This is a genomic window from Mesorhizobium carmichaelinearum (genome assembly GCF_900199455.1).
Classification (GTDB): domain Bacteria; phylum Pseudomonadota; class Alphaproteobacteria; order Rhizobiales; family Rhizobiaceae; genus Mesorhizobium; species Mesorhizobium carmichaelinearum.
The window spans coordinates 568,973-625,594 of the sequence record NZ_FZQR01000002.1; the positions used below are offsets into that span (position 1 = coordinate 568,973).

The window sequence follows — 56,622 nt, forward strand, 5'->3', positions numbered from 1 at the left end:
TTCCCTGGACGAGGTCGGACACGATACGGCCCATCCCAGGGCCGATGCCGAAGCCGTGACCACTCATCCCGGTGGCGATGACGAGACCCGGAATTTCGGCGGCACGATCAACGACCGGCACGACATCCGGCATGGCATCGATCATGCCCGCCCAGCTCGCCTTGATCGGCACCGTCTTGAACTGCGGGAAGAGTGCGGTGAATTCGCGGTCGATATCACGCAGCGCCGAGGCTTTGGGGGCAGGATTGAGGATGCGCATCCTCTCGAACGGGCTTTCCTCGTCCGCGTTCCACTTGCGTGGGGTTGACCAGCTGTCCGGATAGCCTCGTGGTGCCGCCAGCAAATAGTGGGTGCCAAAAGGATTGGCCATCAGGGCCGGAACATATTTGCGCGCGTGACGAAAAGCGTCAGGCCCGACATACAGCTGATTGGAGCCTCCCGATGCCAGCGTATAGCCGCCATCCTGCCTGCGCCGGAATGCGATATGTTCATCGGCGACGGCACCCGCATGGATTTCGGGCATGGGTCCGGTCGCGGCGACGGTCGCCCTGACGCTGAGCTGCGGGATGGAAACGCCGTGGGCGCGCAGGAACAGCGACGTCCACGCACCACTCGCCACGACAGCGTTCGAGGTGGCGATACGGCCCTGCTCGGTCCAGACCCCGCTCACGCGCCCAGCCGATACGTCGAGCATGCGCGCCGCACAATTTTCGATGATCGTGACGCCCTCCCGGGCGGCCAGGCGGGCAAGTGCTGGCACCGCGACCCAGGGCTCGGCGCGCATGTCCGATGGCGTGGTCATCGCACCCTTGAAGGAGCGCGACATGGCCGGGATCAGCTTGGCTGCCCCGCTTTGATCGAGGAGACGCGTGTCGACGCCATGCATTTCGGCTACTTCCAAGAACTTCGCGAAGCCGGCCATCTCCTTGTCGGTTCGCGCAAGATAGGTAACGCCCGTCTGCTTCAACCCGATGTCTTCGCCGCATTCCTCGGCCAGTTGACGCCAGAGGCGTTGCGCTTCGATCACGATCGGCAGTTCAGCGGCGTCGCGACCCTGCTGCCGGATCCAGCCCCAGTTCCGCGACGACTGCTCGCCGGCGATGCGGCCCTTTTCCAGCAATGTCACCGAAATGTTGCGTCGCGCCAGGAACAGGGCCGTGGTCACGCCGATGACGCCACCGCCGATGATCACAACCTCGCAAGCCTTCGGCAACGGCGCTTGAAACTGGATTGGCATGGCTTCGGTGAAGGGAAAACTTGTCAAGGAAGACTGACCTCTTGGTATTCACGGCGGTGCCGGCCCTCGCTGCCGGCAGTTTCCGTGGAATGTCGGCGATGCATAACAGAACTGATAGTCCGTCAAGGCTGGGTCGAGCTGGAGAATCTGCGCGTCAATGCCATAGAATTGTTTATGCCAGTCGCCACGATGCCCTCCCATGAACTTTGGCGGCAAGGTCGCAAGCGCCACAATGGATCTGTAGTGGCATCGCTGTCAGGCACAGTGCGATGCCGCCATTGGCCCCTTGAAGGGTCAAGTCGGACACGCGTAACATCGCGCCATCAGAACTGAGTCTGCTTCATTCGTCCGGGCTAATGTCCGGATTGGATTGGATATTTTCCTTGCCTACGGATGCAACCAGCGGCGCGGCGAAGCGCGGCAAATCGTTTGCCCATGTGGCGGAAGCCTCCTGGGGCAAAGGGCTCAGCACCCTGCTGCGTATCGTGCGCATGACGCTTCGCCATCCCTGGCAAGTCGCCATCACCCTGGTCTCGACCTTCATCGCCGCGACGCTGCAGCTTTTCATTCCGCGTCTGCTGGGACGCGCCATCGACCAGGCGCAAGGCGTGATGGCCGCGAGTGGAGGCACTGTCGCGGAACAGGCGCTGTGGCACACGGCGCTGACGCTACTCGTCGTCAGCATCCTGCGCGGCCTCTTCACCATGGCGCAGAACTACTATGGCGAGGCCGTCGGCCATCAGACCGGCTATGAACTGCGTCTGGCCTTCTACGAGAAGATCCAGCGCCTGAGTTTTTCTTACCATGACAAGGTCCATACCGGTGACCTCATCACGCTCGGGCTGCTCGATCTCGACGGCGTGCGCATGTTCTTTGCCACCGGCATCCTGCGCGTGGTCCTGCTCGGCGTGCTGATCGGCGTCGGCGCCTATCTCTTGATCAGCACCGACCTCGTGCTCGGGCTGCTCAGCCTGAGCTTCGTGCCTTTCGTCGCCTGGCGCTCCTCGGTGACCCAGCTCAGGCTGCGCAGCACCTGGCTGACGTTGCAGGAGCGGTTGTCAGTGCTGAGCCGGGTGATGGACGAGAATCTCGGCGGCATCCGTGTCGTGCGTGCCTTCGCCGCACAGCGCCATGAGCTCAAAAAATTCGACCGCGCCAAGCAGGCTGCGCTGGAGCTGGCCAATGAGCGCGTCGACATCCGCGTCTCCAACACCAGCGCCATGAACTTTTCCTTCCTGGCGGCGATGGGGCTGGTGCTGTGGTTCGGCGGCCAGAAGGTGATCGCCGGCCAGATCAGCGTCGGCACGCTGGCGCAGTTCCTCACCTTCATGACCATCTTGCAGATGCCGGTGCGCCAGCTCGGCCTGATGGTCAACTCGTTCGCGCGCGCCTCGACCTGCGGCACGCGGCTGTTCGAACTGCTCGACACCGAACTCGACATCGAGGACGCGCCCGACGCCAGGGAACTCGTCATCTCCGAGGGCGTGCTGCGCTTCGACAATGTCGGCTTCCGCTATGAGGGCGCCGGCGACCGTCCGACCCTGTCCGGCATCTCCTTCGAGGCGAGGCCCGGCGAGACGATCGGCATTGTCGGCCCGCCGGGAAGCGGCAAGTCGACCATCGCGCATCTGATCCCGCGCTTCTACGACGTGACGTCAGGCGCGATCACCATCGACGGCCAGGATATCCGTGAGGTGACGCTGCAATCGCTGCGCAAGGTGGTCGGCGTGGTGCAGCAGGACGCGTTCCTGTTCACCACCTCGATCGAGAACAACATCGCCTACGGCAACCCCTGGGCGCGCGAGACGCGCATCGGCCAGGCCGCCGAATATGCCCAGCTGCACAACTACATTATCGGGCTTCCGGCCGGCTACACCACCGTCGTCGGCGAACGCGGCGCGTCGCTGTCCGGTGGCCAGCGGCAGCGCCTGACCATTGCGCGCAGCCTGATGCTGCGGCCATCGGTTCTGGTCTTCGACGATTCCACCGCCGCCATCGACGCCGGCACCGAGCAGCGCATCCGCGCGGCGATGAAGCGCTTCGCCAGGGATCGCGTGACGCTGATCATCTCGCACCGGCTGAGCTCGCTGATGCATGCCGACCAGATCCTGTTCGTCGAAGGCGGCCGCATCGTCGAGCGCGGCACGCACGAGGAGCTGCTGGCGCTCGGCGGTCGCTATCGCGCGCTTTACGACCTGCAGCTGCGGCCGGACGACGACCGGCTCGAGGGAGCCGCATGATGTCGACGCAGGACGATGACGAGAAGGACGACAAAAGCGGGCGGCCGACAAAGGCGGTCGTCGGCTCGCATCGCGACGAGGAAGAGGTTTTCGGCAAGGCCTATGATCCGCGTATCATCAGGCGCATCTGGGGCTTCGTCAGACCGTATCAGGGCCGGATTTTCATCTCGGTCGCGGCGGTGCTGGTGTTCACGCTGACGCAGCTGGCGATCCCGCTGGTCATCCGCTACGCCATCGACCACGGCATGGCTCCGGGCAAGCTCGACCGCTCGGTGATGATCTGGGCAACCGGCATCTTCGCGGTGATTATCCTGATCAACTATGCCGCCAGCCATGTCCAGGAGAGCGTCGTTGGCAAGGTGGCCGAGAACGTGCTGTCCGATTTGCGCCGCGCCATGTTCAGCCACCTGCAGCACGTGTCGCTCAGTTTCATGGACAAGACCGAGGTCGGCCGGCTGATGTCGCGCCTGCAGGGCGACGTCAATTCGATGCAGGAGTTCCTCGAAACCTCCGTCATGTCGGTGGGCGACATCGTGCTTCTGTTCGGTATCGTCACCGTGCTGCTCTGGCTCGATTTCCGGCTCGGATTGCTGACGCTATCGACCATGCCGGTGCTGTTCATCGTGCGCCTGTTCTGGCTGCCGCGCGCCAAGGTCGCCTTCATGGCCGCGCATGAGACCAACTCCATCGCCAATGGCGCGCTGGCCGAAGGCATCCACGGCGTGCGCACCGTGCAGAGCCTCGAGCGCCAACACGTCAATTTCGACCTCTACGACGAGAAAGTGCTGGCCAACCTCAACGCCCATCTGCGATCCGCGAGATACGCGCAGGTGATGGTGCCGATCGTCGACACGCTGACCGGCATCGCCATGGCGACGGTCATCGTCGTCGGTGGTTCGATGGTGCTGTCGCACAGCCTCGATGTCGGCGTCATGGTGGCGTTCCTTTTCTACATCCAGCGCTTCTTCGACCCGATCCGGTCACTTACCATGCAGTACAGCGTCATGCAGCGCGCCATGGCCTCGGGCCAGCGCATCTCCGAAGTGCTCGACGTGCCTGTGGATGTCAGCGACAAGGACAATGCGGTGGCGCTGTCGCGCGACACGGACGGCTCGGTCGAGTTCAGGAACGTCACCTTCGGCTACCGGCCGAACCAGCCGGTGCTGAAGAACATCTCCTTCCGCGTCAATCCGGGCGAGACCGTCGCACTTGTCGGCCCGACCGGATCGGGCAAGTCGAGCTCGATGGCGCTGGTGCATCGCTTCTACGATGTCTGGTCGGGTGAGGTCCTGGTCGGCGGCCATGATGTGCGCGACCTGACGCAGGATTCGCTCGGCGATCAGGTGGCCATGGTGCTGCAGGAACCGTTCCTGTTCTCCGGCACGGTGCTGGAAAACATCCGCTACCACAAGACATCAGCCAGCCGCGAGGAGGTGATGCGCGCCGCGCAAGCCGTCGGCGCGCACGACTTCATCGAGCAGCTGCCTGACGGCTACGACACTGAGCTCGAACAGCGCGGCGGCAACCTCTCGCTCGGCCAGCGCCAGCTTATCAGTTTTGCGCGCGCGCTGGTGGCCGACGCCAAGATCCTCGTGCTCGACGAGGCCACCGCCAGCATCGATTCCTACACCGAGATGCTGATCCAGAAGGCGCTGATCAAACTGCTGGAGGGCCGCACCGGACTGGTCATCGCCCATCGGCTGGCCACCATACGCGGCGCCGACCGCATCATCGTGCTGCAGAATGGCGAGATCGTCGAAAGCGGCAACCACGAACAGCTGATGCAGAGGAAAGGCCTCTACGCCCGCCTCTACAATATGAACTACGCTTCGTTCGACGACATTTCGCAGGAAGAGATGGGAATGGACGCGGCGGTCGGCAAAGCGACGTGAATGGTGCCGTTCCAGCGAAGATCCGCGTATCGGCTGACAATTCAGCGGGGCGCGGAATGACTCGCTAACTGACTGTCGGAAGCGTACAAAGCAGGTGTCGCCAGCCTGTGAGTGGGCGCTGGCGATTGAAAGAGTCGATCACGCTTTCGCCCCTTAATCACGGGAGATGCGCGATGGCGGTCAACGGCATAGTGGACGCCGACCGGTTGACGACATGTCTAGCGTGGTCGCCAAGTCCGAAGAGCAGCAGGAGGCCGAAGCCGAAGTCGCGGGCTTTCACGACGAGCTTGGCCCATTCGTTGTTGCCGCCGAGACAACACGAATGGCCATGGTTTTTGCCGATGCGAAAGAACCCGGCAACCCCATCATTTTTGCCAATGACGCCTTCCTCGCGCTGACCGGATACGCCAGGGAAGAGGTCCTGGGTCAGCCCTTAAATTTCCTGATGGCGGACAGCACCGACGCCAGGGCGCTGAAACGTATCAAGGCGGAGTTCGAAGCCAATTTGGAGGCGGGTACGGAAATCCTCTACAGGCGTAAGGATGGCAGTGAATTCTGGGCGGGTCTTTTCGCCAGTCCTGTCCAGGACAAGAGCGGCGCCATCGTTCAGTATTTTGCCTCCTTCGTCGATCTGACCAAACACAAGGAGGAGCAGGCACAATCCAGAATGCTCATCGACGAACTGAACCATCGCGTGAAGAACACGCTGGCAACGGTGCAGTCGATCGTCTGGCAGGCATCGCGAGCCAATTCCGATCCACGGGCGATCCGAGAAGCGGTCGAGTCCCGGCTGTTTGCGCTCTCCCGGTCGCACAATTTGCTCACCCGTGAAAATTGGCACAGCGCCGGGCTGTTCGACGTACTGCACGATGCCCTGGAGCCGTTCGGCGTCACCGACGGGCGGGCGGAGCGCCTGGTGATATCAGGCGAAAACATCCGCCTTTCGACAAAGGCGGCTCTGGCGCTCGGCATCGCGTTCAACGAACTCGCGACCAACGCGGTGAAATATGGTGCGTTTTCCAACGACAAGGGCTCGATCCGGATCGACTGGAGGATCGAGCCGACTTCGGAGGGCCGCCGGCTGATCCTGTCCTGGCAAGAGAAGGACGGGCCGCCGGTTACGCCACCGTCACGACAGGGGTTCGGCTCGCGCGTGATCGAGCGCGGCCTGACCCATGAACTCGAAGGCACTGTGCAACTTGACTATCGCCCGGACGGGTTGATCTGCACGATGAACATTCCGGTACCGGGAATTCGCGATGGATAAACTGCTTTCTGGCCGGCGCTTCCTCGTTGTCGAGGATGAAATTCTGGTCCTGATGATGATTGAGGACATGTTGGGCGATCTTGGATGCCAGTCAGTGACCTCAGCCGCTACGATCGAAAAGGCGATCGCCCTGATCGAAGTGCAGACTTTCGATGCGGCAATGCTGGACATGAATCTCGATGGCGACGACAGCAATACCGTAGCCGATGCGCTTGCGGAGCGCGGTGTGCCGTTCATCTATTCGACGGGTAACAGTGGTCGCGATATGCGCGATGGTTTCAGCAATCGTGCCATCCTCCGCAAACCGTTCAGCTTTGACGAACTGACTACCACACTTGAACGGCTGCTTTCCAGCTGACTCCTTTGTTTGGCCGGCTGACATCGCGCCTCACCTCAGACGTCGGGACTAGATGGTACGCAAGAATGCCAGGATTTCTGCCGCGAGCACCTCTGGCGCTTCTTCGGCCATATGGTGTCCGCATGCGAGGCCTTTTCCCCGCAGGCTCGTCGTCCACGGGCGCCATACGCCGAGAACGTCGCCATAAAGCCGTTCCAGATCGTCGCGCATCGACCACAGAACCATGGTGGGGCATTGGACCCGTCGGCCAGCCTTTCGGTCATCCGCGTCGTGCAGATGGTCGATCGATAGGCCCGCCCTATAATCCTCGACCATCCCATGGATGACACGAGCGTCGAGAATTGCCGTCCTGTAGTCCGCAAACGCCTCTTCGCCCATTTGATCGGCGGAGCCGCCATACCAAGCTTCGGAGTCGGCCATGATCGCCTGCTCCGGCTTGTCGGGCTGGGCAAAGAAGAACCAATGCCACCAATCTGTGGCAAAGCGGGCGTCGCAGCGCTCGAGTGCTTCAAGGATGGGAACACCGTCCAGAATGATGAGATGCGTTACCGCGGATGGGTGATCCATTGCCGTGCGGAAAGCGGTGTAGCTTCCGCGATCGTGCCCGGCGACGGCAAACCGGTCAAAGCCGAGAAGGCGCATGAGCGCGACACAGTCTTTTGCCTTGGCGCGCTTGGATGATCCTGCATGATCGTGTGTGTCCTCGGGGATAGAAGACTGCCCGAAACCGCGAAGGTCAGGACAAACAACCGTATGGCTTTCGGCGAGAAGCGGCGCAACGCGATGCCAGGTGGCATGTGTACGTGGGTGGCCATGCAGAAGCAGGACCGGTGGTCCTGAACCGCCGTGCCTCACCCGAAGCGTCGCCTCGGGCAGCTGGATTGTCTCAAGTCGAAAACCTTCGAACATCAAGCTTAAACCTTGCCCTGTAGTTGGAGGTTCCACTTCTGATCGGAACCATCGCCTGTCGTCGAAGGTTGATGTACCAGATTGGGCGGCGGAAGAGGCCGAAGCTGAGCCAGACTATCCGTCATGAGAGGCACAAATGGCCTGCACGAACGGTGGCATATCCCAAGACGAGCCTTATGGAGCAATCCACTTTGCAAAGAAGTATGGCCTCACGCTGAGAGACGCCAAGTTCATCATCGCTGCGAATGGACCATCGCGAAGGACGTGTGATGCGGCAGCTGCTGCATTCGTGCGGAATAAAGCCGCGAGGTTCAGGAAGTGGCTTCGCTGATTGTGCCAAGACCGATGCATCGGCTTTGGTAGTCTGCGTTCAGAACTCAGCTATTCCTTCGGTATCGAAGACACAGATGCTGGCTGACGCTCATACAGGGCGATGAGCCTGTCAGGGCCAAGTTTAGATTCTGGGCGGCTGTGTCGCACCTGACACGTGAAGGGCCGAAGTCCTTGGTGATCCGCCTTGCCTGGGCCTGCGTGATCCCGTGCTTCCTGGCGAAATAGGCCGTTTCATAGGGTTTTTGCACAGCCGGTTAGCGCCATCTTTTCTTGTTGTCGACCGGTAGAGGACGAACAGCCCCGGGCGAAAACGTGTATGTGGCAAAAGGATCCGGCTTGTGAGCGGGATGCCCATATCCAAATCGACCGCCGAAATCTCCGTCAGCATCCTGGTATTGGGATGGCAATTCGGGCGGCGTGCGCACCGCATCGGTGTGGTCGTGATCTTCCGTTGTGAGCGGGCCAGGTCTTTTCATGCAGCTAAAGAAATCGTCAGGCCAGTTGGTTCCTTGGTGGACCCGGACATGGTTTCCGAAACCTTTCCAGCCGAGATGCGAGGCCAGCGGTTCGTTGGGCGGCGGTTCATGCCTTGCGTCCATTGGAACAAGAATGCCGTGCGGAACGTTGGTGGATGTCAAAGTAACAGGAACAATCATGCCCTACAGGGCAAGAGCGGTGAACGGCCAACTCGGCCGGGCGCGCTCAGGAGGCGCATATGGATATCACCACAATCCTGGTCATAGTTCTTATTGTTATCGTGCTGGGCGGTGGCGGATTTTACGGTCGCGGACGCTGGTACTAAGGTTCCGTAAGTGGATAATCAGCACAACAGCATTCTGGAGGCTCGCTGGCTTCTTGCCGTATCTCTGTCGCTTGTTTTTGCAGTCCTTTTGGCCGACTTCGTCGTCGCCTGAACCGAGGCAGTCAGTAAGTCATCCTTCGAGGCTTTCAGGAGCTCTCGAGAGTTATGGGCTGGCAGTGTTGCCGCTCGATCGGGATCCGTGCCCCAAAGGGCCCGCGTCCTCCGCCAGAGGCGCGAGCTTTTTCGTTTTATCCTCAAACAGGCCTGATCTGCTCGACCGGTTGAAGGACGATCTTTTCGACCTGTAGCCAATGAGGCACTGCGGCGACGACCTAGCCGGCTCCTGCTTGACTGAATACAACCGTGCCATCGTCCTTGCGAACTTCCACCGCTACGATCCCGTCTTTCTGCTTTCGAGCAAGAAATGTCGCCATCGCGTGATCTCTTGCGGCTTTCTCGGCATCGAAGGGCGTCTTTTCAACGATGCCCTCTTTCCCGTACCAAATTACCATATAGGCCATCGCTGAGACTCCCTCTGCAGGCGCTTCGAAGCTTTCCGGTTGCGAATGCCTGACAAGCTGAAGGCGGCTCACCCAGTCCGTACCTGGCGCGCAGCCGGAGAAGGCTAGAGCCGCTCGACCAGAAAATCGATCATAGCCCGGACCTTCGCCGGCTGCCATCGCGCCCGGGCAAACAGCGCATAGGCATGCATGAGGCTGGTGGGATGGTCGAGCTCGAGAGCGACGAGCGCCCCGCTGCGCAGGTCGTCATCAACAAGAAAGCCGGGCTGGTAGGCAATGCCGTGGCCGGCCTTCGCCATGGCGATGACGGCGTCCCCATTGTTGGCGCGGAAGGGACCGGTGACTTCCACCACCACGCCCTTTTGCCCGCCGAAGGTCCAGCGCTGGGCATTGGTCACATCGGACAGGGAATAGCCAAGGCAGGCGTGGCGAGCCAGCTCGGCCACGGTTCTCGGCGTTCCGTGCCTGGCAAGATAGGCGGGTGCTGCGCAGACCCGTGTCGGGCAATCCATGAGCTTTCTGGCCACAAGCGAACTGTCGGTGAGTTCACCGACGCGCACCGCCAGGTCAAAGCCACCCTCGATGAGATCGACGCGCCTGTCGTTCAGCTCCAGGTCGATCGCGAGCGACGGGTGCCGTTCGGCGAAGTCTCCGATGATGGGATTGATCACGCGCAATCCGAATGACACCGGCACGGTCATCTTGAGCAGGCCGCGCGGCTCCACCTGCCCGGCCCGCGTCACGGCCGTGGCCTCGTCGAACTCCTCGATGACGCGTCTCGATGCCTCGGCGAAACGTTCGCCCGCTTCCGTCGCGATAACGAAGCGCGTGGTGCGGCGCAGGAGTTGCGCGCCGAGCATCTGCTCGAGACCAGAAATGTGCTTGGTCGCCATCGCCTGGGACATACCGAGTTGGCGACCCGCCGCCGAGAAGCTGCGCGTCGCCACGACAGCAAGGAAGACCCGCATGCTTTTGATCTGATCGGGCATGTTCACCTCACACCAATGGTAAGAGGTCATATCCAAATCAGCGGCATTCTGAAACCATTTGTGTTCGCTTAATCTCTGTCTTGCCATCTCGGTGCGGCACCGCCGCGCAGGCATGAGCGCACAAGGGATACCGCCGAGGTCATCGGCTTCTAGAGGATCATCATGAAATCTCACATTGCACTGGGCGCGGCACTGCTGTTGTCAGCCAGCCTGCTGTCTGGCGGAACCGCCTTTGCCAAAGCCAAGCCATCGGGCGATGCGGCGATCGTTGCCTCGCACATTCAGGCGCAGAAGAACAAGGCCCTCGTCTTGAAGGCCTATCAGGAACTCCTCGGCGATCACGACGTCACGGCGCTCGACCGCTACTGGGCCGCCGACTACATCCAGCACAATCCCCACATGACCGATGGCCGGGCGGGCGTGAAGGCCGATCTTGAACGGCTGGGTATCTTCAAGCTGCCCAAGGGTAAGGTCGAGATCGTTCGGGCCGTCGCAGAGGGCGACATGGTCTGGCTGCAGACCCATCAGAAGCCGCCGGGCTCCCCCGATCTCGTGCTCATCGACATCTTCCGTTTGAGCAACGGCAAGATCGCCGAGCATTGGGACGTGATCCAGGCGGTGCCCGACGACGCAACCAATCCGCGCCGGATGTACTGATCGGCCATCTCCCGCGCGAGCGAGGACAGCGCCTCGGCGCCGTCCGGAGGACCTATTTGCGCGTTCTCCTGACGTGACCGCTGACCTGCACGCCGTCCTCGGCGCGCAGGTACAGAAAGCCGGGAATGGAGATCAGCGGGATGATCGCGGTTAGCAGGAACACCTGGTGAAAGCGCTCCGGGGTTAGGATGTGGGTCTCCCCCGCGATCAGGCCCAGCAGCATGGCGGCGATGGAGACGCCGAGCGACACGCTGAGCTGCTGCAGCACGCCGCCAAGGCTGGTGGCGCGGCTGAGCTTGTCCGCCGGCAGGTCGGCGTAGGACAAAGTGTTGGAGGTCATGAACTGCGCCGAGCGGACAATGCCGAACAGGAAGACGGAGACGCCGATCATCCAATGCGGCGTCTCGGGACGCATCAGGGCGAAACCCGCTACAGTGGCGGAGCCGACAACCGCGCTGCCGATCAGCACGGCACTGAAGCCGAAGCGTCGCAGCAGCGGCGACAGCAGCGGTCGCATGAGCAAGGCTCCGAAGCTGCCGACGAATGTCAGCGACCCCGAAGTAACCGGGCTCATGCCGAAGCCAACCTGCAGCATCAGCGGCACGAGGAAGGGCACGCCGTTGAGGCCGACACGGCACAGGCCGCCCGCAAGCGTGCCGACCCAGAAGGAGCGAAACCGAAACAGCGTCAGATCGACGGCCGGCGCCGCGACGCGGCGCGCATAGCGCCCGAAGGCGAGCAGCAGCAGGACGGCAGCGGCCAGCACCAATACTGTCGCGGAAACGGGAATGATCGGCCGGCCGATGCTTTCCAGTCCGAATTGCAGCAATGCGACGCCGAACCCCACCATCAGGAATCCGGCGAAGTCGAAGCGCTGCACGGCTTCCTCGTGGAAATCGTCGACGAAACGCAGCGCCGCCAGAATGCCGAGGCAGCCGAACGGCACGTTGACGTAGAATATCCAGCGCCACGAGGCGTAAGTGGTGAGCAGGCCGCCGAGCAGCGGGCCAATGACCGGTCCCATGATGGCCGGCAAGGTCATGTAGGTCATGGCGGTGATCAGCCCGCTGCGCGGAAAGCTGCGCAGCAGGATCAACCGTCCGACCGGCGTCATCATGGCGCCGCCCAGCCCCTGCAGGGCGCGAATGGCCAGCAGCATACCGAAACTGTTGGCCACGCCGCACAATGCCGAGCCAAGGGTGAAGGTGAACACCGCCAGCGCGAAGACTTTTCGCGCACCGAACCTGTCGGCAAACCAGCCGCTGACGGGAATAAACACGGCGAGCGTCAGGATGTAGGTGGTGATTGCAAGGTTCAGCCGGACCGGCGTCGTGTCCAGGCTGTGGGCGATGGCCGGGATCGCGGTGATGATGATGGTGGAATCGAGCTGCTCCATCAGAAAGGCGATGGCGACGATGATCGGGATGATCAGCCTCAGCCTCGGATCGCGCTCGGTGGCAAATTGAGGCTGTTCCAATGCTACGGCCAATTCCGTCATGCGGGCGGCTTATGTTCTCTAGCCAAAGTGGCGCATCCGGTTCAAAGGCAAGATTGCCCAACGTGCCAGCCAGCGGGGGGCCTGACCGCACGGGCGTCTTATGGTCCGACAAATAGGTCGGGGGTAGTCCTTTCCAGCCTGCCGGAAGTCAACAAATCTTGACCGGTGCCGTGAATTGACGGGGCACCAGCCAGACCAGAGACGCCATCCGACATCGCCCAAAGACGCCGCACAGATCAGCGGGCACCCGTCCCGATTTCGTGAAGGAACGTGTCCGGCGAGGGACCGCTTTCCTTCCCATATTTCTGGAACGAAAAGGAGACATTCCCATGAAAAGGCAACTCGTATTCATCAGCTCCATCCTGCTGACCCTGGCCACCAGCGCGATCCCGTTTGCAACCGTCGCCGATGCCGCCGTCGTCAAGCATCATTATATCCACCTCACCGCTGCCCATGGCGGCCATGCGAATGGCGGGCATGGAGGCCACGGCGGCTGGGTTGGCGGCGGTTGGACCGCCGACAATTCGACCAGCGGCAATGGCTGGATGGACAACTACTACAATGGCTACGGCAGTTACCGTGGCGACGTCGGCGACTTCTGCGGAACCATCGCCTGGACGCTCGACCTCTGCGGTCCTCACGGCCCCTGATTGCTGACCACGCCGCCGGCCCGCACAGGACAGCCGGCCCGGATGTTCCGGGACGGCTGCCTCGTCATTCCGCGCAATGCAGGAGGAGGCCCCGCTCGGATGCTACGCCATTTCGGGGCGTCTTGACGCTTCGCGGATCGCCTTGTGCACGCCGCGCTGCAGATCCATGAAGGCGGGGGTTTCCATCACCTCTTCCCGGCGCGGCCGCTCGATGTCGACATTGAAAGTCTGCATGATGCGTCCCGGGCCGATCCCCATGACGACGATGCGGTCCGACAGATAGACCGCCTCTTCCACATCATGCGTGACGAAGAGCACGGTCAGCCTGTGTTCTTCCCAAATCTGGGTCAGCAGTTCCTGCATCTGGTGCCGGGTCAAGGCATCGAGCGCGCCGAAGGGCTCGTCCATCAGCAGCATCTTGGGCCGATAGGAAAGCGCACGCGCAATGGCAACGCGCTGTTTCATGCCGCCCGACAGTTCGGACGGATAGCGGTTGGCACTCTGCGACAGCTTGACGAGGTCGAGATGCTCGAGCGCGATCTCGCGGCAGGCCGCGCGATCGTAACCGGCGGCCTTGAGAGCGAACTCGATGTTTTGCCGCGCTGTCAGCCAGGGAAGCAGCGTGTAGGACTGGAAGACGACGCCACGGTCGAGACCCGGCTGCAGGATCGACGCGCCATCGATGCTGAGATCGCCGGCGTCGAAATCCTGCAGTCCGGCGACGATCGACAGCAGCGTGCTCTTGCCGCAGCCCGACGTGCCGACAAGCGAGACGAACTCATTGTCGGCAAGATCGAGGTTGATGTCACGAAGCACTTCCGTGCGCCGTTCGCCCGTGCCGAAGCTCTTGTCGAGACCGGCGATGCGCAATTTCGGAACGGTCATCGGCGGTTCCTCATTGCGAGTGGCCATCCTGCCGGAACAAGACCTTTTCCAGGGCCTTCATGACCTGGTCGGTGATGAGGCCGAGCACGCCGAGAAGCAGGATATAGCCGATGATGGTGTTGGTCTGGAAATAGCGCTGCGACACGGTGATGCGATAGCCCAAGCCGGATGTCGCCGCGACAAGCTCGGCCAGCACCAGCCAGGTCCATGCCCAGCCGAGGCTGATGCGCAGCGTGTCCCAGATGCCCGGCAGGGCACTGGGCACGACGATGCGCGTCAGGATCTTGCGGTCCGGCAGGCCGAGCGTACGGCCAAGGCCGATGAAGTCGGCGGGAACCCGTTTCACATTGTCCATGATCATCAGCACCTGCTGGAAGAAGGTGCCGATGAAGATGATCAGGAATTTCTGCGTGTCACCGGTGCCGGCCCACAGGATGGAGAGCGGCACGAAAGCGACGACCGGCATATAGCGGATGAAATCCACCAGCGGCTCGATGGCGGCCTCCCAGGAGCGGAAACTGCCGATCAGCACGCCGATCGGGATCGACAAAGCCGAGGCGATGAGGAAGCCGATGGAAATGCGATACGCCGAGGCGCTGAGGTCCACCCACAGCGTGCCGTCAGTGGCGAGCTTGGCGATCTGGGTCGCGACGCTGCCGGGCGATGGCAGGAAAATGGGCTTTACCCATTCCAGCCCTGTCGCCGCCCACCAGGCAAGGCCAAGCCCGACAAAGACGGTCACCGCGATCATCAGGAAACGCGACCGGGCGATGGGCACGCCGATCCCGGAGGATCGGCGGCGCCTCGCCTGTTTCGTGACCGGCCCTGATGAGGGAAGAGCCAGACCCGTTTTCGCGGGGGGCTTCGCGGACATCTGCGCTACCACCGCGATCCGGCCTTTGTCATTGCGCCGCCTTGACGAAGGACGGGTCGATCATCTGCTCCGGCGTCACGTCGGCCTGAAGCAGCTTGGCGTTCTTGGCGGCCGCTTCGACATCGGCGAATGTCTTGGTGGTGAAATCGCCGGTCAGCGCTGTCTTGTTTTCGGCGAGCGAGTAGTAGCGCACGCCGTCGAAAGCGGTGTTCAGGTCCTTGACGTCGGAACCGACCGCCTTGGCGATGATGGCGCGGCCACCGGGCGTGTCGGCATTGTAATCCTTGAGTGCTGCGTCCCAGCTCTTGATCATGGCCAGCACCTGGCCGGGCCGTGACTTGATCACCTCGTCGCGCACCACCAGCACGTCGCTGATCAGGCCGGGATCCTCGCCGGCGGTGAACAGCAGCTTCACGTCCTTGTTCTGCGCCATGGCGACGGTGAGGTATGGTTCGTAGGTGACCGCGACCGGCACCTGACCCGCGATCAGCGCGCCGCCGGCGTCGGACGCCGGCATCGGAACGGCTTTCACATCGTCGATCGACATGCCGTTCTTGGCGAGCGCGTATTTGAGCAAGATGTCGCTCGTCGTGCCTTCCTCGAAGGCGACCTGCTTGCCCTTGAGGTCCTTAATGGAGGTGACGTCCTTGCCGGCGATGATGGCATCGGCCGTCATCGAGACATCGAGCAAAAGCACGATCTTCACCGGCAGGCCGGCGGCAACCATGCCCATCGCCGTGTGGGTGGCGATGTTGGCGGCGTCGAGCTGACCGCTTGCGAGCGCAGCATTGATGTCCTTGTCCTCGGCGAAGTTGACGATCTGGACGTCCGACAGGCCGTTTGTCTTGAACAGGCCCTTGGCGTCGGCAACGTGCCACTGGCCATAGCCAAGCCAGGGCTCGATGCCGATCTTGAACGATCCTGCCTCGGGCGTGGTGGGAATGGCCGCATCGGCCGCGTGGGCCACTGGCGCGGCGGCGAACCCGATGGCGGCGGCCATCATGAGCGCGCGAAATTGTCCTGCTAGGTTACGCATCATCTAGTTCCCCTTGATGATCAGACCGCTTTTTACCCAGGCATCCGGTCTGGTGAGACTGTGGGTTTCTGCTCTCGCGGCACTGTACCTCGGCATTTTACCCACCACTTCATGGTGAAGTGCGAGGATATTTCAGCGTCAGCGCGAACGGATGTCAAGGCTAAAATACATACATGCATATACAAGTTAGAGTGACTCAATTTTCCCGTTGATCTGGCGCATCCGCCTCCCTCCATCTGCGTTGTCGTCAGTTGGCCTTGGAGGGGGAATAGCGGCTGCCGAGCGAGTAGCGGCTGCCGACATAGGTCAGCTTACTGATGGTGGCCACGATCGCGCCCGTCCAGGTCCGGCGGTGCAGAAACAGGCAGCAGCTGCCGACATCGATGTTCAGATGCCGCGCTGTCTCGGCGTCGGCCGGGATCGCGGAGATGATATGCTCGACCTCGGTCACCGGGGTTTTCTGCATGAGGTAGTCGTAGGTCGCCGTTTTCGAAAAATCCTGCTTGTCGTAGTCGGGGATCAGGCTCGGATTGACGAAGCGTTCTTCGAGCTGCACCGGCAAATCGTTCTCGAAATTGACGACAACGGAGTGATAGATCGAGACGCGCTTCGGAAACTCGAAGGACAGTGCGAGCTCCTTCGTCGGCATGACGGTTTCCAGCACGAGGACTTCGGAGCGATGCCGGTTGCCGCGCTCGACGATTTCGGCCGCGATGTTGTTGATCTCGATCAGCGTCGATTGCGGCCGGGGCGGCGCGATGAAGGTGCCGACACCTTGCAGCCGGATCAGGAATCCCGCCGCGGTCAGTTCCCGCAAGGCCCGGTGGACCGTCATCCGCGAAACACCCAGCGAAACCACCAGCTCGTTCTCGGACGGCAGCTTGCGATCCTTGCCCCACCGGCCCGTTCCGATATTGGCCAGGATGTAGTCCTTCACCTTCTCGTAAAGAGGGCTCGCCGTATCGGGCAAATCGATCATTTCAAAATCCTTTCCGGCAATTTATCGGAAATCACGCCGGCTCAACAGGTTGCCGCATGCGGATGATAGTTTTCAAGCCATCGCTCTGCCCCGCCAACAGCCGCTCATAGGCGGCCGGAATGTCGTCGAGACCGATCTCGCGATCGATCAGGGCAAGCAGCGGATCGCTCAATTCACCCAGCATCCGCACGGCGTCGGGCAGCTCGTCGGCGAAGGCGTGGCAGCCCAGCAGCGCGATCTCGCGTTCGACCAGGAGGTTGGGGTCGATGTCGAGACGGCCGTGGAAGATACCGACCATCGCCACCGCACCGCCAGAATCGAGAACGCCGAGCAACTGGGTGAATGCGGCGATGCTGCCGGTCGCCTCGACGGCGGCCAGCAACGGCGCGTTGCCAGTTGCGGCGGCAATCGCATCGCGGTTTAGGTCGACGATTGTTGCGCCGGTCACCCGCGCCACGCGGGCAGAGCGCGCCTGGTTGCGGTCGGCGACAAGCACGGTGCCGGCAAAGGTTCGAGAAAGCAGCAGCGCGGCGAGACCGCCGATCGGCCCGCAGCCGACGACAAGCACCGAGCCAGCCGTCTTCGGCAGACGCCGCACCGCGTGCAATGCCACTGCGAGCGGCTCAGCCATCGCCGCGACCCGCTCGTCAAGTGCTGCATCGACAACATGCAGCAGTCGCGCGGGTAGAACAGCCTGTTCGGCGAAGCCGCCGTCGCACACTTCGCCAACGAAGCCCAGCGAAGCGCAGAGATGGCGCCTGCCGGCACGGCATTGTGTGCATTCTCCGCACCAGAAGCGGGAATCGGCAACCACCCTGTCGCCGACGGCGACGGTGTCAACGCCTTGGCCGAGCGCGGTCACCGTGCCGGTCAGTTCGTGGCCGGCCGTCGAAGGCGAGCGGCTGATCCATTGGCCGGTGCGGAAATTGTGCAGGTCCGAACCGCAAATGCCGGCGGCATCGACCCTGAGCTTCACCCAGCCCGCATCCGGCGCGCCCGGCGAAGCGATATCCTCCACCCGCAGATCGCCGGGCCCATAAAGCCGTGCCGCCTTCATCGCGATCGCCTCCGCTCAACCGGCGAGGTAGCGGTCGCGGATTTCCGAGACCGCGTTCTCATGCGAGCTGAAGCCCTCGTAGCGAGCAAGCCTGCGGGCATGCTTCGCCAGTTCCGGATAGGCGGCCGAGGTGACATAGCCGACCGACGAGCGCTTGACGAAATCCGTCACCGAAAGCGGCCCATAGGTTCGTGCCCAGCGGCTGGTCGGCAACACCGCATTGGGCCCGAGGACGAAGTTGGCCAGCGTCACCGGCGTGTGCGGGCCCATGAGGATTTCGGCCGCCTCGGTGATGTGCCCGAGATGCGCGAACGGTTCCTTCGAGAGGATTTCGAGATGTTCGGGCGCATAGTCGTTGATGAAACGGTAGCTGTCTTCCAGCGACGCGGTCAGCACGATGCCGCCGCGCTTGCCGGTCAGCACCGCGCGCGAAAACTCCACGCGCTGTTCAGTCATCCGCGACCAGTGTTCCGGGAGTGCGGCAAGTGCAGCCTCGGCGACCTTGCGGCTGTGCGTCACCAGATAGGCCGAGGAATCCGGCCCGTGCTCGGCCTCGATCAAAAGGTCAAGCGCGGCAAGGCCGCCGTCGACGCTGTCATCGGCAAAGATAATGGCTTCCGACGGGCCGGCAGGCAGGCCCGTGTTGATGATCGAGGACAGCACACTTTTGGCCGCGACCACCCACGGGCTGCCTGGGCCGACGATCTTGAGCGCGGGCTTCACCGTCTCGGTGCCATAGGCGACGGCGGCGACGGCTTGAGCACCGCCGCATTTGTACACCGTCTGCACGCCGGCGAGGCGGGCGGCGACCAGGGTCGCCGCATCCACCGAACCGTCCGCTGTCGGCGGCGTCACGACGGCGATCTGCGGCACGCCGGCAATGACAGCCGGAACCGAGGTCATCATCGTCACCGACGGAAAGGCGCCCTTGCCGCGCGGCACGTAGAGCGCGACGGAGGCGATCGGCGTGTACCGGTCGCCGGCATAGGCGCCCGGCCGGACTTCCTTGAGCCACATGGTTTCCGGCTTCTGCTCCTCATGGAACCGCCTGATGTTGTCGATGCCGAAGCCGATGCTCTCGACAACGTCCTTTTCGACCTTGTCGAAGGCCGTGTCGAACTCGGCTTCCGAGACCTTCAGTTCGCCTTCGGCGACATTGGCCTTGTCGAGTTCCCTGGCGAAGCGGATCAGCGCGGCGTCGCCCTCGTCCTTGACGGCCTGGATGATCGGGCGGACCTTTTCGACGAAGGCCGATAGATCGGCCTCGGCGCGTTTCAGCAGGCCGACCCGCTGGGTGGCATCAAGCGATGACAGATCGTGGAAGCTGATGTCGGACATGGATTTTCCTCTTTGTTGGAACGCAATTTGCCGGCCGGTCACAGTGCGCAAGACGTTGATTTCGAACCCATGGCGAGCCGCCTCAGATCGATGCGAGAAACCCGCCATCCACCGGAATGGACTGGCCGGTTATGTAAGCGGCAGCATCCGAGGCAAGGAACACGGCGACGCCGTGCAGGTCGCCGAGATCGCCGAAACGATGCTGCGGGATCTTGGCGAGCATGGACTGCTGCCATGCCTCGTTGCTGTAGAACACATCGGTCATCGCGGTCCTGAAATAACCCGGGGCGATGGCGTTGACCCTGATGCCGAGATCCGCCCACTCCGCCGCCAGCGCGCGCGTCATGCCGAGCAGGCCCGATTTGGACGAGCCATACGGGACCGCCGTGGGAATGCCGACTTCCGAAGTCAGCGAGCAGAGATTGATGATGGCGCCGCCACGCCCGGCGTCGCGCATCTGTCGCGCAGCCGCCTGGGCGCAGAAGAACGCCCCCTTGAGATTGGTGTCGACGATCCGGTCCCACAGCGCCTCGTCGACGTCGAGCGAGGGCCGGACCTCTTCCATCCCGGCATTGTTGACGAGGATGTCGAGACCGCCAAGCAGGCCGGCGGCCTCGGCAGTGGCCGTCCGGCAGCGGCCGACATCGGTGACGTCGAGGGCGACGGCATGCGCGACACCGCCGGCCGCGCGGATCGCCGCTGTCGTCTCCCCGAGGGAGGCCAGGCTGCGCGCGGTGACCGCGACGTCGGCGCCGGCAGCGCTCAGCGCCTCGGCGATGCTGCGGCCGATGCCGCGGCTGGCGCCGGTGACAAGTGCCTTTCTGCCGGCAAGATCGAACAGAGAAGCATTGCGCATGTGATCCTCCTTGCCGGTGTCGGTTCCCCGCTTCAATGCCGAGACTATCAGATCAGGTTACATATACAAGCATATACAAACCCTTTCGGCTACGCTACTCCTAGCAAAAATTCGCCGCAACAACGCGCCTGTCGGTGACCTGGCTTGCCCGGGACGATGCCGCGAAACCCGGTGTTTGAGAACCCGGCCGACGACGGGAGTCTATCGGCCGACCGCAGAGGAGCCCGCTCGTGTCGAAAGCTTCAAATATGGTCCGAACCGAGGTCACGCGCCTGTCGCCTTACAATTCCGGACTGACCATCGCCGAGGTCATGCAGCGATACGCTCCAGCCAGGATCGCCAAGCTGGGCTCGAATGAAAACCCGCTTGGCCCGAGCCCGACGCTCGCCACGATGATGCAGGCCGGCGCCGAGATGTTCCGGCTCTATCCGGATCCGGCCGGGCGCGAGCTGCGCCAGGCCATCGCCGCCAGATATGAATTCGGCGAGGATCAGGTCATCCTCGGCAATGGCTCGGAGGATCTTCTTTCCGTCATCAGCCGTGCCGTCTTGCGGCCCGGCGATACCGTCGTCACGCTCTATCCGTCATTCCCGTTGCACGAGGACTATGCGACGCTGATGGGCGCGAGTGTCAACCGTGTGGCCGTCAACGACGATCTCACCATCAATGTCGATGCCCTGATCGAGGCGGTGCGCGAACGACCGCGCATGCTGCTGTTCTCCAACCCGATGAACCCGGTCGGCAGCTGGCTCTCCGCCGGCGATCTGTCGAAGGTGCTGGATGCCGCCGGCGACGAGACGCTGATCGTCGTCGACGAAGCCTATGCCGAATATGCCGAGGGCGACGACTATGCCTCGTCCCTGCCCTATCTCGGCAAACGCGACGGGCCGTGGATCGTGCTGCGGACATTTTCCAAGGCGTTCGGCCTTGCCGGCTTGCGGATCGGCTTCGGCATCGTCGGCGACCCGGAATTGCGCGCGCTGCTCGACAGGGTGCGCACGCCCTTCAACGCCAATGGCGTTGCGCAGGCCGCCGCGCTGGCGGCGCTCGCGGATGAGGAACACCTCGCCAGGGTCGTCGCGCTGGCCAAGGCGGAGAGAGTCCGTGTCGAGAATTTCCTCGCAAGCAAGGGCCTCAAAGTCGCCCCTTCACGAGGCAACTTCCTGTTCTTCAACTGCCGACACAATGCCTCCGCCTTCGCCGAGCGCCTGCTGCGCGAAGGCGTCATTGTCAAACCCTGGAAGCAGGACGGTTTTGACAGCTACGTGCGTGTCAGCATCGGCTCGCCAACGGAGAACGACCACTTCATGGCCGCGCTGTCGCAACTGTTGTGATTTCCCGAAAGCATACAGAATTGCCTTGCGCATACCGGGCACGATATCCGAGGGTCTGTCAATTCCGTGGGCTCTCCCTCGCGGGCGCAGTCACGCCAACATCAGACCAATCACCTTGTCGTAAGAGCCTGCCCTATGCTTGAAAGCAGCCCGCCCCGGAGCCTCTACCGCGAAACGGCAGGCGGCACCGGCGACTACCCCACCCTTGCCGGCGCGCAGCGGGCAAGGGTCGCCATCGTCGGCGGCGGCTTCACCGGCCTTTCGACCGCCCTGCATCTGGCGGAAGCCGGTGATGACGTTGCCGTGCTCGAGGCCCAGCAGCCGGGCTGGGGCGCTTCGGGCAGGAATGGCGGCCAGGTCAATCCCGGCCTCAAATACGATCCCGACACGATCGAGGCGATGTTCGGCCCCGAGCTTGGGCCGCGGATGATCGATTTCTCCTATGGCGCGCCGGCTTTCACCTTCGGCCTCATCCGGCGCCTGTCGATCGCCTGCGAGGCGCGGCAGAACGGCACCATACGCGCGGCGATCCGGCCGAAGCCGGAAACCGCGGTGCGGGCCACGGCCGCGCAATGCGAACTGCGGGGCATGCCGGTCAGCCTGCTGGACGCACGGGCGATGGCGGCGCGAACTGGAACCGACAGATACATAGCCGGCATGTTCGACGCCCGCGGCGGCGACCTCCACCCCTTGAAATACACGATCGGCCTGGCAGCCGCCGCACAGAATGCCGGTGCGCGGATTTTTGGTGGCAGCGAAGTGCTCTCGCTGAAGAGAGAGGCTGGACGTTGGGTCGTCAAAACGGCGAACGGCTCGGTCAGCGCCGAGAAGGTGCTTGTCGCGACCAATGGTTATACCGGAGCCCTGTGGCCGGACCTCAAGCAGTCGCTGGTTCCGGTGTTCAGCGCGATCGCGGCGACCGAACCGCTTTCGCCGGCAGTCGCGGCCGCAATTCTCCCCGATAGGCCCGTCCTCTACGAAGCCGGCAACATCACCGTGTACTACCGCATCGACGCCGAAGGGCGCCTGCTCATGGGCGGCCGGGGACCGATGAAGCCAATCGGCGATGCCTCCGCCATCCGCTACCTCACCGACTATGCGCTACGGCTCTGGCCAGCACTTGCGGGAATACGCTGGACACATGGCTGGAATGGCCGAGTCGCTATCACCAAGGACCATCTTCTGCACGTTCACGAGCCGGAAGACGGCGTCTTGATCTGCCTGGGCTACAACGGCCGTGGCGTCGCCATGGCCTCGGCGATGGGCGCCGCCCTGGCGCAACGCCTGCGAGGCCGCGAGACGTCGCCATTTCCCATGCCTATATCGCCGCTCAGGCCAATCCGGTTTCACCGCTTCTGGCCGCTCGGGGTAAAGGCAGCGATCCTCTCGGGGCGGCTGAAGGACCGGTTCGGCCTCTGACAAGACCAGCCCGCCCAGCCTGACGGCCCGTGCGGTTGTAACGGCTTCATCGAAATCGGCGCCCATCGCGGGAACCCGACGCTTCGGCCTCATCGCCTCTCGACAGGCATAGGGCGGCTGACGGTTTTGCTCCCGAGGCCGCCTCACATCCAGACGCGAGGAGCCATTTTCACGCCCGCAGAGCACCCACGAGACGGATCAAATTATAGGCACACTTGCCGATTGACAAAAATCATAACAGGCGACCAAGATCATATGACCATCAACGATCTTGGTCCCGAGGTTGCCCCTCGGCATTGGCGAAAAGGAGAGCCAGATGCCCGTTCAGCAGAGAGTGACCCATCGTTCCAAACAAAGCCCCGCCATCCTTGCCGCCGCACTGCTAAGCCTCGGCCTGATCACCATGCCCGGCGTCGGCCACGCCGACGGGATCACGCTCAAGGTTTTCGGTGGCTCGGCACTTGACGAACTCGCGCCGCGCCAAGCGCCGGACGAGCAGAAGAAGATCCAGCAGCAGGTCATCGACGGCTTCCTCAAGGCCAATCCCGACGTGAGCGCTGTCGAGTGGGATGCCCAGGGGCCGCAGACCGGTTCGATCCAGCGCCTGATGACCGCCAAGCTGGCAAACCAGGAAATGGACCTGATCGCTTGCCCGGCCTTCTACACCAATGGTGCCTATGTCCGGCGCAATCTGGTGATGCCGATCACCGACAAGATCAAACCTTTCCAGGACCGGATCGACGCCGCGGCACTTGGCGCCTTCACCATCAGCGGCCAGGTCTACGGCGTGCCGATCTCGACGCTGTCGACATCGACGATCTTCTACAATGTCGACCTCTTCCAGAAGCTCGGCATCCCCGTTCCGCCGACCTATGACGACCTCAAGGCAGCCGTGCCGAAGTTCAAGACGGCGGGCGTGATCCCGCTTCTGCATCAGGGCTCGAACACCGTGATGTGGCCGATGTGGTACTTCGAAACCTTCTCGCAGGCCTCGGGCGACGCCATCGGCAAGACGCAGAAGAACCTCGAAGGCACAGCGAAGTTCACCGACGCGCCCGATGTCGAAGGCTTCAAGCTGATCAAGCAGTGGGTCGACGACGGCATCCTGTCCAAGGACTCGCTTTCGGTCGACCAGGACGGCATGCGGGCGGCCTTCGCCGCCGGCAAGAGCGCCATGTATTATGGCGGCACCTGGGAAATCCCCTCGCTCCAGACCAGCGTCAAGGCGTTCAAATGGGGCGTCTTCGCCTTTCCGAAAATGGATGGAACGCCGGGTGCGCCGGGCCATGGCGGCGGCGCCGACAACGGCATCTGCGTCGCCTCGTCGATCCCGCCCGAGAAGCTCGATGCGGCGGTCAAGTTCATCGAATATCTGACAAGGCCGGAGGTGGCGACGCTCTATCTTGCCCCCGAGCAGCCGATCGCCGCCTCGATCAAAGGCGTGCCGCAGGTCGAGGATGCCTATGCCGTCGAGCTGCGCAAGCAGGCCTTCCCGAGCACGATCAAGTTCCTCGACTGGATCTGGCCCTCGGAAGTCGCGACAGCCACGGCCTCGGCCATCGCCGGCATCGTCGGCGGCACGACGACACCCGAGGATGCCGCCGCTTCGATCCAGACCACTTTCGACGACCTCAAGGCGCAGGGCAGCTGGCCGCCGAAGTGAGCGTCGACAAGCGAGCCCGCGTCCAGCCAGGCTGATCTGCGCGGCGTGACAAACAGAGAGGCCGCCCGTTTCGGGCAGCCTCATCAATCGGAGAGACCACATGACGCAAACTCGTGCCGAACGGCAGCGTTTTTCGATCGGCTATCACCTGAACAGCTGGGACCTCACCGGCCTTCCGCTGAGGCCAGCCATCAAGTTCCTGGCCGAACAGGGTTTCGGCTGGTTCGAGATCCTCGCTTTCACCAGCCTGTCGGACCAATACGCCCGCAAATACATGCAGCTCGGCAACCAGGCGCCGATGGGGGTCACCACCGACACCGACATCCTGCGGCGTTACGCACTGCTCTCGGAAGGCCAGAGCGAGCATGGCATCAAGCTCTCTTCCTTCTACGTCAATGCGATCTTCATCAACCCCGTCGCCTGGCCCTATGAACGCGACGTGCTGGTGGCGCTGACCCGGATGCTGAAGGGGTTTGGCTCACCGGTGCTGGTGCTCGGCGGCGGCCCTTCGGAAGCGATTGCCGGCCCCCACACCGCCGACGATTACCGCGCCTTCTGCCGGGCCCTGGAGGATATTGGCAGGCGGACAAAGGACCTTGGCATCGAGACGGTCTATCACCCGCATCTCGACACCTTCATCGAGCGCCGCGACCAGCTCGACCGCATGATGGATGAACTCGACACCGATCTCGCCGGCCTCTGCATCGATCCGGCGCATCTTGCCCACACCAATTCCGATCCGGTCGACGCGGTCCGAACCTACATCTCGGCCGTACGCTACATGCATTTCAAGGACACCAGGGTGGACCCCGGTTTGAAGGGCTATGACCGCTATGGCGCGTTCTGCGAACTCGGCGCCGGTGTCGTCGATCTTGCCGGCATCGTCGACGTGCTGCTGGCGGCAAATTACGACGGTCTCGCCATCATCGAGCTCGATGCATCGAAGAAGACGGCGGAGCAAAGCACGTTGGAAAGCATCGCCTATGTCAGGGACACGCTCGGCCTGGTGCTGACGCCGCAAGGCGCCAAGGCCGCATGACCGCGCGATCGCAAGAGGCCGCTGCTTCCGGCCGTTCCGATCCCTGGCGCTTTCTTGCCGGGGACGGCGCAGTGGCCTTCTTGATGATCCTGCCCGCCGCGATCCTGTTTTGCCTCTTCTACCTCTGGCCTTTCGTCAACGGTTTCTGGCTCAGCCTGCACAATTGGGACGGGTTTTCCGACCCGACCTGGGCAGGCCTTTCCAACTATCAGCGCCTCTTGCATGACCGCATCTTCCTCGGCGCGCTGCGCAACAATTTGATCTTCGTCGTCGCCGTCGTCATCCTGAAGAATGTGCTCGGCCTCGGGCTGGCGCTGCTGCTCAACCGGGCACTGGTCGGCCGCGCCTTCTTTCGCGCCGCCGCCTTCGTGCCGGTGACGATGTCCTTCGTCGCGGTCGGGCTGCTCTGGTCCTGGATCTACAATCCCGTCTTCGGCCTGCTCAACGGCGCGCTCGACCTGTTCGGCCTCGGCGGGCTGAAACAGTCCTGGCTTGGCGATGCCGACATCGCGCTCTATTCGATCATCGTCGTCGACGTCTGGAAGTGGCTCGGCTTCCACGCCGTCATCTATCTCGCGGGGCTGCAGACGATCCCGTCGGAACTCTATGAGTCGGCCAAGATGGACGGCGCCGGGCCGCTGCAGCGTTTCCGGCACGTCACCGTGCCGATGATGATGCCGATCATCTTCATCAACACCATCCTTGGCCTGTCCGGCGCCTTCGTGCGCAACTTCGATATCGTCTATGTGCTGACCAAGGGCGGCCCGAACCACGCCACCGAAGTCGTGCTCACCTACATGATGAGCAAGGCCTTCCAGGACGGCGCCATGAGCTATGCCGCGGCGATCGGCTATATGCTGTTCCTGATCGTCGGGCTGGCCAGCGTCGGCCTGCTCGCTTTGATGCGGCGGCAAAGGCTGGACGTCTGATGAGTGTCGCGGCCAAGCCTTTGTCCATCCTTGATGACGGCGTGGCCCGCCGGCCCCGGCGCCTGGGCGCGCGCGGCCTGCTGGAAGTCGCGGGCATCTACGCCGCGCTCGCCCTCGTGCTCGTCGAGACGCTCTATCCCCTGCTCTGGGTTCTGTTCGGCTCGCTCAAGACCAAGGAGGAGATGCTGAGCAACATCTGGGGGCCGCCGTCGAGCCTGGTGCTGCAGAACTATGCCGATGCCTGGCGCATCGCAGGCATGGGGTCGCGCATCGTCAGCAGCGTGCTGGTCACCGGTTCGGCCTTGATCATCCTTGTCGTCGTGGCGACGCCCTGCGCCTATGCATTGGCGCGGCTGCGGTTTCCCGGACGCGGCGTCGTGCTGGCGGTGGCGGTAGCGGCCATGCTGGTGCCGCCGCAAGTGATGGCCATCCCGCTGTTCATGGTGGCGCGCGACCTCGGCCTGATCAACAACCGGCTCGGCGTCGCCTTCGTCTATGCGGCGACGTCGCTGCCGCTGTCGGTCTTCATCCTGCGCAGCTTCTTCGTCACGCTGCCCGCCGATCTCGAGGACGCCGCGCGCGTCGACGGGGCGAGCCGGCTCGAGATCCTGATCCACATCATGCTGCCGCTGGTGCGGCCGGGCGTCGCGCTGATCCTGATCTTCGGCTTCATCGAGATCTGGAACGATTTCTTCCTCGCCTTCCTGCTGCTGCGCGACCCCTCGGTGCAGACCATCCCGCTCGGCCTGGTCAGCTTCTTCCAGCAATACGATTCGCTCTGGACCCTTTATTTCGCCGCGTTGACGATCACGACACTGCCGGTGATCGTCGTCTTCCTCGCCATGCAACGGCAGTTCATCGCCGGCTTGACCGCCGGCGCCGTGAAGGGTTGACATGCAGGATCGGGTTATTGGCGTTGGCGTCATCGGTTGCGGCGAGATCGCCCAGCTGATGCATTTGCCCTATCTCATGGAATTGCCGGCGTTTCGTATCGCCGCCCTGTGCGACATCTCGCCCGGCACGGTCGATGCAGTCGGCGAGCATTACGGTGTCGCCGCCCGCTACACGGACCATCGCGCCCTGCTCGCCGACCCGAATGTCGATGCCGTGGTGATCTGCACCTACGACCATGGCGAGATGGTCGCCGACGCGATCCGTGCCGGCAAGCACCTGATCGTCGAGAAGCCGCTCGCCTTCACCCCGCAAGAAGCGCGCCCGCTGGTCGAGCAGGCCGAGCGGAGCGGTCTCGTCGCGCTTGTCGGCTACATGAAATTCTACGATCCCGGCTATGAGGCCGGGCTGGAGCGCATCGCCGCGATCGGCCGGCCGAAGTCGATCCATGTCCATGATTTCGCCGGCCGCTTCGACCGCTATGGCAAGCTCTACACGCAGATCCGGATCCCCGACGTACCGGCCGATGTGCTCACGACGGGACGCGATGCCGTCGCCCGGCGGGTCGAGGCGGCACTCGGCGCCGATCATGCCGGCTATCGCGATCTCTATCTGTTGCTGCTCGGCCTTAGCAGCCACGACCTTGCCGTCATGCGCGGCGCCTTCGGCACGCCGGATCGCGTCGTCCATGCGCAGCAGACCGGTCCGAACCAGTTGCTGGCCGTGCTCGACTATGGCGGCGTGCCTTGCCTCTTCGACATGGCGCTCGCCCAATATGAATGGTGGGACGAGTGGATCCATGTCCATGGCGAGCGTGACGAGGTGCGGATCGAATTCCAGAACCCCTATTTCCGCAACGCCTCGGCAATCGTGCATCTGCGCGAGGCGGTAGGCGACACCGCCACCGAGCGCGTCATACCGGGTATCCCGGACACCTCGTTCCGCCGCGAATGGCAGCATTTCGCCGACTGCATCCTGGCCGGAGCAAAGCCGCGTACCCCACTTTCAGGCGGCCTTGCCGATCTCGATCTTGCGGTCCAGATCATCCAGGCTATGCCGCCGAAGAAACTCCAGCTAGGCTAGCGAAATTTCGGAAAGGCGTTGCCGGCCGGCGCGTTGGCCCAGCTCTGCAAGGTCTGGCCGCCGTCGATCAGCCAGTCGACGCCGGTGACGTGCCTTGCCTCGTCCGAGGCGAGGAACGCTACGGCAGCCGCGACATCGTCCGGCTGGCCGATGCGGCGTAACGGAATGCGATCGGCGAAATGCTGGACGCTGCTCTTGAAATCGCCGTCGCTGGAAGACGGCACACCGAGCGTCGTCTCGATCACGCCGGGGCAGATGGTATTGACGCGTATGCCGTAGGGCGCCGCATCGAGCGCCGCGACCCGCGTCAACCCGACCACGCCATGCTTCGAGGCGACATAGCCGGCGCCGCCGGCAAGCACGTCCCAGCCGGCCATCGACGAACCCATATTGACGATCGAGCCAGCGATTCCGGCCTTGATCATCGCCTGAAGCGAGGCCTGCAGGACGAGGAAGATGCCGCGCAGATTGATGCGGATGATGGTGTCCCAGTCCTCGACCGGCAAATCATGCACGGGAGCGACGACCCCCGAAATGCCGGCATTGTTGAACACCACGTCCAGCCCGCCGAATGTCTCGACGGTGGTTGCGACGGCGCTGCGCACAGTCGTCTCGTCGGTGACGTCGGCTTCGATGGCGATGGTGTTGTCGCCGAGAGAGCGCGCCAGTTCGCGCGCCGCCGCGCCGTTGCGATCGACAATGGCGACGCGCGCGCCTTCTTCGAGGAAACGCCGGACCGCGGCACTGCCGATGGCGCCGGCGCCGCCGGTGACAAGGACTTTCTTCTGGTCGAACCGCTTCATCCCTCGGTCTCCGGCTTTGGATAGGAACGCCATGAATGCTCCGGCGCGAAGCCGAGCGTTTCGCGCGCATGAACCGTATCGAGCACGGCGCCATAACCGGCGATCGGCCGCGACAGGGCAACACCTGGATAGACCCGGCGCACCAGCGCTTCGGTCTCTTCTTCCATGAAGGTGTCGGCGGCGCTGAGCAGGACGCGCAGATGGCCGTCGCCTTGCCATTCGAGTGCCTTCAAGAAACCCTGCCCGGCGTCGCGCGCGTCGAGATAGGCCCACAGGTCGCGGGCGCTGTCAGCGGTGGCGCGGCGTGGACCGACGCCGGCAAAGAAGGATTGCGGGGTCTGGATCCATGGCATGCGGATGCTGACCGCCGAAAAGGCGCCGCGGCGCACTGCCGCGTCGACGATTTCCTCACCCAGCCATTTCGACAGGCCGTACGGGTCCTGCGCGCCGACCGGATGTTTCATATCGACCGGCAGATAGGGCGGAATGACCGTCTTCTCGAAGAAGGGATAGCCGAAGACACTGAAGGACGAGGCATAGACGAAGTGCCCGATGCCGGCCATGGCGGCGGCCTCGACGACATTGTAGGCGGTCGCGACATTGGTCTTGAACACCTCGCCGCCGGCGCGCCCGGTCGGCCGCGGAATGGCCGCGACATGGACGACGGCATCGCAATCGCGCACCAGCTGCAGGGTCGATCCCAGATCCGTCAGGTCGGCGGTGATGTGGCGCCATGCGCCCCCGACCGGCGCCACAGTATCGATGCCCAGCACATCATGGCCGGCGGCAAGCAGGGCCTCGGCCACGTGGCGGCCAAGCAGGCCACTGGCACCGGTGACGATCGTCCTCATATCACGGCCCTCGGCGCGGCAAACTCGGCGGCATGAATATCGTTGATGGTCATACAAATTGAGTCCATGATTGCCACCCCTTGTCAAGGCCATGTCCGGCTGGACAAATAGCGCATACGCTTGTCAGAGCGGCGTGCGCAAGGCCGGTGGCCACAGCTTTGCGTCGAACGGGATTGACTTGGCACCCGCCAGGGTTTTTTGTATGAGTATCAACGATCGACCAAAGGAGTCCGCCATGGCCGTGGACGTTTTTTCCTCACATCGGCACGATGACGCGATGCGCCTTGATCCGCAGCGCGCAGCCATTATCGTCATCGATATGGTCAACGAGTTCTGCAAACCGGGCGGGGCCATGGTCCTGCCCGGATATGAGACACTGGTCGGCCCGCAGTTGGCCGTCATCGAGGCGGCGCGCGCGAGCGGCGTGCCGGTGATCTGGGTTCATGATGCGCACCGGCCGGGCATGCGCCGCGAGCGCGAATGGGTCAAGCGCACGCCACATTGCGTGGAAGGAGGCTGGGGACCGGAAATCATCGAAGATCTCGGCGCCCGTGATGACGAGATCCATGTCATCAAGCGGCGCTACTCGGCCTTCTTTCAGACCGATCTCGACTTGACGCTCAAGGATATGCAGGTCGACCAATTGGTCATCTTCGGCGTGGTCACCAACATCTGCGTGCGATCGACCGTCCACGACGCTTTTTTCCAGGGCTATGAAGTGGTGGTGCCGAGCGATTGCTGTGCGGCGACGGGACCGCGCGAGCAGGAAAGCTCGCTATACGACATAGCGACGCATTTCGGCGTGGTCAGCGATTCGGCTGATGTCGTCGCGGCCCTTCGCGATGGGACGTCGCTGCAACCGACTGAAGTCGCGGCTTGAACCATCCATGGCCAGCGGCATCCGAGACAGGCAACAGGAGTCCGGTTTGACGACCGAAAAGAAAACTGAGAGAAGCGCGACGCTGAAGCAACGCGGCAACGCGGAACCACTGAGCCGCGAGCAGGTGCTGGAGCGATACGCCGAGACCGGATACGCGTTGGACCAGCACCCGGCGCACGTCATCCGCAAGGCGCATCAGCGCGCGACGCTGCGTTTCCAGCAGGTCATGGCCGGTGAAGACCTGTCGCCGACCCAGTTCGCGGCCCTAGCCACGATCCTCAAACATGGCGAAGTCTCGCAGAACCATCTCGGCCGGCTGACGGCGATGGACCCGTCGACCATCAGCATCGTCATGCGCAAGCTGCTCAAGCACGGGCTGATCACGCGCAGCGCTTCCGACACCGACCAGCGCCTGTCGATGATCGCACTGACCGAAAAAGGCACCGAATACACGCTCGAGCGGCTCGCACGCAGCGTCGAGGTCGGCCGGCGCTTCCTGTCGCCGCTGTCCCCCGCCGAGCAGGCGACGCTGCTTCGCCTGCTCAAGCGCATCAATGACGACGATCCATCGAATGGCGACGGCGGCAAGTAGGCCGCGGCCAGACCTTTCCATACCAGCAGAAGTGAGAACCGATGTCGTCCGACCCCAAGTCGTCTGCCAACACGCTCGTCGTCCGCAATATCGGCCTCATGCTGAGCGGTGACCTCGGCCAGCCGATCCTCGACGCCGATACCATCGTCGTGACCGACGGGCGCATTACAGGTATTGGCAAGGCTGATGACGTCGACAGCGGCAACGCGGCGACGATCATCGATGCGATGGGCTGCGCGGTGGCGCCGGGGCTTATCGACAACCATGCTCATCCGGTGGCCGGCGACTGGACGCCGCGGCAGAACCAGATCGGCTGGATGGATTCGACCGTCCATGGCGGCGTCACGTCAATCATCTCGGCGGGAGAGGTCCACACGCCGGGCCGCCCGCGCGACCTGGTCGGGCTGAAGGCACTGGCGATCGCGGCGCAGCGGACTTTCTCCAACTTCCGCCCCAGCGGCATGAAGATCCTGGCCGGCGCGCCCATCCTGGAACACGGGCTGGTCGAGGACGACTTCCGATACCTCGCCGAAGCCGGTGTGACCCTCATCGGCGAGGTCGGGCTTGGAGGCGTCAAGGATGGTCCGACCGGCCGGCAGATGATCGCCTGGGCGCGCAAATACGGCATGACCTCGATGACCCATACGGGCGGTCCGTCCCTGCCCGGCTCCGGCCGCATCGGCGCGGATGTGGTGCTGGAGGTCGACGCCGACATCGTTGCCCACGTCAATGGCGGACCGACCGCGCTGCCGGAAGCCGAGATCCGGCAAATCTGCGAAAACGGCTCGCGGGCGCTGGAAATCGTCCACAACGGCAATCTGCGCACCGGCCTGTTCGTGCTCGACCTGGCCAGGCAGCGCGGCGAACTTGCCCGCGTCATCCTCGGCACCGACAGCCCGGCCGGATCCGGCGTGCAGCCGCTCGGCATTTTGAGAACGCTGACCATGCTGGCTTCGCTGGGCGGCATCGCGCCGGAGGTGGCGTTCTGCCTTGCCAGCGGCAACACGGCGCGCGTGCGCGGACTGGCAGACCGCGGCATCATCGAAATCGGCCGCGCCGCCGACCTGATCTTCATCGATCAGGCGATGGGCGGTGCCGGTGACGGGCTGCTCGACAGCGTCGCGCTCGGCAATCTGCCGGGCATCGGCATGGTCGTCATCGACGGCGAGGTGCGCACCGGCCGGAGCCGCAACACCCCGCCGGCCATGCGGGTGCCGGAAGTCAGAGCAGCCTGACAAGCGTCAGCTGACGCCGTCCTTGCCGACAATCTTGTCCTTGGTCAGCCCGCCAACGCGCGGGTGCGGCCGGCTGGAATCGGTGACGGCGACGGCGACGACGATCTCGTCGGCGCGCGGTGCATCGGGGACGCGGACCTCCATGCCGTCGAAATGGCTGCGCACCTTCGCCGCGTCCTTGTGGCCGAGCGGAATGTCGAGCGGCACGCCGAGGCCGCCGCGCTTCTTGGACGAGGGAATGAGCGCGGCGCCCTTGCCCAGCACATCGCGGAACGGGGCGCCGAGCTTTGGGTGAAGGATGGCGGCGGCATGTTCAAGCTCGCCGTCGGCGCCGACGGCGGCGGCCTTGCCGAAGCTTTCGACCTGATCGGCGGCAATGCCGAGGGCAGAGACCGCCCGCCTGGGCAAGACGTCGCCCAGCGCTTCGCCGATATCGCTTAGCGCCGACAGATCCTCGACAAAAGTGCCGGCATAAGGGTTGCGGATCACCGCGATCGCCGCGGCACGTCGCGTCGGCGGATCGACGGGGCGGCCGCCTTCGATCCGGGTTTCCTCGACGATGGTGATGATGCGGCGGATTTCGAGGCTCATCGCAATCCGTCCTCGCCCTTGATGTCAGCCGCTGCCAGGCCGCCGACCCGTGCATGAACGCGCGCACCGGTCGTCATCGCCAGGATGACCGCCATCTCGTCGCTGCGCGGCGCATCATCAACGCTGATCTCGATCGCGTCGAAATGGCTGCGCACATAGGAGGCGTTGATGTGGGTGATCGGAATGTCGATGCGCGTTCCGGGGCCGCCGACCTTCTTGGTCGAGGGCACGATCGCCTTGGCATTGCCGAGAAGTTCGCGCATGGCGTAGCCGCCCGGATTGTGCCACAGCGCGCCATGCTCAAGCTCACCGGCGGCACCGACGATGGCGCCTTTGCCATAGCCTTCGACGGCGGCGGCACCCTCGCCCATGGCATCGATCAGACGCCGCGCCATTTCGAGGCCGAGCGGCTTCAGATCCTCCATGAAGCCGGTGATCTCCTCGACGTAGCGTCCGGCAAAAGGGTTGGCGATGACGGCGACGATCGCCCCGCGCTTGGGCGGACGTGCCGCGGGCGGCCCGCCCTCATGGAAGATCTCCTCGACCTGGACCAGAAATTTCCTGACCACCACAGCTGGCATTGCGCGTATCCTTCGTCCCGTCACTTGCGAAAATTCGTTAGAGTATCAACAATTATGCATCGCCGATAATTGTCAAGCGGCGAGGTGTAGGACTCCAACGACGAGCCCGAGAAAACTGCATCGGATGACGATTGACAGCCTGTTTAGCCGCTCCTAAACTCATATGACCATCAACGAACTCGCCATCATCTCGGCGACATGTGGGGATGGTCAAGGCGTGGCTTCAAAAGCTGAAAAAAGCTGAAGGGGAATACCATGAAAAGGGCGCTCAAGAGTTTGTTTCTGGCCGGCACGATGCTGGCCGTTTCGTTGGGATCGGCCGCCGCACAGACCAAGGTTTCGGTCGCCGCCATCTCGGGATATTTCGCGCAGGGCTTTGGCGTTTCGATCGTCAACGGCCTCAACAAGGCCAAGGCCGATTTCGGTATCGACCTCAAGCTGGTCGACACCGGCAATCGCGCTTTGGACTATGAGGAGCAATTCGAGAACCTCGCCAAGGGCAAGCAGTACGACCTCATCTTCGTCATGGGTTGGGAGCTGGTGGATTCACTGCAGAAGGTCAGCAAGGAATATCCCGACCAGCGCTTCGTCTTCATCGATGGCGTGCTCGACAATCCCAAGATGATCTACGCCAACTTCGCCGAAGAGCAGGGCTCATTCGTCGCCGGCGCGCTGGCCAGCATGATCGAGGCCAAGGGCAGCGAATTTCCCAAGATCGGCGACGGCAAGGCAATCGGCTTCGTCGGCGGCCGCGACATCCCGGTCATCCGCAACTTCCTTGGCGGCTACGAGCAAGGCGCCAAATACGCCGCGCCCGATGTGAAGGTGAACTCCGTCTTCGCCGGTACCTTCGATGATCCGGCCAAGGGCGGCGAGCTTGCCCAGGCGCTGTACGGCCAGGGCTCAGACATCGTCTACAATGTCGCCGGCCCGACGGGTGAAGGCGTCATGCAGGCCAGTGCCGCCGCCGACAAATATTCGATCGGCGTCGATATCGACATGTGCGGCACGGCTCCCGGGAATGTGCTCGGCAGCATGCTGAAGCGCGGCGACATCGCCGTCTACACGCTGATCAAGGACGAGGTCGGCGGCAACAAGGTCACCGCCGGCACCCGCACCTTCGACCTGGCATCGGGCGGCGTCGAGTTCAAGGTCTGCGACGACATCGCGCCGAAGATCCCGGCCGACGTCACCACCAAGCTCGACGAGATCAAGAAGGGCATCCTCGACGGCAAGATCGTGATCGCCAAGGCGAAATAGGCCAGCAACAGCGCATCCCTCCCAAGAAAGCGCTACACTGATCCGCCGCGGCTTGCCGCGGCGGATCAGTGTCCAATCTTCGAGAGCTCGCAATCTGCGAGAGCCCCAATCTGCGAGAGCAATGGTGTCGAACGCGCCGGGGTCCCCGACCCTCCACAACACTGCCGCGATGGCCGTCGAGTTGACAGGCATCACCAAGCGTTTTGGCGCCTTCATTGCCAATGACGGCATCGACCTTGCCGTGCGCCGGGGCGAAATCCACGCCATTATCGGCGAGAACGGCGCCGGCAAGACGACGCTGATGAACATCCTGTTTGGCCTGCTGCAGCCCGACGAAGGCTCGATCCGGCTGAATGGCGAGGCGACGGTGGTCGCCGACCCGGCCGCCGCCATCAAGGCTGGGCTCGGCATGGTGCACCAGCATTTCAAGCTGGTGCCTTCGCTTTCGGTCGCCGACAACGTTTTTCTCGGCATGGAGATCCGTCGTCACGGGCTGATCGACCATGCGGCGCAGATCGCGCGCACGCAGGAACTGTCGAAGCGTTTCGGGCTGCATGTCGATCCAACCGAGCGCGTCGGCCTGCTCTCGGTCGGCATCGAGCAGCGCATCGAAATCCTGAAAGTGCTGGTGCGTGGCGCCCGCACCATCATCCTCGACGAACCGACCGCCGTGCTGACGCCGCAGGAAAGCCGCGAACTGTTCCAGACGCTGCGCAGCTTCGTGGCCGAGGGCATGACGGTGATCTTCATCTCGCATCATCTGGAAGAGGTGATGGAGGTGTCCGACACGGTGACGGTGCTGCGCAACGGCAAGAAGGTTGCGACCCGCCCGACATCGGAGCTCAACAAGGACGAGTTGGTGCGCATGATGGTTGGCCGCGAGGTCAGTTTCGACCGGCGGCCGCGCGCTGAGTTGCAGGGAGATGTGATCCTTGAGGTCAAGGATCTGTGGGCGCGCGACGATCGCCGCTTGCCGGCCCTTCGCAACGCCAGCTTCACTGTTCGCTCCGGCGAGGTGGTGGGGATTGCAGGCGTCGCCGGCAATGGGCAGACGGAACTGGCGGAAGTGCTTTCGGGCCTGCGGCCGGCAAGCCATGGCGAAGCCCGGCTAAAAGGCCAGGACCTCACCACGCTCACCCCCGCCGCGATCCGCGAGGCGGGCCTTGCCCATGTCCCTGGCGATCGCATGCTGCGCGGGGTCGATCGCAATGCGTCGATCGCGGCAAACACGCTGATGGGCCGCCAGCACCGCGCGCCGTGGAGCCGCAATGGTATGCTCGACTGGAAGGCGATCGCCGGAAATGCCGGAGCGCTGATCAAGAGCTTCGACATCCGCGCGCAGGGAGCGGGCGACGCCGTCAAGCGGCTTTCCGGCGGCAACATCCAGAAGGTGGTGCTGGCGCGCGAATTCACCAACGGCGCCGACTTCCTGCTGATCGATCAGCCGACGCGCGGCGTCGACATCGGCGCCCAGGAGGCCATCCATGACGAGATCATGCGCCAGCGCGCGGCCGGCCGGGCCATCCTCTTGATTTCCGTGCAGCTGGACGAACTCGCCGCGCTCGCCGACCGCATCCTGGTGATGTTCAACGGGCGGATCATGGGCGAAGTCGCCGGCGACGATGCCGACGAAGACAGGATCGGGATGATGATGGCGGGTGTTTCGCCGCAGCTGGAGCCCGCATGATGAGCGACCGTTTGCGCGCCTTTTCCGGCCAGATCATTGCCGTGGGCGTAGCCTTGCTGCTGGGGGCGATCATCATCCTCCTGGTCGGCGAAAGCCCGGTCCATGTCCTGATGACGCTGCTGCGCGGCGCCTTTGGTGATCAGGAAAAGATTGCCGGCACGCTGCTGCAGACGACGCCGATCCTGATCTGCGGCGTCGCCGCCTGCATCGGCCTGCGCGGCGGCATGTTCAATGTCGGCATCGAAGGGCAGCTCTTCCTCGGCGGTTTCGCCGCCGCCTGGGTCGGCTTCAGCTTTTCCCTGCCCGCGGGCATCCATATGCTGGCGGCGCTGGCGCTCGCGGTCGTCGCGGGTGCAGCCTGGGTCGCCATCCCCGCTTTTTTCCGCGCCCGCTACAACACCAACGAAGTCGTCTCGACGATCCTGTCGAACTACATCGCCGTGCTGCTCACCTCCTATTTCACCATCTTCCTGTTCAAACGGCCCGGCGGCTGGTCGGAGACGCCGCCGATCCTGGCGACAGCCTATCTGCCGGAGATCTTTTCCTTCTCGCGGCTGAACTGGGGGCTGTTCATCGGCCTGGCGCTGGCTATCGGCGTCGCGCTGGTCTTCCGTTACACCAGCTGGGGCTATGGCGTGACCATCGTCGGGTCGGCGCCGAAATTCGCCGAATATGGCGGCGTCAACGTCAAGCGGCAGGGCTTTGTCGTGCTGCTGCTTTCAGGCGCCGTCGGGGGCCTCGCCGGCGGCGTCGAGACGCTCGGCGTGCATCACCGGTTCATGGAAGGCTTTGCTCCCGGCTTCGGCTTCGACGGGCTGATCGCCGCCCTGCTCGCCAACGGCTCACCGGTCGCCACCATCGTCACGGCGCTGTTCTTCGGCGCGTTGCGCAGCGGGTCGCTGCTGCTCGAGGTCGACACCAGCGCGTCCCGCGAAATCATCACCGTGATCCAGGCGCTGATCATCCTGAGCGTCTCGGCGCAGGTTCTGATCAAACGCCGTGGCGACAGCCAGGCGGGGGAGCGGCGATGGAAATTCTAGACAAGCTGATCAACGTCGCGCTGATCGCCGCGACGCTGCGCACCACCGCGCCGATCCTCCTGGTTGCACTCGGTGGGTCGTTCACCACCAAGGCCGGCATCTTCAACATCGGCCTCGAGGGGCAGATGCTGGCCGGCGCCTTCTTCGCCGTCATCGGCTCGATCTGGACGGGTTCGGCATTCGCGGGCGTGGCTTGCGGCGTCGCCGCGGCGCTTGCCTTCGCGCTCGCCTTTGCCGTGCTTGTGGTGACGTTCCGGGCCAATGAAGTGGTCGTCGGGCTGGCGCTCAACATCCTTGCCGGCGGCATGACGATCTCGCTGATGAAAGCGATTTTCGGCACGCGCGGATCGATCGTCGGTCACGGCATTGTCGGCCTGCCCAAGGTGCAGATACCCGGCGCCCAGGCGCTGCTCGGTTCATGGGCGCCGCTGATCTCCGGCTTCACGCCGATCGTCTATGTCGCGTTCATCGCCGTGCCGCTCTTGGTGCTGTTCTACAACCGCACCCGGCTCGGCCTCTATATCCGCGTCGTCGGCGAAAAGCCCGAAGCCGCCGAGGCGCTCGGCATCTCGATCACTCGCGTCCGCTACACCGCCTCGCTGCTGTGCGGATTGCTGGCGGGTCTGGCCGGCGCGCATCTGTCGCTCGGCTACATCACCATGTTCACCGAGAACATGTCCTCGGGCCGCGGCTTCATGGCGGTGGCGATCCTGATCTTCTCCAATGGCGACCCGCTGAAAGTGCTGGCCGGCTGCCTGCTGTTCGGTTTCGCCGATGCCTTCTCGCTGCGCCTGCAGACCTTCGGTTTTCCGTCCTACCTGGTTCTCACCGTGCCCTATGTCGTCGCGCTGACGGCGTTGTTCGCGCTGTCCTACCGGGCGCGGCCGAAAATCATCAAGGAGACGCTGGCATCGATGCAGAAACTTTTGTCGGTGGACAGGAACAGCGCCCCGGTCGACAAAAATCCCTAGTGAAGGAACTCTCATGGAACGCATAATCCTCGACGTGGATTCTGCCGGCGACGATATTCTGGCCGTGCTGTTTGCCGCGGCGAATCCGAATGTCCGGCTCGAAGGCGTCACCACCGTCACGGGCGCCGCAGGCCCGATCGAGCAGGTCACCAATGTCGTGCTCAACACGCTGACGCTTGCCAGCCGCGACGACATACCGGTCCATGCCGGCGCGTGGCGGCCGATCGTCGGCAATTCCAAGGCCGACATGGAGGCGCCGGTGCATTTCGAAAAGCGGCTCGTTGCCCGCTTCGGCGACCGGCTGAAGAAATTCAACCCGCCGGCGCCGCCCCCCTCCCGCCCGGCGACGCCGGGACATGCCGTCGATTTCATCATCGATACGGTCATGGCCAATCCCGGCGAGATCACGCTGGTGACGACCGGGCCGCTGACCAATGCCGCGATGGCGCTCTTGCAGGAACCGCGCCTGACGGGCGCGCTCAAGCGGCTCCTGGTGCTTGGCGGCAACTTCCAGACGCCGGGGAACATGACGCCGCTGTCGGAATACAACATCTGGGCCGATCCGGAGGCTTCGCGCATCGTGCTCAACGCCGATGTCGACAAGATCCTGGTGCCGCTCGACATCTGTGAGGACAATCGCGTCGCTGCCTCGATGCTGACGCGCGACGACATCGCCGACATGCAGGCCGTTGCCCGCAAGAATGCCGTCTTCGACATGATCGCCGACAGCTTCCCGATCTACATCGACATCTGGCGTGAGTTCTTCGACCTTGTCGGTTTCCCCATGGACGACGTCATCACCGTGGCACTGGCCTTCGACCCGGCCCTTGCCACCATGACCGAACCGCTCTTCGTCGATGTCGTGCTCGACGGCCGCCTCGCCCGCGGACAGACGGTTGCCCATCGCGGCCGGCAGTTGCTGCCCGGCGGCGGACCGAAGACCACGCGCATCTGCACCGATCTCGACGGCCGCCGCTTCCTGAACATCTTCAAGCAAACCATCGCGCGCTACGAACAAGCGGCGTGAGGACCGATAAAATGACCATTGCAACTCCCATCCTGTTCGACTGCGACCCCGGCCATGACGACGCCATTGCGTTGGTCATGGCACATCGCTCGCCGGCGATAAAACTGCTCGGCGTCACCACGACCTGCGGCAATGCCGAGGTCGAAAAGACGACGGCCAATGCGCTGCGCATCCTCGAATATATCGGCGCCGGCGACGTGCCGGTCGCTCAAGGGTGTCATCGTCCCCTGGCGCGGCCGCTGGTGCTCGGCACCGCCGATGGTCCGAGCGGCCTCGAAGGCTCCCCTTATCTGCCGCAGGCCACGATCAAGCCGGTCGACCAGCACGCCGTCGATTTCCTGGCCGACAAGCTGCGCGCCGCGCCCGAGCCGATCCTGGTCGTCGCCACCGGCCCGCTGTCCAATATCGGCCTGATGATCCTCAAGCATCGCGACGTGCTGCCCAAGATCAAGGAGTTGATCTGGATGGGCGGCGTCTTCTACCGCAAGAGCGAGATCATCACGCCGACCGAGTTCAATGCGTTCTGCGACCCTGAGGCGCTGAAGATCGTGCTGGACAGCGGCGTGCCGATCCTGATGGTCGGGCTCGACGTCACCATGCAGGTGCTGATCGAGGCACCGCAATATGCCGAGCTCGCCACGATCGACACGCCGCTCGGCAAGCTCGTCAACGACTGGCTGCTGTTCTACGAGAAGCTGCACCGCAACTCGATGGGCGTCGGCGGCGCCATGCACGATCCGCTGGCCCTGGCACTCGCCATCGACCCGACGCTGGTGCGCACGCGTCCGGCCCATATCGGCGTCGACCTGTCCGGCACCTATGCTTTTGGCGCGACGGTTGCTGATTTCTGGAGCGAGCGCGGCGAGAAGGACAATGCGCGCATCGCCCATGAGGTCGATGCCGACCGTTTCTTCAAGCTGATGTTCGACCTGCTGCGGGATTGAAATCCCACGGAGGTATTCCCTTGATTCAGCGTGGCCCGGTGCTGGGGATCGGGTCAGACAGTCTTTCGGCATGCCATCGCAGATGGTCGTCCATGAATGTCGAAATGAAGAAATAGGAGTGGTCGTAGCCATCCTGCATGCGCAGGGTCAGCGCAATGCCGGCCTTGGCGCAGGCCGCTTCCAGCAGCCACGGCCTCAGCCCGTCCTTGAGAAAGCCATCCGACGCCCCTTGATCGACGAAAAGCTCGGGGAAGCGGTGGCCATCCTCGATGAGCAAGGTGGCATCGTAACCCCGCCATGAGGTCTCGTCGGCGCCGAGGTATTTTTCGAAGGCCGGCCGCGACCAGCCGGCGGTGCTCGGCTGCACGATCGGCGCGAAGGCCGAGCAGCTTTTGAAGCGTTCGGGATTCTTGAGCGCGATCGTCAGGGCGCCATGCCCGCCCATCGAGTGGCCGAAGATCGCCTGGCGCGCCATATCGGCCGGAAACTCCTGCGCGATCAACGCCGGCAATTCCTCGTTGACATAGGAGTACATGCGGTAGTTCGCGGCGTAGGGCGCTTGCGTCGCGTCGAGGTAGAACCCCGCGCCGCTGCCGAACTGCCAATTGTCCTTCTCGTCGGGGATGTCGGCGCCGCGCGGGCTGGTGTCGGGACAGACGACGATCAGGCCAAGCTCGACGGCCATGCGCCTGTACTCACCCTTGTCCATGACATTGGCATGGGTGCAGGCTAGGCCGGAGAGATACCATACGACCGGGCAAGGTTTTTCGAGGGCCTGCGGCGGCACGAAGACGGCAAAAATCATGTCGCAGGCGCAGGCATCCGAAGCGTGGGAATAGACGCCCTGCACGCCGCCATGCGACCTAGCAGAGGAGATGGTCTTCATCCGGTCCGACATGTTCTTCTTCTCCGCCATCGGCAAACGTCACGGCCGCCTGTCTAAGGACCATGGTTGCCAGGCGCAAGTCCCGGCTATTCCGCCGCCAGCGCCGTCACCTCACGCCGGAACGGCAGCGCATCGCCGATATCGTGTTCGTCCAGCTCGCGCGCGAAGCGGTGGCCGGCATAGGTTGCCCAGGCGATCGGGCCTGGCGCCTCGGCATCGCCGATGACCTTGATCGAACGGATGCCATTGTCGGCCCATTCGTCGCGCCGCGCTTTCAGCGCGCGCCAGACCTCGTCGTCCTGTTGGCGCGACGTCACCAGCACCACGGCGTCGGCGGCGATGTCGCGTTCGACCCCGGTGTAGGCGCAGGCGGTGGCAACGCCTCCTGGCACGACGCGCGTCACGGTCCGGTTGAGCACGATCTCGACGCCGAGCCCGGCCAGGCGGCGGTGGATGGCGCCCTGTTCCAGCGTGTTGCGCGTCCAGTCCGAGACATAGGCGGACGGCGTCACCAGCGTCACCTTCGCGCCGTTGCGCGCCATCAGCTCGGCCAGAACGCCACCCATATAGTAGTGGTCGTCGTCGAACAGCACGACGTTGCCGGTCGGCACATTGCTGCCCATCAGATCGTCTGGCGTATAGACCGGCATGGCCTGGTCGATCGGCATCGGCACGACATGGGCGCGCGCCACGCCGTCGCGGCGCCATGTCGAGCCGGTGGCCAGCGCGATGTTCTGAAAGCCGAAGGCCAGTATGTCCTGCGCCGACAACCGGCTTTCGAAATAGATGTCGACATTGGACATCTGGCTGAGCTGGTACTGGCGATAGTCGCGCACGCGGCCCCATGCGGACAGGCCAGGCAGACGGCATTCGCGCGCGACGCGGCCGCCGAGCTCGGTGCCGGCCTCGGCAATGGCCACCTGATAGCCGCGCAGGCCGAGCGCGCGAGCGGCCTCCAACCCGGCCGGACCGGCGCCGACGATCAGCACGCTGTCGCTGTCGCCCTTGGCCTGCATGCGCTCGGGATGCCAGCCCTTGCGCCACTCCTCCATGAAGGTCGGGTTCTGCGTGCAGCGCGAGATCGACATGGTCATGTCGCCGGTGATGCAGATGTTGCAGCCAATGCACTCGCGGATGTCCTCGATCCGCCCCTCCTCCACCTTCTTCGGCAGGAAGGGATCGGCGATCGACGGGCGGGCGCAGCCGATGAAATCGAGCGTGCCGGACTTGATCATCCTGACCATGACATCCGGCGAGGTGAAGCGACCGACGCCGACGACCGGCTTCGAGGTCAGATTCTTGATGCCGGACACCAGGCTTTCCTGCGCTGCCTCCTCCTTGAAGCGCGACGGCCCCGAACAATCCTCCCAGGCGCCATGCGCCAGGTCCCAGAGGTCGGGCAGATCGGCATGCATCTCGATCATGTCGCGCACTTCGGAATTGGCAAAGCCAAGCTCGCCGATCATCTCGTCGAGCGACAGCCGCAGCGTCAGGCCGCAAGTGTCGCCGATGGCGTCGCGGCCTTCCTCGATCAGCTCGCGCATCAGCCGCGAGCGGTTTTCCAGCGAGCCGCCATATTCGTCGCTGCGCTGATTGGTGGCGGTGGACAGGAAGTGCTGGATGATGCCGAAACCATGCGCGCCGTAGAGACAGACCAGATCGAAGCCAGCCAGCTTGGCGCGCTTGAAGGCATTGCGGTGCCAGCGCCTGAGGTCGCGTATATCCTGCTTGTCCATCGCGCGCGCCTGCACCGGATCGTTGGTGAAGGTGCGGATCGGCAAGGCCGACGGTCCGCGCGGCACTTCCTTGGTGTAGAGGTTCGGGCCGTTGATGCCGGAATAGGCGAGCTGAATGCCGGCCAGCGCGCCATGCTGGTGCATGGCCTCAGCCATCCTGGCCAGCGCCGGGATATCGGCGTCGTCCCACAGCCTGAGCTCGATGAAGGGCGTGATCTCCGAAGTGTGGTGCATCTCCGTCTGCTCGGTGAAGATGACGCCCCAGCCGCCTTCCGACTTGACGCGCCGCATCTCGGCCGCAGCAGAGGGATCGCGATAGCCGCCGCCATTGCAATGCGGCACCTGGTAGAAACGGTTCTTGGCGGTCACCGGACCGATCTTCACAGGTTCGAACAGAATGTCGTAGCGTGCATCACGCATGGTGCTTCCTTCCTGCCAGCGTCGCATCGCGGCATGCGCGGCGATGTTTTGGCGCAAGCCGGTCCGCCCAGTGGGTAGATGCCGTGAGCCTACTCATAAGTTGCGGCGCGTGCCGGAAAACTACAGATTTCTTCTGTGCCGATTAGGACGCGCCTAATCCGCCCCTCGCCGCTGGATTAGCATCCGGTGAATCCCGGCTGAGCCAAATGCGACTTCAAGGCCATGGCCACGCGATGCTAGATAGCGCGCAGCCAATGAGACAAAAACGCATGGACAGCATCCAGATCCTTGAAAAGCTGATCGCCTTTCCGACGGTCAGCCGCGACTCGAACCTCGACCTCATCGGCTATGTGACGGAGTTGCTGGGGACGCAGGGCATTGCCTGCCAGATCATCCGCAGCCCGGACGGCCACAAGGCGAACCTGTTCGCCACCATCGGACCGGCCGACGCGCCGGGCGTCATGCTGTCCGGCCACACCGACGTCGTTCCGATCGACGGGCAGGATTGGACGCTGCCGCCTTTCGAGATGACCGCGCGCGACGGCAGGCTGTATGGCCGTGGCGCTGCCGACATGAAGGGTTTTGTCGCCTGCGCGCTTGCAGCGTCTCTCAAGGCCGCGAAAATGAGCCTGCAAACGCCCTTGCATCTGGCGCTTTCCTATGACGAGGAGGTCGGCTGCATCGGCGTGCACAGCCTGATCGACATGTTGCGTTCGGCGCCGCACCGACCTCTGCTGTGCATCGTCGGCGAGCCGACCAATATGCAGGTGGCGACCGGCCACAAGGGCAAGCTCGCGGCGCGCGCCATCTGCAGGGGACGCGAAGGCCATTCGGCGCTCGCGCCCTTGGCACTCAATGCCATTCATCTCGGCTGCGATTTCGTCTCCGCCTTGCGCCGGGAACAGGACCGGCTGGCCAGCGATGGCGCGCGCGACGGCGACTATGACATTCCCTACACCACCGTCCATGTCGGCAAGATCAATGCCGGCGTGGCGCTCAACATCGTGCCCAACCTCTGCCAGCTCGACTTCGAGATCCGCAATGTCGCGGCCGACAATCCCGACCAAATCCTCGACGGGCTGCGCGCGGAGGCGCAGCGCATCGCCGCTGCCGCGTCAGCTATCGCGCCAGAGGCGGCCATCGACATCGAGATCACCAACACCTATCCGGGGCTGGACACGCCGGCGAATTCGCAGGCCGTGGCCTTCGTGAAGTCGCTGACCGGAGCCAACGACACCATCAAGGTTGCCTTCGGCACCGAAGGCGGATTGTTCAGCCGCGATCTCGGCACGCCGACCATCGTGTGCGGACCGGGCTCGATGGCGCAAGGGCACAGGCCGGACGAATTCGTCAGCGTCGAACAGATGCGCCGCTGCGACGACATGCTGGACAATCTGCTGCGGCGGCTTGCCGATCACCAGCTTCAGGTGGCGTGACGGAGCGCCTCTATTCCACGACCCGCCCGCTGCCGAACACGCCCTGTTCGACGACAAAACGGCGGCAATGATTGATGAACGCCTGCACCGTCTGCGTGCGGTGCTCGGCGTTGGGCAAGGCGACGCCCATGGTCAGCGGCCGCAAATCCCCCGCCAGCGGCACGAAGACCAGCGGCTTGCCGTCGGGCGCCAGCGTGTTGAGCGGCCGCATATTGGCGATGCCGTAGCCAAAGCCGTTGGCAACCATCGACCGCATCACCGCAATGTCGCCGGTGCGCTCGGCGATGTTCGGCCTGATGCCCCGCATCTGGAAGGCCGAGAGAAAATATTCGCGGCTGTATGGCAGGTCGAGCAGCACCATCGGCTCGTCGGCCAGTTCTTCCGTCGTGATCGAGGCCTTGCCGGCGAAGCGGTGCCCTTGTGGCAGCATGACATAGGCCGGCACCAGCATCAGCGGTTCGAACGTCGTATCCTGCGACAGTTCGAGATCGTAGGTCAGCGCCGCGTCGATTTCGCCTCGCTGCAGCATTTCGAGCAACTGACCCTGGTTGCGTTCGAACTGGCGGAACCGCACCTCGGGATAGGCGCGCTCGAACTTGGCGCGCAGCGTCGGCATGACGATCTGCGCGAAGGTCAGCAGGCATCCGACCGCCAGCGGCCCACGCACCTTCTCGGCGATGTCGCCGGCAATATCGTGCAGGGCGTCGGCATCGGCCAGCAGCCGGGCGGCCTCCTTCAGGAAAACGCGCCCGCCAGCCGTGAGCGACAGGCCATGCGAATGCTTGCGGACAAAAAGCTGGACGCCAAACTCAGCCTCCAACTGCGCGATCGACGCCGAGATCGAAGGCGGCGAAACATTAACCTGTTCGGCCGCCTTGGTAATGGAGCCGGCTTCGCCGACGGCGACGAAATATTCCAGTTGTCTCAGGGTGAAGCGTAGCGGCATGGGCTTCTATGTTGCCGGTTTGGGCGCTGCGATCAAGCGCCCGCGCGGCTTCAGTATTTGATCCATGTCGTTTTCAGCGCTGTGTACTTGTCCAGCGCATGCAGCGACAGGTCGCGGCCAAAGCCGGATTGCTTGATGCCGCCGAACGGCGTCATCGGGCTCAGCGCATCGACCGTGTTGACGGAAACCGTGCCGGCGCGCAGCCGGCCGGCAACGCGGTGCGCGCGCGAAAGACTGTCGGTCCACAGCGATGCGGCCAGCCCGTACGGGCTGTCATTGGCGATGCGGATAGCCTCCTCTTCATCGTCGAAGGCAATGACCGAGAGCACCGGCCCGAATATCTCATCCCTGGCAATCGGGTCGTCATGGGCGACATTGTCGAAGATGGTGGGCTGTATGAAGCTGCCGCGGCCGTTGACCGTGACGCGATCACCGCCGGCAACCAGGCGCGCGGTCTTCTTGCCGGCCTCGACGAAGCGCATGACGCTGGCGGCGTGGCGGGCATCGACCATGGCGCCCATTTTCGAGGCCGGGTCGAGCGGATCGCCGGGCTGGGTGGCCGCCGCGCGCTCGGCCAGTTTCTCCACGAAGGCATCCTTGATGGAGCGTTCAACGAGCAGGCGCGAATTGGCCGAACACACCTCGCCCTGGTTGAAGAAGATGCCGAAGGCCGCCATGTCAGCCGCCGCATCGAGATCGCCGCAATCGGCGAAGACGAGGTTGGGGCTCTTGCCGCCGGTTTCGAGCCAGACCTGCTTCATGTTCGACTGTCCCGAATACTGCAGGAACATCTTGCCGACCGCGGTCGATCCGGTGAAGGCAAGGCAATCCACATCCATGTGGCGGCCGAGCGCCTGCCCGGCCGTCTCGCCAAGGCCGGGCACGACATTGAGCACGCCGGCGGGCAGGCCCGCCTCCATGGCGAGTTCGGCCAGCCGGAGCGCCGAGAAAGGCGACTGCTCCGCCGGCTTCAGCACCACCGAATTGCCCGCCGCCAGCGCGGGCGCGCATTTCCATGTGGCCATGTCGAGCGGGAAATTCCACGGCACCACAGCGCCGATGACGCCGAGTGGCTCGCGCCGCACCAATACCAGATCGCTCGCGCCGGTCGGCGCGATCTCGTCGTAGATCTTGTCGATGGCCTCGCCATACCACTGGAAGATCGCCGCCGAACCCGGGACATCAACGGTGGCGGCATCCGTGACCAACTTGCCCATGTCGAGCGACTCCAGCAGGGCAAGCTCCTGCAGGTTTTCGCGCAGCAGCCGTGCCAGCCGCAGCAGCACCTCCTTGCGGTGCGCCGGGCTCGTGCGCGACCAGACGCCGGCCTCGAAACTGCGGCGCGCCGCGGCAACGGCCAGATCGATATCCTCCTCGCCGCACGACGCCACCTCAGCCAACGTTTCGCCAGTGGCCGGATTGATGCTGGCGAAGGTCCGGCCAGAGCGCGCGGCAACCGCCTTGCCGTCGATGAACGCCTTGTCGCGAAAACGGATCGCGGATGCCTTGCCGATCCAGTCCTTGTGACTGAGCTCGCTCATGCGGATGCCTCCCCCCTGTATGCCGGCTACTCGTCGCCCGGCACGCCGTAGCTCGGCGCGTCGGACGGATTGATCGCGCGGGTCACATAGGCATCGAGTTGCGGCTTGTAGCGATCCCACAAGGCTGCCAGTTCCTCGATCGGGCAGTTGTCGGTCCAGTCGCAGCGCAGGTCCGCGACCGGCCAGGCGACCTCGCGCACCAGCTTCATTCCAGCCGAATGGACCGGACCCGCCTCGCCACCCGCCTTCAGCGCGGCGCGCATGGTCGCGATCAGGCGGTCGCCGAGATGCCCTTCCGAGGCGAGGAAGGCGTCGACCATGGCTTGCGGCACGCCATCATGGGCCAGCATGTTGCCGCCGCAGGCAACATTGTCCGCGCGCGCTTCCGCCCAGATGCCGAGTGCCCTGGGTCCGGAATGAATAGCGGTGGTCCCAGCGGCATCGACAGCCAGCACCTGCCGGTATTCGCTCCAGGCGCCGGTGCGCTTCAGGATGGCGACCGCCTCGGCAGCCGAGGCTCCGCGCGCCAGCAGTTCGAGCCCCCTGGTTCCGAGCGCCGGATCGGTGACGTTCTGGCTGGCGACCGCGCCCACGCCCGCCTGCGCATAGGCGCAACGCGCCGCCACCGCCGGTGAGGAGGACGACACCGCGACGCCGAACATGCCGGTGCGGCTGCACCGCGCGACAATTGAGAACGTCATCAGGATCAATCCGGGATGACGGCGGTGCCGTCTATCTCGACCAGCCAGTCCGGCCGCGCCAGGGCCGACACGACGAGGCCGGTCGAGACGGGATGCACGCCTTTGATGTACTCGCCCATGGTGCGGTAGACCGCCTCGCGATGGCGCACGTCGGTGATGTAGACGACCACCTTGACCAGATGCTCCATGGTGCCGCCGCATTCCTCGATGAGCTGCCGGATGTTCTGCATCACCTTGTGCGTCTGCTCGGCCGGATCGTGGCTGCCGATATTCTCAGCGGTGTCGAGATCCTGCGGACACTGGCCGCGCAGATAGACCGTCCGGCCGCCCCGCGTGACGACCGCCTGGCACAGATCATTGTCGAGCTTCTGCTCGGGATAGGTGTCCTTGGTGTTGAACTTGCGGGTTCTCGTATGCGCCATCCTGGTCTCCATCAAATCGGGCTCGTGGCTGTCGTCAGCGTCAGTCAGGCGTCCACTGTCTCGCACCGTGCGGCAGCGTGATAGGCCAGATATTTGCGCTGCGTCGAAATGCGGTCCGCGACATGCTTGGCATCGTGCCAGACACCCCAGATGAAACTCGACCCTCTTCGCGACTGCCAAGGCAGGCCGAGAAAATAGATCCCGGGCTCGGTCGAGACGCCACGCTGATGCCTCGGCCGGCCCTTCTCGTCAAAGGCGTCGACCTTCAACCAGCTGTAATCGACGGCAAAGCCCGTCGCCCAGATGATCGTCACTATCCCAGCTTCCGCCAGGTCGAGTTCACGAAGCGGGTTGGTCAAGCATTCCGGATCCGGGTCGATCCGACGGGCCGCGGGCTCCTGCGGAAGGTCGAGTCCGTTGCGCACGACATAGGCGTCGGCCTCGTCCAGCAGCGACATCAGGTTGGCGTCACCGCGGGCAATGTTCTTCGCCAGATCGGGCGCGAAGGTCAGCACGCCGTCCTGATATGTTTTGGTCATGCCGACCAGGGTAAGCCCCTGCGCGGCCAGCCGACGGAAATCAATCGTTTCGCCACCACGCGCGCCGCTCACCGCGATCGTGACATGTTCCGTGCCAGGCCCTGGGGTTTCGAGGTCCCATTTGCCGAGAACGCCAAGCCACCAGCAGAAATCGCGCCCGCGATAGGCGCGCGGCGGGCGGTCGTGCGGGCCGACCGAGAGGTAGACGCGCCGCCCCGAGCGCTGCAGCTCATCAGCGATCTGCACGCCTGACGATCCCGCCCCGACCACCAGCACCGCGCCCCTCGGCAACTGCGCGGGATTGCGGTACGCGCTGGAATGGATCTGCAGGATATTTGCATTTGCAGGAACAAGAGCGGGGATGACGGGGACCTGGAAAGGTCCGGTCGCCGCGACGATGCTGTTGGCTTCGATCACCCCATCCGACGTCTCGACGCGGAACCCGGGTCGACCGACATTTCTTTGCGCGAGCTTGACCTCGACGCCGCAGCGGATCGGCGCATTGATCTGCCTTGCATAGGCGGCGAAATAGTCCGCAACCTCCTCCTTGGAGGGAAAGCCGTCGGGACCCGTCACGGGAAATTCCATGCCCGGGAAACGGTCATGCCAGGCCGGGCCATTGGCAACGAGCGAGTCCCACCGCTGCGAGCGCCAGCGCTCGGCAATCCGGCCGCGCTCAACGACAAGATGGGGCACGCCGCATTTGCTCAGATGCTCAGACATAGCCACCCCCGCCTGGCCACCGCCGACGACAAGCGTGTCTATTTTTTCCACCGACATTTCTGCGTCCTTTCCCCCCAAGAGTTTCTGCGGATGCGAGGAGGTCAGATCGCTGGTGTACTGGAGGGACTGATTAGCGAAAATTACGATTTCACGTGGCAGTGGTTAGCCTGTCCCTAAATGCCAGGGGAGACTGGCCAACGCAGACTACGACAGCATCGCCCTGGCCGCTTTTTCGCCGATCATCATGGATGGCGCATTGGTGTTGCCGCCGATTAGCGTCGGCATGATCGAGGCGTCCGCCACGCGCAGATTGTCGAAGCCGCGCACCTTGAGGCCGGCGGGATCGACCACCGCCATGGCATCGGTGCCCATCTTGGCCGTGCCGACCGGGTGATAGACGGTGAGCGCCTCGGCACGCAGATAAGCGAGGATCTCTTCATCGGTGACGACATCGGGTCCCGGCAGGATTTCCGGTCCGCGAATACCGGCAAAGACCGGCGAAGTCAGGATCGAGCGCGCCAGCTTGATGCCTTCGACAAGGGTCAGGGCATCCTGCCCGTCACTGAAGAAGCGGTGATCGATCAGCACGTTGCGGCGGGTGCCGTCGCTCTCGAGCGTGATCTCGCCGACGCTTCCGGGCCGCAGCACGCAGGTGTGCACGGCATAGCCGTGGCCATATTCGACGAGCCGGCCGCGATGGCTGCGGTAGCCGGGAACAAAGTGGAATTGGACATCGGGAATATCGCCGGCATATTTCGTCCTGGCGAAGCCGCCGGCCTCGACGTAATTGGTCGTCAGCATGCCCTTGCGCCGGACGAAATTCTGAAAGGGCGCCGCCAGCATCGCCGGCAGATTCGCGAGCGACAGGCCGAGCGTCCTGGTGCTGTTCGATCGCACCGTGATCATGCCGTCGACATGGTCGCGCAAATTCTTGCCGACGCCGGGCAGGTTCATGACCGGTTCCACCCCCGCCGCCTTCAGCTCCTCGGCCGGACCGATGCCGGAAGCAAGCAGGATGCGCGGCGATCCGATCGCGCCCGCGCTGAGCACCACTTCGGCGCGGCATGTCAGCCTTTGGGCTGCGCCATCCTTGATCACATTGACCCCGGTGACGCGCCCGTTTTCGATCGCCAGATCAAGCACCTCGACGCCCGACAGGACCTGCAGGTTCGGACGGCCGAGGACCGGCCGGACGAAGGCTGAATAGGCCGAGAAGCGCTCGCCCTTGTCCTGGGTGACGTTGTAGATGCCGAGGCCGAATTGGCCATCTCCGTTGAAGTCACGGTTTTCGGGCAGGCCGACGCTGCGACCCGCCTCTACCCACAGGCTGGATACGGCGTTGGGGTCACGCGGATTGTCGACCAGCAGTTCGCCGTCGAAGCCATGATAGGCCGGGTTCTGCGACAGGAGATTGCGCTCCAGCGTCTTGAAGACCGGCAAGACATCGGCATAGGACCACCCGGCGCAGCCAAGTGCCGCCCACTCATCGTAGTCTTGTGCTGCGCCGCGGATGTAGACCATCGAATTGATCGAACTCGACCCGCCTAGAAGCTTGCCGCGGTTGACCGGTATGCGGCGGTTGTCGAGCAGCGGCTGCGGCACGCCCTTGTAGCCATAGTCGAAGTTCGGATTGCCGTAGAGCGAGAGGATGCCGGCCGGCACGCGCACCCTTGTGCGGTCGTCGCTGCCGCCGGCCTCGATGAGGCAGACACGGCTAGCGGGGTTGGCGCTCAGCCTGTTGGCCAGGACACAACCGGCCGAGCCCGCGCCGATGACGATATAGTCGAATTCAGAGGTCACGATGCTCATGCCCGTTTTCGTTTCATGCATGTCGTCTTCCCAAAACCGAGGTCACTTTTGGGCGACATGCCTTTGTTTCATGCATGTCGTCTTCCCAAAACCGAGGGTCACTTTTGGGCGACATGCATTAGTGCTCTTCGTCTTCGTCGTTCTTCAAGAGCTCGAGGATTTCCCGCTTCATGGCGATGAAGTTCGGCTCCATGACCAGATCCATGCTGCGCGGGCGCGAGAAGCCGACGCGGATTTCCTTCTTGATCTGGCCGGGCCGGCCGGACATGACGAGCACCCGGTCCGCCAGCAGGATCGCCTCATCAATGTCATGGGTGACGAACAGGACGGTTTTCTTGGAATGGTCCCAGATCCTCAAGAGAAGCTTCTGCATCGAGTGGCGGGTCTGGCTGTCGAGCGCCCCGAAGGGTTCGTCCATCAGCAGCACCTGCGGATCGTTGGCGAGCGCGCGCGCGATCGCCACACGCTGCTTCATGCCGCCCGACAGCTGCGAGGGATAATGGTTGGCGAATTTCGCCAGGCCGACCTCATGGAGGAAATGCTCGACGATGGCCCTGCGCTCGGCCGCCGGCATGCTTTTCCGCTTCGGACCGTATTCGACGTTCTGCGCCACGGTCAGCCAGGGAAACAGCGTATAGGCCTGAAACACCATGCCGCGATCCGGGCCCGGCTCGGTGACCGGCTTGCCGCCGACCGAGATCATGCCGCCGGTGCGCTCCTCGAGCCCGGCGATGAGATAAAGCAGGCTCGACTTGCCGCAGCCGGATGGACCGACGATCACGCAGAACTCATTGGGCACGACATGGAAGGAGATGCCGTCCAGCGCCAGCACGGCGTTGTCGCCCTTGCCGTAGCGCAGGGCCACATTGTCGATGGCGATGTCAGCGCTCTTCGGTTTCGTCGCGAGTGTCAGGGCGTCCATGTCGGCGTACTCCTCAATTGGCCCAGGGAGCGACGAGGCGGCGGATGCCCCGGAACAATTGGTCGGTGCAAAGACCAAGGATGCCGATCATGGCGATGGCCATGAAGATGACGTCGACCTGGAAGCCGCGCATCGCCTTGAGCGAGATGTAGCCAAGTCCGCTGCGCGCGGCGACGAGTTCGGCAACGACCAGATAGGTCCAGGCCCAGCCCATGGTGACGCGCAGCACGTCGAGCACGTTCGGCAGCGTGGCCGGAAAGACGATGTGGAAGACCGTGTCGCTGCGTTTCGTGCCGAGCGTGTAGGCCGCATTGACTAGGTCGCGCTGGACGCTGCGGGCGCTGTCGGCGATCATCACCAGTTGCTGGAAGAAGATGCCGAAGATGATGACGGCCACGCGCTGCTCGATGCCGATGCCGATCCACAGGATGAAAAGCGGCACGAAGGACGTCACCGGCAAATAGCGGATGAAATTGACGAGCGGGTCGAGCGCGGCCTGGACGATGCGGTAGGTGCCCATCGTCAGCCCAAGCGGCACCGCCACGATGCTCGAAATGACGAAGCCGATCAGCACCACCTGGACGCTGGCGAGCACATGTTCCCACAAGGACCCGTCAAGCGCCATGTTGATGGTTGTGAACAGTACGGATTCGGGGCGCGGCAGGAACATTTCCTTGACCGCTCCGGAATAGGTCAAGGCGAACCAGCCGCCGATGACCGCGCCCCAGACCAGGACGCTGAGCGCGATGGAGAGAGGGCGCGACACGGCCTGGAAAGGTGTGGTGACAGCTTTCCAGGCGGATCGACCGGGCTGATTTTTATCCACGCTCGTGGTCACGATATGGCTGATGGGAGACGTTGCATTCGGTGCCAATGTCACAGGGAAACCCTTTGGGCTGGATGGACCGCAGGCGCGAGGCTCGGCCCGCGGTCCAGCGAGCTCAATTACGAGGATAGGTTACTTCGCAAGGCCAGATCACTTCGCAAGGAAAGACGTATCGACAAGGTCGTCGTATTTGATGTCCATCTTGAGCTTGCCGAAGCCACCCCAGATATCGCCGCCGAGCTTGATCAGCTTGCCAGCCTCACCACTCTCGCCACCGGCGAAGAATTGGGCATTGCGGTCCTTGCCGTAGAAGTTCACGCCCGCGGCGGAGGAGGCGAAGTCCTTCGGCTCCTTGAGCCAGCCGCCGACGCCCTTGGCCATCACCTCATAAGCCTTCTCGGGGTTTTCCTTGATGAATTCGTTGGCCTTATAGAGCCCCTTGACCAGCGCCTCGACATCTGCCGGGTTCTTCGTGATGTAGTCGCAGTTCAGCGCCACGACATCGACGATCAAGCCGGGCGTCTTCGAGGAGTCGATCAGCACCTGCCCCTTGTTTTCCTTCTTGGCCAGCGTCAGGTGCGGTTCCCAGGTGACGGCAACGGGAATGCGGTCGGCCATGAAGGCGGCGGCGGCATCATCGGCCGTCATGTTGGTGATCTTCACATCGGCCTGGCTGAGACCGGCCTGCTTGAGCAGGATGTTGAACCAGAACTGCGACACCGAGCCTTCGTTCAGCCCGACTTCCATGCCCTTGAGGTCGGCGACGCTCTTGACGCCGCTGGGCGCCAGGACGCCGTCGCCGCCATGGCTGTCGTCCAGGGCATAGACCGATTTGAAGCAGACATCCTTCGAACGGTATTTCATGATTTCGTCGATGGTCGAGGCGCTGCCGTCGAGCTCGCCGGCGGCGACGGCCGCCATGTACATCGAGGCTTCCTCGATGATTTCGAGCGAGACGTCGAGACCGCCCTCCTTGAAGTAGCCCATGTCACGGGCAAGGAAGAGCGGGCCGTATCCGACCCAGGTCGTCATGCCCAGCTTCAAGCTGCCGGCTTCGGCGTGGAGGCTCACCGAAAGGGCGCTGAGCGCAATGCCGGCCGCAAGCGCGGCACGGCGAAACTTCGAGATTATTGTCGTCATCACGTTCCCCTGTCTTTTTCTGAGGTCAGGCGCTGTCGGCGCCATAACAACCCGCTTCGGACGCATCGCCGAAGGCTGCCGCCTGACGTTCTTTTTGTTGTCTTTCAGCCGGCGGATGGAGCAAAGCACGCTGTGTGCGATGCACAAATAATGATTTTCGATAATTCTGCTTAGGCTGGGCCTAACCAGGCCAGCGCCGACCGCGCTCAGGCCTTAGGCGCATGCATGACGGCCTCAATGTCGAGGCGGCGGTGCGAAGCACACGGGCGTTCGCAGCGCCCCCTGGAGGCCGTGCCGACAGTGCATTTCCGTGAAACGGCGGAACGCTCCGAGTCAGTGCTTCAAAATCTGGCTGAGGAACAATCTGGTCCTATCGTGGCGTGGCTGGCCGAAGAATTCGTCCGGCGTACCCGCCTCGACGATCTGCCCAGCGTCCATGAAGATGACGCGGTCGGCCACCGCTCGGGCGAAGCCCATTTCATGCGTCACGCACACCATGGTCATGCCGTCGCGGGCCAGTTCCGTCATGGTGTCCAGCACCTCCGACACCATTTCCGGATCGAGGGCGGAGGTCGGTTCATCGAACAGCATGACAGCCGGCTGCATGCACAGGCTGCGGGCAATCGCCACACGCTGCTGCTGGCCGCCGGAAAGTTGCACGGGGAATTTGTTCGCCTGTTCCGGAATGCGAACCCGCTCGAGAAACTTCAGCGCGGTCTTGCGCGCCTCCTTCTCCGGCACGCCCTTCACCCACATCGGGCCGGCCATGCAGTTCATCAGCACCGTCATGTGCGGAAACAGGTTGAAATGCTGGAACACCATGCCGACGTTGGAGCGCACGTCGGCGACGTTGCCCATCTTGCCATGCAGCGCAACGCCGTTGACGGTGATATCGCCCTCCTGATGCGCCTCCAGGCGATTGAAGCAGCGGATGAGCGTCGATTTGCCGGAACCCGAGGGCCCGCAGATGACGATCCGCTCGCCCTTGTGGACGGTCAGGTTGATGTCCTTCAAGACGTGAAACGCGCCGTACCACTTCGATACGTTGCGCGCTTCGATGATGACATGAGCGTTCATCTGACCTTGCTCCTGCGGTAGCGCCGCTCGATCCGAGCCTGGATCAGTTCGAGGCAGATGGACAGCATCCAGTAGATCATGGCGGCCGAAATCAGCATCTCCATGTGCTGGAAGGTCTTCTGGCCGAGGGTGCGCGCCAGGAACATCAGCTCCCACACGCCGATGACCGAGACCAGCGAGGAATCCTTCAGCATCGAGATGAACTGGTTGCCGGTCGGCGGAATGATGACCGGCAGCGCCTGCGGCAGGATGATGCGGCGCATGGTCAGCGCGAAGCCAAAACCCATGGAGCGCGACGCC

General features: G+C 63.5%; 52 protein-coding genes (2 of these 52 only partly in view). 23 read left to right on the forward strand and 29 right to left on the reverse strand.

Annotation, left to right across the window (positions count from 1 at the left end; all coding sequences use genetic code 11):
• Positions 1 to 1,264, reverse strand: the 5' portion of a protein-coding gene (locus tag CKW40_RS05970; protein ID WP_095198979.1) for an NAD(P)/FAD-dependent oxidoreductase. It extends 83 nt beyond the left edge of the window; the window shows 1,264 of its 1,347 coding nt (coding positions 1-1,264); it begins with the start codon at positions 1,262 to 1,264; its stop codon lies off the left edge, out of view.
• A 329-nt stretch (positions 1,265 to 1,593) separates the two neighbouring features.
• Between CKW40_RS05970 and CKW40_RS05975 the strand changes: the two genes are divergently transcribed.
• The 4 genes from CKW40_RS05975 (at position 1,594) to CKW40_RS05990 (ending at position 6,994) form a co-directional block, all read left to right on the forward strand.
• On the forward strand, positions 1,594 to 3,477 hold the full coding sequence (locus CKW40_RS05975; protein WP_439330964.1) for an ABC transporter ATP-binding protein: 1,884 nt from the start codon (positions 1,594 to 1,596) through the stop codon (positions 3,475 to 3,477).
• Positions 3,477 to 5,369: an ABC transporter ATP-binding protein gene (locus tag CKW40_RS05980; protein ID WP_095199170.1), complete on the forward strand. Its 1,893-nt coding sequence runs from the start codon at positions 3,477 to 3,479 to the stop codon at positions 5,367 to 5,369. Before CKW40_RS05975 ends, CKW40_RS05980 begins: the two co-directional genes overlap by 1 nt.
• Before the next feature lie 214 nt (positions 5,370 to 5,583).
• The gene (locus CKW40_RS05985; RefSeq protein ID WP_095199171.1) at positions 5,584 to 6,636 is read left to right on the forward strand and encodes an HWE histidine kinase domain-containing protein; all 1,053 of its coding nucleotides are present in this window, start codon (positions 5,584 to 5,586) and stop codon (positions 6,634 to 6,636) included.
• Positions 6,629 to 6,994 (forward strand): response regulator, encoded by a 366-nt coding sequence (locus CKW40_RS05990; protein WP_095198981.1) that lies wholly within the window; start codon positions 6,629 to 6,631, stop codon positions 6,992 to 6,994. Before CKW40_RS05985 ends, CKW40_RS05990 begins: the two co-directional genes overlap by 8 nt.
• 48 nt (positions 6,995 to 7,042) lie before the next feature.
• On the opposite strand, the gene CKW40_RS05995 is transcribed toward CKW40_RS05990, so the two are convergent.
• The 3 genes from CKW40_RS05995 to CKW40_RS06010 all read right to left on the reverse strand — a co-directional run bounded on the left by CKW40_RS05995 (position 7,043) and on the right by CKW40_RS06010 (position 10,578).
• Entirely contained in the window at positions 7,043 to 7,903 is an 861-nt protein-coding gene (locus CKW40_RS05995) for an alpha/beta fold hydrolase (protein WP_095198982.1), read from the reverse strand.
• A gap of 1,467 nt (positions 7,904 to 9,370) precedes the next feature.
• Positions 9,371 to 9,559, reverse strand: coding sequence for a hypothetical protein (locus CKW40_RS06005; protein ID WP_095198984.1), 189 nt, complete (start codon positions 9,557 to 9,559; stop codon positions 9,371 to 9,373).
• A 104-nt stretch (positions 9,560 to 9,663) separates the two neighbouring features.
• Positions 9,664 to 10,578 (reverse strand): LysR family transcriptional regulator, encoded by a 915-nt coding sequence (locus tag CKW40_RS06010; RefSeq protein WP_342202922.1) that lies wholly within the window; start codon positions 10,576 to 10,578, stop codon positions 9,664 to 9,666.
• A gap of 132 nt (positions 10,579 to 10,710) precedes the next feature.
• Between CKW40_RS06010 and CKW40_RS06015 the strand changes: the two genes are divergently transcribed.
• On the forward strand, positions 10,711 to 11,205 hold the full coding sequence (locus CKW40_RS06015) for a nuclear transport factor 2 family protein (protein ID WP_095198986.1): 495 nt from the start codon (positions 10,711 to 10,713) through the stop codon (positions 11,203 to 11,205).
• A 52-nt stretch (positions 11,206 to 11,257) separates the two neighbouring features.
• On the opposite strand, the gene CKW40_RS06020 is transcribed toward CKW40_RS06015, so the two are convergent.
• The gene (locus CKW40_RS06020; RefSeq protein WP_244571095.1) at positions 11,258 to 12,682 is read right to left on the reverse strand and encodes a DHA2 family efflux MFS transporter permease subunit; all 1,425 of its coding nucleotides are present in this window, start codon (positions 12,680 to 12,682) and stop codon (positions 11,258 to 11,260) included.
• Positions 12,683 to 13,032: 350 nt separating this feature from the next.
• On the opposite strand from CKW40_RS06020, the gene CKW40_RS06025 reads away from it, so the two are divergent.
• Complete coding sequence (locus tag CKW40_RS06025) at positions 13,033 to 13,353, forward strand: hypothetical protein (RefSeq protein ID WP_095198988.1); 321 nt, start codon at positions 13,033 to 13,035, stop codon at positions 13,351 to 13,353.
• Positions 13,354 to 13,455: 102 nt separating this feature from the next.
• Here the strand turns inward: CKW40_RS06025 and CKW40_RS06030 are convergent, their stop codons facing one another.
• The 7 genes from CKW40_RS06030 to CKW40_RS06060 form a co-directional block, all read right to left on the reverse strand.
• Positions 13,456 to 14,238: an ABC transporter ATP-binding protein gene (locus CKW40_RS06030; protein ID WP_095199172.1), complete on the reverse strand. Its 783-nt coding sequence runs from the start codon at positions 14,236 to 14,238 to the stop codon at positions 13,456 to 13,458.
• Between the two features lie 10 nt (positions 14,239 to 14,248).
• The gene (locus tag CKW40_RS06035; protein WP_179297843.1) at positions 14,249 to 15,016 is read right to left on the reverse strand and encodes an ABC transporter permease; all 768 of its coding nucleotides are present in this window, start codon (positions 15,014 to 15,016) and stop codon (positions 14,249 to 14,251) included.
• Between the two features lie 124 nt (positions 15,017 to 15,140).
• Positions 15,141 to 16,148, reverse strand: a complete 1,008-nt coding sequence (locus CKW40_RS06040; protein WP_095199173.1) for an ABC transporter substrate-binding protein — start codon at positions 16,146 to 16,148, stop codon at positions 15,141 to 15,143.
• Between the two features lie 247 nt (positions 16,149 to 16,395).
• Positions 16,396 to 17,127 (reverse strand): histidine utilization transcriptional repressor HutC, encoded by a 732-nt coding sequence (hutC, locus tag CKW40_RS06045; protein WP_095198990.1) that lies wholly within the window; start codon positions 17,125 to 17,127, stop codon positions 16,396 to 16,398.
• Positions 17,128 to 17,158: 31 nt separating this feature from the next.
• A complete protein-coding gene (locus CKW40_RS06050; protein ID WP_095198991.1) occupies positions 17,159 to 18,184 on the reverse strand; it encodes a zinc-dependent alcohol dehydrogenase in 1,026 nt (341 codons plus the stop codon).
• 15 nt (positions 18,185 to 18,199) lie between these two features.
• Entirely contained in the window at positions 18,200 to 19,522 is a 1,323-nt protein-coding gene (gene hisD / locus CKW40_RS06055; protein ID WP_095198992.1) for a histidinol dehydrogenase, read from the reverse strand.
• Positions 19,523 to 19,604: 82 nt separating this feature from the next.
• Positions 19,605 to 20,378: an SDR family NAD(P)-dependent oxidoreductase gene (locus CKW40_RS06060; RefSeq protein WP_095199174.1), complete on the reverse strand. Its 774-nt coding sequence runs from the start codon at positions 20,376 to 20,378 to the stop codon at positions 19,605 to 19,607.
• A 230-nt stretch (positions 20,379 to 20,608) separates the two neighbouring features.
• Here CKW40_RS06060 and CKW40_RS06065 point away from each other — a divergent pair, with 230 nt between their 5' ends.
• The 7 genes from CKW40_RS06065 to CKW40_RS06095 all read left to right on the forward strand — a co-directional run bounded on the left by CKW40_RS06065 (position 20,609) and on the right by CKW40_RS06095 (position 28,736).
• Positions 20,609 to 21,712, forward strand: coding sequence for a histidinol-phosphate transaminase (locus tag CKW40_RS06065; protein WP_095198993.1), 1,104 nt, complete (start codon positions 20,609 to 20,611; stop codon positions 21,710 to 21,712).
• Positions 21,713 to 21,847: 135 nt separating this feature from the next.
• Entirely contained in the window at positions 21,848 to 23,131 is a 1,284-nt protein-coding gene (locus CKW40_RS06070; protein WP_095198994.1) for an NAD(P)/FAD-dependent oxidoreductase, read from the forward strand.
• A 316-nt stretch (positions 23,132 to 23,447) separates the two neighbouring features.
• The gene (locus tag CKW40_RS06075) at positions 23,448 to 24,794 is read left to right on the forward strand and encodes an extracellular solute-binding protein (RefSeq protein ID WP_095199175.1); all 1,347 of its coding nucleotides are present in this window, start codon (positions 23,448 to 23,450) and stop codon (positions 24,792 to 24,794) included.
• Positions 24,795 to 24,894: 100 nt separating this feature from the next.
• Complete coding sequence (locus CKW40_RS06080; RefSeq protein ID WP_095198995.1) at positions 24,895 to 25,833, forward strand: sugar phosphate isomerase/epimerase family protein; 939 nt, start codon at positions 24,895 to 24,897, stop codon at positions 25,831 to 25,833.
• Positions 25,830 to 26,762, forward strand: coding sequence for a carbohydrate ABC transporter permease (locus CKW40_RS06085; RefSeq protein ID WP_095198996.1), 933 nt, complete (start codon positions 25,830 to 25,832; stop codon positions 26,760 to 26,762). Before CKW40_RS06080 ends, CKW40_RS06085 begins: the two co-directional genes overlap by 4 nt.
• Complete coding sequence (locus CKW40_RS06090) at positions 26,762 to 27,655, forward strand: carbohydrate ABC transporter permease (protein ID WP_095198997.1); 894 nt, start codon at positions 26,762 to 26,764, stop codon at positions 27,653 to 27,655. Before CKW40_RS06085 ends, CKW40_RS06090 begins: the two co-directional genes overlap by 1 nt.
• A 1-nt stretch (position 27,656) precedes the next feature.
• A complete protein-coding gene (locus tag CKW40_RS06095) occupies positions 27,657 to 28,736 on the forward strand; it encodes a Gfo/Idh/MocA family protein (RefSeq protein ID WP_095198998.1) in 1,080 nt (359 codons plus the stop codon).
• Here the strand turns inward: CKW40_RS06095 and CKW40_RS06100 are convergent.
• Positions 28,733 to 29,539: an SDR family NAD(P)-dependent oxidoreductase gene (locus CKW40_RS06100; RefSeq protein WP_095198999.1), complete on the reverse strand. Its 807-nt coding sequence runs from the start codon at positions 29,537 to 29,539 to the stop codon at positions 28,733 to 28,735. The two genes, CKW40_RS06095 and CKW40_RS06100, sit on opposite strands and share 4 nt — an antisense overlap.
• Positions 29,536 to 30,390, reverse strand: coding sequence for an NAD-dependent epimerase/dehydratase family protein (locus tag CKW40_RS06105; RefSeq protein WP_095199000.1), 855 nt, complete (start codon positions 30,388 to 30,390; stop codon positions 29,536 to 29,538). Before CKW40_RS06105 ends, CKW40_RS06100 begins: the two co-directional genes overlap by 4 nt.
• Positions 30,391 to 30,625: 235 nt before the next feature.
• On the opposite strand from CKW40_RS06105, the gene CKW40_RS06110 reads away from it, so the two are divergent.
• The 3 genes from CKW40_RS06110 to CKW40_RS06120 are packed head-to-tail and all read left to right on the forward strand — an operon-like array spanning position 30,626 to position 33,097.
• Positions 30,626 to 31,270, forward strand: coding sequence for a cysteine hydrolase family protein (locus CKW40_RS06110; RefSeq protein ID WP_095199176.1), 645 nt, complete (start codon positions 30,626 to 30,628; stop codon positions 31,268 to 31,270).
• Positions 31,271 to 31,316: 46 nt separating this feature from the next.
• Positions 31,317 to 31,862, forward strand: coding sequence for a MarR family winged helix-turn-helix transcriptional regulator (locus CKW40_RS06115; RefSeq protein WP_095199177.1), 546 nt, complete (start codon positions 31,317 to 31,319; stop codon positions 31,860 to 31,862).
• Positions 31,863 to 31,903: 41 nt separating this feature from the next.
• Positions 31,904 to 33,097, forward strand: coding sequence for an amidohydrolase family protein (locus CKW40_RS06120; protein WP_095199001.1), 1,194 nt, complete (start codon positions 31,904 to 31,906; stop codon positions 33,095 to 33,097).
• A gap of 6 nt (positions 33,098 to 33,103) precedes the next feature.
• Here the strand turns inward: CKW40_RS06120 and CKW40_RS06125 are convergent, their stop codons facing one another.
• Entirely contained in the window at positions 33,104 to 33,688 is a 585-nt protein-coding gene (locus tag CKW40_RS06125; protein ID WP_095199002.1) for an amino acid synthesis family protein, read from the reverse strand.
• The gene (locus CKW40_RS06130; RefSeq protein WP_095199003.1) at positions 33,685 to 34,269 is read right to left on the reverse strand and encodes an amino acid synthesis family protein; all 585 of its coding nucleotides are present in this window, start codon (positions 34,267 to 34,269) and stop codon (positions 33,685 to 33,687) included. Before CKW40_RS06130 ends, CKW40_RS06125 begins: the two co-directional genes overlap by 4 nt.
• 255 nt (positions 34,270 to 34,524) lie before the next feature.
• On the opposite strand from CKW40_RS06130, the gene CKW40_RS06135 reads away from it, so the two are divergent.
• The 6 genes from CKW40_RS06135 to CKW40_RS06160 all read left to right on the forward strand — a co-directional run bounded on the left by CKW40_RS06135 (position 34,525) and on the right by CKW40_RS06160 (position 41,198).
• Positions 34,525 to 35,529 (forward strand): BMP family lipoprotein, encoded by a 1,005-nt coding sequence (locus CKW40_RS06135; RefSeq protein ID WP_095199004.1) that lies wholly within the window; start codon positions 34,525 to 34,527, stop codon positions 35,527 to 35,529.
• A gap of 121 nt (positions 35,530 to 35,650) precedes the next feature.
• The gene (locus CKW40_RS06140; protein ID WP_095199005.1) at positions 35,651 to 37,216 is read left to right on the forward strand and encodes an ABC transporter ATP-binding protein; all 1,566 of its coding nucleotides are present in this window, start codon (positions 35,651 to 35,653) and stop codon (positions 37,214 to 37,216) included.
• Positions 37,216 to 38,256: an ABC transporter permease gene (locus tag CKW40_RS06145; RefSeq protein ID WP_095199006.1), complete on the forward strand. Its 1,041-nt coding sequence runs from the start codon at positions 37,216 to 37,218 to the stop codon at positions 38,254 to 38,256. The genes CKW40_RS06140 and CKW40_RS06145 overlap by 1 nt, the downstream gene beginning before the upstream one ends.
• Complete coding sequence (locus CKW40_RS06150) at positions 38,244 to 39,227, forward strand: ABC transporter permease (RefSeq protein ID WP_095199007.1); 984 nt, start codon at positions 38,244 to 38,246, stop codon at positions 39,225 to 39,227. The genes CKW40_RS06145 and CKW40_RS06150 overlap by 13 nt, the downstream gene beginning before the upstream one ends.
• A 13-nt stretch (positions 39,228 to 39,240) precedes the next feature.
• Positions 39,241 to 40,254, forward strand: coding sequence for a nucleoside hydrolase (locus tag CKW40_RS06155; RefSeq protein ID WP_095199008.1), 1,014 nt, complete (start codon positions 39,241 to 39,243; stop codon positions 40,252 to 40,254).
• Between the two features lie 11 nt (positions 40,255 to 40,265).
• Positions 40,266 to 41,198, forward strand: a complete 933-nt coding sequence (locus tag CKW40_RS06160) for a nucleoside hydrolase (protein ID WP_095199009.1) — start codon at positions 40,266 to 40,268, stop codon at positions 41,196 to 41,198.
• 25 nt (positions 41,199 to 41,223) lie between these two features.
• On the opposite strand, the gene fghA is transcribed toward CKW40_RS06160, so the two are convergent.
• Both fghA and CKW40_RS06170 read right to left on the reverse strand, forming a co-directional pair.
• Positions 41,224 to 42,096, reverse strand: coding sequence for an S-formylglutathione hydrolase (gene fghA / locus CKW40_RS06165; RefSeq protein ID WP_095199178.1), 873 nt, complete (start codon positions 42,094 to 42,096; stop codon positions 41,224 to 41,226).
• Between the two features lie 74 nt (positions 42,097 to 42,170).
• Positions 42,171 to 44,240: an oxidoreductase gene (locus tag CKW40_RS06170; protein WP_095199179.1), complete on the reverse strand. Its 2,070-nt coding sequence runs from the start codon at positions 44,238 to 44,240 to the stop codon at positions 42,171 to 42,173.
• Positions 44,241 to 44,509: 269 nt separating this feature from the next.
• Here CKW40_RS06170 and argE point away from each other — a divergent pair, with 269 nt between their 5' ends.
• Positions 44,510 to 45,676, forward strand: coding sequence for an acetylornithine deacetylase (gene argE, locus CKW40_RS06175; protein WP_095199010.1), 1,167 nt, complete (start codon positions 44,510 to 44,512; stop codon positions 45,674 to 45,676).
• A 10-nt stretch (positions 45,677 to 45,686) separates the two neighbouring features.
• Here the strand turns inward: argE and CKW40_RS06180 are convergent, their stop codons facing one another.
• From CKW40_RS06180 to CKW40_RS06230, 11 genes are all read right to left on the reverse strand, one after another.
• The gene (locus CKW40_RS06180) at positions 45,687 to 46,622 is read right to left on the reverse strand and encodes a LysR family transcriptional regulator (protein ID WP_095199011.1); all 936 of its coding nucleotides are present in this window, start codon (positions 46,620 to 46,622) and stop codon (positions 45,687 to 45,689) included.
• Positions 46,623 to 46,672: 50 nt separating this feature from the next.
• Positions 46,673 to 48,163 carry an aldehyde dehydrogenase gene (locus CKW40_RS06185; RefSeq protein ID WP_095199012.1) on the reverse strand — a complete coding sequence of 497 codons (1,491 nt, stop codon included), beginning with the start codon at positions 48,161 to 48,163 and terminating at the stop codon, positions 46,673 to 46,675.
• Positions 48,164 to 48,189: 26 nt separating this feature from the next.
• Positions 48,190 to 48,864 carry a DUF1028 domain-containing protein gene (locus CKW40_RS06190; RefSeq protein ID WP_095199013.1) on the reverse strand — a complete coding sequence of 225 codons (675 nt, stop codon included), beginning with the start codon at positions 48,862 to 48,864 and terminating at the stop codon, positions 48,190 to 48,192.
• Positions 48,865 to 48,869: 5 nt separating this feature from the next.
• A complete protein-coding gene (locus CKW40_RS06195; RefSeq protein WP_095199180.1) occupies positions 48,870 to 49,286 on the reverse strand; it encodes a RidA family protein in 417 nt (138 codons plus the stop codon).
• A 44-nt stretch (positions 49,287 to 49,330) separates the two neighbouring features.
• Entirely contained in the window at positions 49,331 to 50,605 is a 1,275-nt protein-coding gene (locus CKW40_RS06200) for a flavin-containing monooxygenase (RefSeq protein WP_095199014.1), read from the reverse strand.
• Positions 50,606 to 50,752: 147 nt separating this feature from the next.
• Positions 50,753 to 52,357, reverse strand: coding sequence for a GMC family oxidoreductase (locus CKW40_RS06205; protein ID WP_095199181.1), 1,605 nt, complete (start codon positions 52,355 to 52,357; stop codon positions 50,753 to 50,755).
• A 118-nt stretch (positions 52,358 to 52,475) separates the two neighbouring features.
• On the reverse strand, positions 52,476 to 53,279 hold the full coding sequence (locus tag CKW40_RS06210; RefSeq protein ID WP_095199015.1) for an ABC transporter ATP-binding protein: 804 nt from the start codon (positions 53,277 to 53,279) through the stop codon (positions 52,476 to 52,478).
• 13 nt (positions 53,280 to 53,292) lie between these two features.
• Complete coding sequence (locus CKW40_RS06215) at positions 53,293 to 54,105, reverse strand: ABC transporter permease (protein ID WP_244571096.1); 813 nt, start codon at positions 54,103 to 54,105, stop codon at positions 53,293 to 53,295.
• A gap of 150 nt (positions 54,106 to 54,255) precedes the next feature.
• Positions 54,256 to 55,245 carry an ABC transporter substrate-binding protein gene (locus tag CKW40_RS06220; protein ID WP_095199182.1) on the reverse strand — a complete coding sequence of 330 codons (990 nt, stop codon included), beginning with the start codon at positions 55,243 to 55,245 and terminating at the stop codon, positions 54,256 to 54,258.
• 333 nt (positions 55,246 to 55,578) lie between these two features.
• Entirely contained in the window at positions 55,579 to 56,322 is a 744-nt protein-coding gene (locus CKW40_RS06225) for an amino acid ABC transporter ATP-binding protein (protein ID WP_095199017.1), read from the reverse strand.
• Positions 56,319 to 56,622: the end of an amino acid ABC transporter permease gene (locus CKW40_RS06230; protein WP_095199018.1), read on the reverse strand. Its footprint extends 671 nt past the window's final position; the window shows 304 of its 975 coding nt (coding positions 672-975); its start codon lies beyond the right edge, outside the window — the gene reads right to left on this strand; its stop codon occupies positions 56,319 to 56,321. Before CKW40_RS06230 ends, CKW40_RS06225 begins: the two co-directional genes overlap by 4 nt.

Excerpts from the sequence above, each read along its gene's own strand:
- CKW40_RS06095 (WP_095198998.1), top strand. The coding sequence starts at position 27,657 with ATGCAGGATCGGGTTATTGGCGTTGGCGTCATCGGTTGCGGCGAGATC.
- CKW40_RS06155 (WP_095199008.1), top strand. The coding sequence starts at position 39,241 with ATGGAACGCATAATCCTCGACGTGGATTCTGCCGGCGACGATATTCTG.
- CKW40_RS06125 (WP_095199002.1), bottom strand. The coding sequence starts at position 33,688 with ATGAGCCTCGAAATCCGCCGCATCATCACCATCGTCGAGGAAACCCGG.
- CKW40_RS06090 (WP_095198997.1), top strand. The coding sequence starts at position 26,762 with ATGAGTGTCGCGGCCAAGCCTTTGTCCATCCTTGATGACGGCGTGGCC.
- CKW40_RS06070 (WP_095198994.1), top strand. The coding sequence starts at position 21,848 with ATGCTTGAAAGCAGCCCGCCCCGGAGCCTCTACCGCGAAACGGCAGGC.
- CKW40_RS06200 (WP_095199014.1), bottom strand. The coding sequence starts at position 50,605 with ATGTCGGTGGAAAAAATAGACACGCTTGTCGTCGGCGGTGGCCAGGCG.
- CKW40_RS06105 (WP_095199000.1), bottom strand. The coding sequence starts at position 30,390 with ATGAGGACGATCGTCACCGGTGCCAGTGGCCTGCTTGGCCGCCACGTG.
- CKW40_RS06075 (WP_095199175.1), top strand. The coding sequence starts at position 23,448 with ATGCCCGTTCAGCAGAGAGTGACCCATCGTTCCAAACAAAGCCCCGCC.
- CKW40_RS06040 (WP_095199173.1), bottom strand. The coding sequence starts at position 16,148 with ATGCGTAACCTAGCAGGACAATTTCGCGCGCTCATGATGGCCGCCGCC.
- CKW40_RS06210 (WP_095199015.1), bottom strand. The coding sequence starts at position 53,279 with ATGGACGCCCTGACACTCGCGACGAAACCGAAGAGCGCTGACATCGCC.
- CKW40_RS06010 (WP_342202922.1), bottom strand. The coding sequence starts at position 10,578 with ATGACCTCTTACCATTGGTGTGAGGTGAACATGCCCGATCAGATCAAA.
- hisD (WP_095198992.1), bottom strand. The coding sequence starts at position 19,522 with ATGTCCGACATCAGCTTCCACGATCTGTCATCGCTTGATGCCACCCAG.
- hutC (WP_095198990.1), bottom strand. The coding sequence starts at position 17,127 with ATGATCGATTTGCCCGATACGGCGAGCCCTCTTTACGAGAAGGTGAAG.
- CKW40_RS05995 (WP_095198982.1), bottom strand. The coding sequence starts at position 7,903 with ATGTTCGAAGGTTTTCGACTTGAGACAATCCAGCTGCCCGAGGCGACG.
- CKW40_RS06110 (WP_095199176.1), top strand. The coding sequence starts at position 30,626 with ATGGCCGTGGACGTTTTTTCCTCACATCGGCACGATGACGCGATGCGC.
- CKW40_RS05980 (WP_095199170.1), top strand. The coding sequence starts at position 3,477 with ATGTCGACGCAGGACGATGACGAGAAGGACGACAAAAGCGGGCGGCCG.
- argE (WP_095199010.1), top strand. The coding sequence starts at position 44,510 with ATGGACAGCATCCAGATCCTTGAAAAGCTGATCGCCTTTCCGACGGTC.
- CKW40_RS06220 (WP_095199182.1), bottom strand. The coding sequence starts at position 55,245 with ATGACGACAATAATCTCGAAGTTTCGCCGTGCCGCGCTTGCGGCCGGC.
- CKW40_RS05975 (WP_439330964.1), top strand. The coding sequence starts at position 1,594 with ATGTCCGGATTGGATTGGATATTTTCCTTGCCTACGGATGCAACCAGC.
- CKW40_RS06015 (WP_095198986.1), top strand. The coding sequence starts at position 10,711 with ATGAAATCTCACATTGCACTGGGCGCGGCACTGCTGTTGTCAGCCAGC.
- CKW40_RS06160 (WP_095199009.1), top strand. The coding sequence starts at position 40,266 with ATGACCATTGCAACTCCCATCCTGTTCGACTGCGACCCCGGCCATGAC.
- CKW40_RS06025 (WP_095198988.1), top strand. The coding sequence starts at position 13,033 with ATGAAAAGGCAACTCGTATTCATCAGCTCCATCCTGCTGACCCTGGCC.
- CKW40_RS05985 (WP_095199171.1), top strand. The coding sequence starts at position 5,584 with ATGTCTAGCGTGGTCGCCAAGTCCGAAGAGCAGCAGGAGGCCGAAGCC.
- CKW40_RS06225 (WP_095199017.1), bottom strand. The coding sequence starts at position 56,322 with ATGAACGCTCATGTCATCATCGAAGCGCGCAACGTATCGAAGTGGTAC.
- CKW40_RS06140 (WP_095199005.1), top strand. The coding sequence starts at position 35,651 with ATGGTGTCGAACGCGCCGGGGTCCCCGACCCTCCACAACACTGCCGCG.
- CKW40_RS06030 (WP_095199172.1), bottom strand. The coding sequence starts at position 14,238 with ATGACCGTTCCGAAATTGCGCATCGCCGGTCTCGACAAGAGCTTCGGC.
- CKW40_RS06130 (WP_095199003.1), bottom strand. The coding sequence starts at position 34,269 with ATGCCAGCTGTGGTGGTCAGGAAATTTCTGGTCCAGGTCGAGGAGATC.
- CKW40_RS05990 (WP_095198981.1), top strand. The coding sequence starts at position 6,629 with ATGGATAAACTGCTTTCTGGCCGGCGCTTCCTCGTTGTCGAGGATGAA.
- CKW40_RS06100 (WP_095198999.1), bottom strand. The coding sequence starts at position 29,539 with ATGAAGCGGTTCGACCAGAAGAAAGTCCTTGTCACCGGCGGCGCCGGC.
- CKW40_RS06150 (WP_095199007.1), top strand. The coding sequence starts at position 38,244 with ATGGAAATTCTAGACAAGCTGATCAACGTCGCGCTGATCGCCGCGACG.
- CKW40_RS06205 (WP_095199181.1), bottom strand. The coding sequence starts at position 52,357 with ATGAGCATCGTGACCTCTGAATTCGACTATATCGTCATCGGCGCGGGC.
- fghA (WP_095199178.1), bottom strand. The coding sequence starts at position 42,096 with ATGTCGGACCGGATGAAGACCATCTCCTCTGCTAGGTCGCATGGCGGC.
- CKW40_RS06085 (WP_095198996.1), top strand. The coding sequence starts at position 25,830 with ATGACCGCGCGATCGCAAGAGGCCGCTGCTTCCGGCCGTTCCGATCCC.
- CKW40_RS06190 (WP_095199013.1), bottom strand. The coding sequence starts at position 48,864 with ATGACGTTCTCAATTGTCGCGCGGTGCAGCCGCACCGGCATGTTCGGC.
- CKW40_RS06080 (WP_095198995.1), top strand. The coding sequence starts at position 24,895 with ATGACGCAAACTCGTGCCGAACGGCAGCGTTTTTCGATCGGCTATCAC.
- CKW40_RS06180 (WP_095199011.1), bottom strand. The coding sequence starts at position 46,622 with ATGCCGCTACGCTTCACCCTGAGACAACTGGAATATTTCGTCGCCGTC.
- CKW40_RS06145 (WP_095199006.1), top strand. The coding sequence starts at position 37,216 with ATGAGCGACCGTTTGCGCGCCTTTTCCGGCCAGATCATTGCCGTGGGC.
- CKW40_RS06120 (WP_095199001.1), top strand. The coding sequence starts at position 31,904 with ATGTCGTCCGACCCCAAGTCGTCTGCCAACACGCTCGTCGTCCGCAAT.
- CKW40_RS06060 (WP_095199174.1), bottom strand. The coding sequence starts at position 20,378 with ATGCGCAATGCTTCTCTGTTCGATCTTGCCGGCAGAAAGGCACTTGTC.
- CKW40_RS06005 (WP_095198984.1), bottom strand. The coding sequence starts at position 9,559 with ATGGCCTATATGGTAATTTGGTACGGGAAAGAGGGCATCGTTGAAAAG.
- CKW40_RS06185 (WP_095199012.1), bottom strand. The coding sequence starts at position 48,163 with ATGAGCGAGCTCAGTCACAAGGACTGGATCGGCAAGGCATCCGCGATC.
- CKW40_RS06195 (WP_095199180.1), bottom strand. The coding sequence starts at position 49,286 with ATGGCGCATACGAGAACCCGCAAGTTCAACACCAAGGACACCTATCCC.
- CKW40_RS06050 (WP_095198991.1), bottom strand. The coding sequence starts at position 18,184 with ATGAAGGCGGCACGGCTTTATGGGCCCGGCGATCTGCGGGTGGAGGAT.
- CKW40_RS06135 (WP_095199004.1), top strand. The coding sequence starts at position 34,525 with ATGAAAAGGGCGCTCAAGAGTTTGTTTCTGGCCGGCACGATGCTGGCC.
- CKW40_RS06170 (WP_095199179.1), bottom strand. The coding sequence starts at position 44,240 with ATGCGTGATGCACGCTACGACATTCTGTTCGAACCTGTGAAGATCGGT.